The sequence below is a fragment of the Salinicola aestuarinus genome (assembly GCF_003206645.1).
Lineage (GTDB): Bacteria > Pseudomonadota > Gammaproteobacteria > Pseudomonadales > Halomonadaceae > Salinicola > Salinicola aestuarinus.
In genome coordinates this window covers 1-57671 of record NZ_PZJP01000003.1, presented here as the reverse complement: position 1 = coordinate 57671, position 57671 = coordinate 1, and the positions used below count along the sequence as shown (strand labels likewise).

General features: G+C 65.0%; 42 protein-coding genes (1 of these 42 running past the window's edge). 23 read left to right on the top strand and 19 right to left on the bottom strand.

Annotation, left to right across the window (positions count from 1 at the left end; genetic code table 11):
* On the bottom strand, window positions 1-480 hold the beginning of the coding sequence (pncB, locus tag DOM41_RS03090) for a nicotinate phosphoribosyltransferase (RefSeq protein ID WP_110685392.1). Its footprint begins 696 nt before the window's first position; the window shows 480 of its 1176 coding nt (coding positions 1-480); it begins with the start codon at window positions 478-480; its stop codon lies beyond the left edge, outside the window.
* 62 nt (window positions 481-542) lie between these two features.
* The gene (locus DOM41_RS03085; RefSeq protein WP_245391718.1) at window positions 543-836 is read right to left on the bottom strand and encodes a DUF4190 domain-containing protein; all 294 of its coding nucleotides are present in this window, start codon (window positions 834-836) and stop codon (window positions 543-545) included.
* A 131-nt stretch (window positions 837-967) separates the two neighbouring features.
* Between DOM41_RS03085 and DOM41_RS03080 the strand changes: the two genes are divergently transcribed.
* From DOM41_RS03080 to DOM41_RS03070, 3 genes are all read left to right on the top strand, one after another.
* Entirely contained in the window at window positions 968-2155 is a 1188-nt protein-coding gene (locus tag DOM41_RS03080) for a GNAT family N-acetyltransferase (RefSeq protein ID WP_110685391.1), read from the top strand.
* Window positions 2156-2216: 61 nt separating this feature from the next.
* Entirely contained in the window at window positions 2217-4094 is a 1878-nt protein-coding gene (locus DOM41_RS03075; protein WP_110685390.1) for a monovalent cation:proton antiporter-2 (CPA2) family protein, read from the top strand.
* The gene (locus DOM41_RS03070) at window positions 4054-4896 is read left to right on the top strand and encodes a fructosamine kinase family protein (protein WP_110685389.1); all 843 of its coding nucleotides are present in this window, start codon (window positions 4054-4056) and stop codon (window positions 4894-4896) included. The genes DOM41_RS03075 and DOM41_RS03070 overlap by 41 nt, the downstream gene beginning before the upstream one ends.
* 92 nt (window positions 4897-4988) lie before the next feature.
* Here the strand turns inward: DOM41_RS03070 and DOM41_RS03065 are convergent, their stop codons facing one another.
* Window positions 4989-5609, bottom strand: a complete 621-nt coding sequence (locus tag DOM41_RS03065; RefSeq protein WP_110685388.1) for a TetR family transcriptional regulator — start codon at window positions 5607-5609, stop codon at window positions 4989-4991.
* A 167-nt stretch (window positions 5610-5776) separates the two neighbouring features.
* Here DOM41_RS03065 and DOM41_RS03060 point away from each other — a divergent pair, with 167 nt between their 5' ends.
* From DOM41_RS03060 to glgB, 10 genes are all read left to right on the top strand, one after another.
* Window positions 5777-7105 (top strand): efflux RND transporter periplasmic adaptor subunit, encoded by a 1329-nt coding sequence (locus DOM41_RS03060; protein WP_110685387.1) that lies wholly within the window; start codon window positions 5777-5779, stop codon window positions 7103-7105.
* On the top strand, window positions 7102-10299 hold the full coding sequence (locus DOM41_RS03055) for an efflux RND transporter permease subunit (protein WP_110685386.1): 3198 nt from the start codon (window positions 7102-7104) through the stop codon (window positions 10297-10299). The genes DOM41_RS03060 and DOM41_RS03055 overlap by 4 nt, the downstream gene beginning before the upstream one ends.
* A 391-nt stretch (window positions 10300-10690) precedes the next feature.
* The gene (glgA, locus tag DOM41_RS03050; protein WP_110685385.1) at window positions 10691-12280 is read left to right on the top strand and encodes a glycogen synthase GlgA; all 1590 of its coding nucleotides are present in this window, start codon (window positions 10691-10693) and stop codon (window positions 12278-12280) included.
* Complete coding sequence (locus tag DOM41_RS03045) at window positions 12277-13632, top strand: alpha amylase C-terminal domain-containing protein (protein ID WP_110685384.1); 1356 nt, start codon at window positions 12277-12279, stop codon at window positions 13630-13632. Before glgA ends, DOM41_RS03045 begins: the two co-directional genes overlap by 4 nt.
* The gene (treZ, locus tag DOM41_RS03040; protein ID WP_110685383.1) at window positions 13629-15476 is read left to right on the top strand and encodes a malto-oligosyltrehalose trehalohydrolase; all 1848 of its coding nucleotides are present in this window, start codon (window positions 13629-13631) and stop codon (window positions 15474-15476) included. Before DOM41_RS03045 ends, treZ begins: the two co-directional genes overlap by 4 nt.
* Window positions 15473-17623 (top strand): 4-alpha-glucanotransferase, encoded by a 2151-nt coding sequence (malQ, locus tag DOM41_RS03035; protein WP_110685382.1) that lies wholly within the window; start codon window positions 15473-15475, stop codon window positions 17621-17623. The genes treZ and malQ overlap by 4 nt, the downstream gene beginning before the upstream one ends.
* A complete protein-coding gene (treY, locus tag DOM41_RS03030) occupies window positions 17620-20229 on the top strand; it encodes a malto-oligosyltrehalose synthase (protein ID WP_110685381.1) in 2610 nt (869 codons plus the stop codon). Before malQ ends, treY begins: the two co-directional genes overlap by 4 nt.
* Before the next feature lie 165 nt (window positions 20230-20394).
* The gene (locus DOM41_RS03025; protein ID WP_110685380.1) at window positions 20395-20931 is read left to right on the top strand and encodes a DUF2934 domain-containing protein; all 537 of its coding nucleotides are present in this window, start codon (window positions 20395-20397) and stop codon (window positions 20929-20931) included.
* A gap of 160 nt (window positions 20932-21091) precedes the next feature.
* Complete coding sequence (gene glgX, locus DOM41_RS03020) at window positions 21092-23281, top strand: glycogen debranching protein GlgX (protein ID WP_110685379.1); 2190 nt, start codon at window positions 21092-21094, stop codon at window positions 23279-23281.
* A gap of 58 nt (window positions 23282-23339) precedes the next feature.
* The gene (gene glgB, locus DOM41_RS03015) at window positions 23340-25553 is read left to right on the top strand and encodes a 1,4-alpha-glucan branching protein GlgB (RefSeq protein WP_110685541.1); all 2214 of its coding nucleotides are present in this window, start codon (window positions 23340-23342) and stop codon (window positions 25551-25553) included.
* Window positions 25554-25744: 191 nt separating this feature from the next.
* Here glgB and treF read toward each other — a convergent pair whose 3' ends face one another.
* Both treF and DOM41_RS03005 read right to left on the bottom strand, forming a co-directional pair.
* On the bottom strand, window positions 25745-27307 hold the full coding sequence (gene treF / locus DOM41_RS03010; RefSeq protein WP_110685378.1) for an alpha,alpha-trehalase TreF: 1563 nt from the start codon (window positions 27305-27307) through the stop codon (window positions 25745-25747).
* A gap of 114 nt (window positions 27308-27421) precedes the next feature.
* Window positions 27422-28213, bottom strand: coding sequence for an SDR family NAD(P)-dependent oxidoreductase (locus tag DOM41_RS03005; RefSeq protein WP_223160921.1), 792 nt, complete (start codon window positions 28211-28213; stop codon window positions 27422-27424).
* Window positions 28214-28524: 311 nt separating this feature from the next.
* Here DOM41_RS03005 and DOM41_RS03000 point away from each other — a divergent pair, with 311 nt between their 5' ends.
* Complete coding sequence (locus DOM41_RS03000; protein ID WP_157956827.1) at window positions 28525-30756, top strand: mechanosensitive ion channel family protein; 2232 nt, start codon at window positions 28525-28527, stop codon at window positions 30754-30756.
* Window positions 30757-31025: 269 nt separating this feature from the next.
* On the opposite strand, the gene DOM41_RS02995 is transcribed toward DOM41_RS03000, so the two are convergent.
* From DOM41_RS02995 to DOM41_RS02985, 3 genes are all read right to left on the bottom strand, one after another.
* Entirely contained in the window at window positions 31026-31937 is a 912-nt protein-coding gene (locus tag DOM41_RS02995; RefSeq protein WP_110685375.1) for a LysR substrate-binding domain-containing protein, read from the bottom strand.
* Between the two features lie 72 nt (window positions 31938-32009).
* The gene (locus DOM41_RS02990; protein ID WP_110685374.1) at window positions 32010-34058 is read right to left on the bottom strand and encodes a CocE/NonD family hydrolase; all 2049 of its coding nucleotides are present in this window, start codon (window positions 34056-34058) and stop codon (window positions 32010-32012) included.
* Window positions 34055-35614 (bottom strand): BCCT family transporter, encoded by a 1560-nt coding sequence (locus DOM41_RS02985; RefSeq protein WP_110685373.1) that lies wholly within the window; start codon window positions 35612-35614, stop codon window positions 34055-34057. The genes DOM41_RS02990 and DOM41_RS02985 overlap by 4 nt, the downstream gene beginning before the upstream one ends.
* 178 nt (window positions 35615-35792) lie before the next feature.
* Here DOM41_RS02985 and DOM41_RS02980 point away from each other — a divergent pair, with 178 nt between their 5' ends.
* A complete protein-coding gene (locus tag DOM41_RS02980; protein ID WP_110685372.1) occupies window positions 35793-36017 on the top strand; it encodes a DUF3820 family protein in 225 nt (74 codons plus the stop codon).
* 48 nt (window positions 36018-36065) lie between these two features.
* Here DOM41_RS02980 and DOM41_RS02975 read toward each other — a convergent pair whose 3' ends face one another.
* The 10 genes from DOM41_RS02975 to DOM41_RS02930 all read right to left on the bottom strand — a co-directional run bounded on the left by DOM41_RS02975 (window position 36066) and on the right by DOM41_RS02930 (window position 45251).
* On the bottom strand, window positions 36066-36746 hold the full coding sequence (locus DOM41_RS02975; protein ID WP_110685371.1) for a type 1 glutamine amidotransferase domain-containing protein: 681 nt from the start codon (window positions 36744-36746) through the stop codon (window positions 36066-36068).
* A gap of 254 nt (window positions 36747-37000) precedes the next feature.
* Complete coding sequence (locus DOM41_RS02970) at window positions 37001-37402, bottom strand: hypothetical protein (protein WP_110685370.1); 402 nt, start codon at window positions 37400-37402, stop codon at window positions 37001-37003.
* A complete protein-coding gene (locus DOM41_RS02965; RefSeq protein WP_110685369.1) occupies window positions 37395-38432 on the bottom strand; it encodes a J domain-containing protein in 1038 nt (345 codons plus the stop codon). The genes DOM41_RS02970 and DOM41_RS02965 overlap by 8 nt, the downstream gene beginning before the upstream one ends.
* Before the next feature lie 254 nt (window positions 38433-38686).
* Window positions 38687-39178: a GNAT family N-acetyltransferase gene (locus DOM41_RS02960; RefSeq protein ID WP_157956826.1), complete on the bottom strand. Its 492-nt coding sequence runs from the start codon at window positions 39176-39178 to the stop codon at window positions 38687-38689.
* Between the two features lie 10 nt (window positions 39179-39188).
* Window positions 39189-39632: a cytidine deaminase gene (locus DOM41_RS02955; protein ID WP_110685367.1), complete on the bottom strand. Its 444-nt coding sequence runs from the start codon at window positions 39630-39632 to the stop codon at window positions 39189-39191.
* Entirely contained in the window at window positions 39629-40357 is a 729-nt protein-coding gene (gene deoD, locus DOM41_RS02950; RefSeq protein ID WP_110685366.1) for a purine-nucleoside phosphorylase, read from the bottom strand. The genes DOM41_RS02955 and deoD overlap by 4 nt, the downstream gene beginning before the upstream one ends.
* The gene (locus DOM41_RS02945; protein ID WP_110685365.1) at window positions 40357-41607 is read right to left on the bottom strand and encodes a phosphopentomutase; all 1251 of its coding nucleotides are present in this window, start codon (window positions 41605-41607) and stop codon (window positions 40357-40359) included. The genes deoD and DOM41_RS02945 overlap by 1 nt, the downstream gene beginning before the upstream one ends.
* 14 nt (window positions 41608-41621) lie before the next feature.
* A complete protein-coding gene (gene deoA, locus DOM41_RS02940) occupies window positions 41622-42953 on the bottom strand; it encodes a thymidine phosphorylase (RefSeq protein ID WP_110685364.1) in 1332 nt (443 codons plus the stop codon).
* Window positions 42954-43049: 96 nt separating this feature from the next.
* Window positions 43050-43823 (bottom strand): deoxyribose-phosphate aldolase, encoded by a 774-nt coding sequence (gene deoC, locus DOM41_RS02935; RefSeq protein WP_157956825.1) that lies wholly within the window; start codon window positions 43821-43823, stop codon window positions 43050-43052.
* A gap of 156 nt (window positions 43824-43979) precedes the next feature.
* Window positions 43980-45251 carry a NupC/NupG family nucleoside CNT transporter gene (locus DOM41_RS02930; protein WP_110685363.1) on the bottom strand — a complete coding sequence of 424 codons (1272 nt, stop codon included), beginning with the start codon at window positions 45249-45251 and terminating at the stop codon, window positions 43980-43982.
* Between the two features lie 374 nt (window positions 45252-45625).
* Here DOM41_RS02930 and DOM41_RS02925 point away from each other — a divergent pair, with 374 nt between their 5' ends.
* The 7 genes from DOM41_RS02925 (at window position 45626) to DOM41_RS02895 (ending at window position 53478) form a co-directional block, all read left to right on the top strand.
* Window positions 45626-46648, top strand: a complete 1023-nt coding sequence (locus tag DOM41_RS02925) for a nucleoside-specific channel-forming protein Tsx (protein ID WP_245391717.1) — start codon at window positions 45626-45628, stop codon at window positions 46646-46648.
* Window positions 46649-46796: 148 nt separating this feature from the next.
* Complete coding sequence (locus tag DOM41_RS02920; protein ID WP_110685362.1) at window positions 46797-47570, top strand: DeoR/GlpR family DNA-binding transcription regulator; 774 nt, start codon at window positions 46797-46799, stop codon at window positions 47568-47570.
* 112 nt (window positions 47571-47682) lie between these two features.
* Complete coding sequence (locus DOM41_RS02915) at window positions 47683-49170, top strand: NAD-dependent succinate-semialdehyde dehydrogenase (protein ID WP_110685361.1); 1488 nt, start codon at window positions 47683-47685, stop codon at window positions 49168-49170.
* Window position 49171: 1 nt separating this feature from the next.
* Complete coding sequence (locus DOM41_RS02910; protein WP_223160920.1) at window positions 49172-50773, top strand: PucR family transcriptional regulator; 1602 nt, start codon at window positions 49172-49174, stop codon at window positions 50771-50773.
* A gap of 60 nt (window positions 50774-50833) precedes the next feature.
* The gene (locus DOM41_RS02905; RefSeq protein WP_110685360.1) at window positions 50834-51574 is read left to right on the top strand and encodes a haloacid dehalogenase type II; all 741 of its coding nucleotides are present in this window, start codon (window positions 50834-50836) and stop codon (window positions 51572-51574) included.
* A gap of 156 nt (window positions 51575-51730) precedes the next feature.
* The gene (locus DOM41_RS02900; RefSeq protein WP_110685359.1) at window positions 51731-52363 is read left to right on the top strand and encodes a LysE family translocator; all 633 of its coding nucleotides are present in this window, start codon (window positions 51731-51733) and stop codon (window positions 52361-52363) included.
* A 122-nt stretch (window positions 52364-52485) separates the two neighbouring features.
* A complete protein-coding gene (locus DOM41_RS02895) occupies window positions 52486-53478 on the top strand; it encodes an adenosine deaminase (RefSeq protein WP_110685358.1) in 993 nt (330 codons plus the stop codon).
* Between the two features lie 147 nt (window positions 53479-53625).
* Here DOM41_RS02895 and DOM41_RS02890 read toward each other — a convergent pair whose 3' ends face one another.
* Window positions 53626-54825 carry a pyridoxal phosphate-dependent aminotransferase gene (locus DOM41_RS02890; RefSeq protein WP_110685357.1) on the bottom strand — a complete coding sequence of 400 codons (1200 nt, stop codon included), beginning with the start codon at window positions 54823-54825 and terminating at the stop codon, window positions 53626-53628.
* 289 nt (window positions 54826-55114) lie between these two features.
* Here DOM41_RS02890 and DOM41_RS02885 point away from each other — a divergent pair.
* Window positions 55115-57671: retention module-containing protein (locus tag DOM41_RS02885; RefSeq protein WP_188112349.1), on the top strand; the 2557-nt coding region annotated here is incomplete at its 3' end.

The window sequence follows — 57671 nt, the reverse complement described above, 5'->3', positions numbered from 1 at the left end:
GATTTTCAGCCCCAGGCCTCGGTAGTGCTCTATCTTGTCTCGGGTACGCTTTTCGATCAGTTCATCGTCATCGCGAGGCACATTGCGCAGGCGATACCAGAGTTCGCTGATCAGCGCCATCAGGGGGACTTCCCACAGGATGGTGCGATACCAGAGCCCCTCCATGGTGACCGAGAGCTCGCTCCCTTGCTGATCGATGATCACCTCGTCGGGGTCATAGCGAAAACCGGCAAGGAAATCGAGATAGGTCGGGTCGAGATAAGGGCAGGTCTTTTCGAGGTAGAGTTTCTCGGCCCCGCTCAGGCGAAGCTCCGCCATGGCATCGACCTCGCGGCGGAGTGCCTCGCCGAAGCCCTCCGGGAAGGCATGATCGCCGCGGTTGATGAAGGCATAACGGGCCTGCGCATAGGGGAAGCGCTTGATCACGGCATTTTGCATCGTGATCTTGTAAAAATCGTTGTCGAGAAGCGAAGTCAGCATGAAGTCTCATCGTGGCAGGGCGGCACCGGCATCAGGCGCCCGAACGGGGATGCCGGAACGTTCTAGAAAAAGGCCGTGATGGCGAACATTGTCGCGACGAACCCGCCAAACAGCAAAAGGCCGGCCAGCGACAGCAGTATCAGTAGATAGCCAAGGATCAGCCCCGCCAGTGCCCAGCTGTCGCCGGACTCATGGCGCTGGCGTATCTGGCGCCTCGCCAGATGGCCACAGACCACGCCGCCGAGCGCCGCCGGTGGCAACAGCGTGCCGAGGACACTCAGCGCAAAAGCCGCCAGCGCCATCACATTGAGCGGGCCTGGCGTTGCGGGCATCGGGGGAGGCGCAGTCCGGGGCATGTGGCGCTCGCTCTGGCCGGTGACTTTCGGGGAGTATCGCACGCTTGCCGCGCGGGCTCGACGTTTTCACCCTGTAAGCGCGGCGCGCGGGCGACGCACGAGCGAATTCGAACGAGCGAGGGAGACACATCATGACACTGCGGGTCGACAACATCGGCAGCCTCGAGGCCCTCGATGCGGCGAGCTGGAACGCGGCGGCCGGCGAGGGCTACCCCTTCCTGCGCCACGAATTTCTCGCGGCACTGGAACAGACCGGCTGCGCCAGCGTCGAGACCGGCTGGCAGCCCGATCATCTGGTGGTCCGGCGGGGCGATACGGTGATTGCGGTCCTCCCGCGCTATGCCAAGTTTCACTCCCGCGGTGAATACGTCTTCGACTGGGCGTGGGCGGACGCCTGGGAGCGAGCCGGCGGGGACTACTATCCCAAGTCGCTCTGTGCGATTCCCTTTACACCGGCCGCCGGCCCGCGTCTGGGCGTGCGCCCCGGTGAATCGCGACGCGACGTCATGGCCGTACTCGCGCCGTATCTCGTCGGCACCGGCATGGTGAGCTGGCATCTACTGTTCGCCGAGTCCGAGGAAGTGGCGGACTGGCGCGACGCGTTCGACGCCCCGCTGATGGAACGCCACGCGGTGCAGTTTGCCTGGCGCGACGACGGCTATCGCGATTTCGAAAGCTTTCTTGGGCGCATGAGCTCGCGCAAGCGCAAGGAGATCCGGCGTGAACGGCGCAAGCTTGCCGAGGAAGGCTTCACGTTCCTCCGGCTGACCGGTGAGGCGATCGACGACGCCGCCCTGGCGCACTTCTTCCGCTGCTACTGCATGACCTACCTCGAGCGGGGCCAGCGGCCCTATCTGACGCTCGAGTTCTTCACCCGACTTCGCGACACGCTTGCCGGGTCGATGCTGCTGGTGCAGGCGGTCCACGAGGGACGCCCCGTCGCGGCGGCGCTCTGCCTGGAGGGGCGGGACGCCAGCGGCGACGGGCGCCTCTACGGGCGGTACTGGGGCAGCGAAGTCGAGGCGGATTTCCTGCACTTCGAAACCTGTTACTACCAGGGAATCGAACACTGTCTCGAGACAGGTCTTGGCTATTTCGATCCCGGAACCCAGGGCGAGCACAAGCTGACGCGCGGGTTCTCGCCGGCGCTGAGCCGTTCGCTTCATTATCTCGACCATCAGGGCTTTCGCGATGCGGTGGCTGACTTCTGCCGCGAGGAGCGGGCCTACGTGCACACCTATCTGGAACAGTGTCGGCAGCGTCTGCCATTCAAGTCCGCTCCCGAACCGGCCGAAATCCCCGACGAGCGAACGCCGTGATCCCGACTGCCTGTCTCGCCAAACCCACGCCTGCCACTGAACACCAAGGACGACGAACGCGATGAACTTTCTTAATGAAGCGGCGGTACTGCTGGGGGCGGCGATCATCGCCGTGCCGCTGTTTCAGCGTTTGGGGCTCGGCTCGATTCTCGGTTACCTGTGTATCGGTCTGCTCGCCGGGCCGTCGTTGACCGGTTTCATCTCCGAGCCGGAGTCGGTCCTTCATTTTTCCGAATTCGGCGTGGTGATGCTGCTGTTCATCATCGGTCTCGAGCTCGAGCCTCGGCGACTCTGGGGCATGCGAAAGCGCCTGCTGGGGCTCGGCTCGATGCAGATGTTCGGCTGTGCGGCGCTTCTCACACCGATCGGTCTGCTGATGGATCTGCCGCCGAGCATCGCGATCTTTCTCGGACTGACGCTGGCGCTCTCCTCGACGGCGTTCGCGCTCCAGGTGCTCAACGAGCGCCATCAGCTCGCCACCCCCCATGGGCAGAGTGCGTTCGCCATGCTGCTGTTCCAGGATCTGGCGGTGATTCCGCTGCTGGCGCTGCTGCCGTTTCTCGCCGGACGTGCCGATGCCACCCCGGATGACGGCTGGCTCATCGTGCGCAGCCTCGCCACGGTCGCGGCGGCGATTGCCTTCGGGCGGCTGATCTTTCCGCGTGTGCTGGCGCTGGTGGCGCGCAGCGACGTGCGCGAAATATTCACTGCCGCCGCACTCTTTCTGGTGCTCGGTATGGCGCTGGTCATGGAGTGGGCGGGGCTGTCGATGGCGCTGGGGGCTTTTCTCGGCGGCGTAATGCTCGCCGATACCCCGTATCGCCATGAACTCGAGGCGAACATCGAGCCGTTCAAGGGCCTTCTGCTGGGGCTGTTCTTCATTGCCGTGGGCATGTCGGTCAACCTGGCGCTGGTGCTCGACAACCTGCTCTGGGTGCTGGGATTGGCCGTGGCCATGACGCTGGTCAAGACGCTGGTGCTGGCGGTGATCGGGCTCATCGCTCGGCTGCCACGAACGGAGATCCCGCGGCTGGCGACGATCATCGCCCAGGGCGGCGAGTTCGACTTCGTGCTGCTGACGGCGGCGGTCGCCGCGGGCGTCATCGACCAGCGTATCGCCAGTCTCTGCATCGCCGCGGTGACACTGAGCATGGCAGCAACGCCGTTTCTGTATCAGTTCGGCGAAAACCTCGGGAGCCGACTCAAGGAGACGCGACCCTACGACACCGACTTCGGCGAGGAGACGCCACCGGTGCTGATCGCGGGGCTAGGTCGCTTCGGACAGATGGTCGGGCGAATGCTGAAGATGGAGGGGATCAACTTCACCGCACTCGATCCCAACGTCAGTCAGGTCGAGTTCATTCGCCGCTTCGGCTCGCGCATCTTCTATGCCGATGCCGCCCGGCTCGATCTGCTGCGTGCCGCGGGTATCGAGAAGGCCCAGCTGCTGGTGATCGCCGTCGACGACGAGCAGACCGCGCTCACCATCGCCAATCTGGCGCGCACTCACTTTCCGCACCTCAAGGTCTACGCCCGCGCGCGCAATCGTCACCATGCCTGGAAACTGATGGAGATGGGGGTCGACGGCGTGGTGAGAGAGACGTTCGCCTCGAGCATGGAGATGAGCGTCGAAGTGCTCAAGGGCATGGGCTACCCCAGCTCGAACGCGATCAACGCCGTGCGCACCTTTCGCGATTTCGATAATCAGCTACTCAAGGACACCTACACCCATCGCAACGATCGTGAGCAGCTCCGGGCCACCGAAAAGGCGGCAATGCACGAGCTGAAGTCGCTGTTCCAGCAGGAACTCAATCGCCCCAAGCCACGCTCGACGCCGGAGGGAGACGCGCTCAAGGGGGCGACCGCCAATGCCGATGACGATGTCAGGGAGAGTGACGATGACGCCGACGATCAAACGCCGTCTCGCAGCGCTGGGTAAGTCCGCCGATGGGCGAGTGCGCACGCTGTCCGGCGGCGATAGCGGTGCAGCACTCTGGTTCGTCGAGGCCGCCGAGCCGTTCGTGGTCAAGCGCGACAGCGCCGAGCGAGTGCGCGGCGAAGCGGAGGGGCTGCGCGCCCTGGGGAAGGTTAGCGATACGCTACGCGTCCCGCGGGTGCTGGCCGAAGAGGGCGATTTGCTGGTGCTGGAGGCGCTCGATGACCAGGGCCCGCGCGATGGCGCCCGGCTCGGCGAAGGACTCAGGCAGTTACACGTCTCGACCCGCGATACGACGGCCACTCACGGCTGGCCGAGCGACAACGCCTGTGGCGCGACTCCGCAGCCCAACGCGCCTGCCAACGACGGTCGCGTCTTCCAGCGCGAGCGCCGGCTGCTGCCGCTGATCGCACTGTGTGACGACAAGGGGCTGCTGGACGCGAGACTCAAGGCGCGCCTGGAGCGGATTGCCGAAACGCTCGAGACGTGGCTAGAGGACACGCCCCCGAGTCTGGTCCATGGCGATCTGTGGTCCGGCAACGTGATGTTTACGGCGTCCGGGCCGGCAATGATCGACCCGGCTGTCTATCGCCACTATCCGGACGTCGACGTCGCGATGCTGACCCTTTTTGGTCAACCCGGGGAGGCCTTCTTCGAGGCCTACTGGGACGGCGCGCCCCCCGCCGACTGGACGCGGCGCGAGGCACTGTTCCAGCTCTACCCGCTGCTCAACCACCTGGCGCTGTTTGGTGGTGGTTATCGGGCCGGCGTGGCGCGCGCCGCCGGCCGGGTGCTGGAGGATTAGGTGCTTGGCCCGCGGTCCAGCCCACGCGTCACCCCTGTGAGATGACGTGGGGGAAACACGGCGTGTGCCCCGCCGCGGTCAAAAAGATTGCCCTAGGCTGCATCCTGCACAAGGCGATCGAAGTAGGTATTAATCATGCGCGGGCCCACGTCGGCGATATCGTATCGCTCCGGGTCCCGCAGCCAGTCGTGCATCAGGCCGCCGAACATCGCCATCAGCATGCGACAGGCGATCTCGGGCTCGATGCCTGTGACGAGCATGCCCTGACGTTGGGCGATGCTGAAATGCTCCATCATCGTGGCAAAGCACTCCTCGGCGAGCTGGTGCTGCAGCGCGAGCGTGTCGACATCGCTCGAGGCCTCGCAGCAGTGGAGGAGGATGGTGTGGACCCGGCGTGAACGGGGGCGCTGCAGACGCTCGAGCGCGTGCAGCGTCGCCAGACGCAGGCTTTCGAGGGGTGCCTGGGGGCGCTCGGGGTCCTCGACATCGTCGAGGAGCTGGCGCAGCGGCATCTTCACGCGCTCGACCATGGCGTGGAAAAGATCGGCCTTGTTCTTGAAATGCCAGTAGACAGCGCCGCGGGTCATCCCCGCCTGGCGAGCGATCTGCTCAAGCGACGTCTTGGAAACGCCGCGGACGAGAAAGACTGTCTCGGCGGCATCGAGCAGCGTTTCTCGGGTGGCCTCGGCTTCGGCCTTGGTTCTCTTGGGCATGGCAGACTCGTCGGGAGCGTGAAGTGGCGTGCGCGGCGGGGCTTTCTGACGGCCCGCTTCATGGCATTGGCTGTCAGCATATCCAATAATCGGTAAGTTTACATTCATGTATGTATGCCTGTAAGCTCGCTAAATTCCTTTAGGCTCCTCATTTTCAGGATGGACTCATGCGCCCCAACCTTCTCACTCGCACCCTCGGTCTGGGCGGTGCGCTGCTTCTCGGACTGTCATTGGCGGCCTGCGGGGGCAGCGACGACCAGCAGAGCGCCCAGCAGGGTGGTGGCCAACAGGAGCAGCCGCCCAAACCCGCCGAGGTGGTTCAGATCGAGTCACGCGACATCACCCTGAGCAAGGAGTATCCGGCTCAGGTGCGCAGTGACCGCGAAGTCAACGTCATGGGGCGGGTCGAAGGCATCCTCGAAGCGCGCCACTACCGCGAGGGCAGCATGGTCGAGAAGGGCGACGCGCTCTTCACCATCGAGCCGGCGCCTTATGAGGCGACGGTCGAGCAGCGAAAGGCGGACGTCGAAAGCGCCGAGGCCGAGGTCTATCGCGCCCAGCGCGATGCCGAGCGATATCAGCGACTCTACAACCAGAATTCCGTCAGCCAGCAGCAGCGTGATCAGTCCCAGGCTGATCTGCGCACCGCTCGCGCGACGAAAGCGCAGGCCGACGCCGCGTTGGATAGTGCCCAGATCGATCTCGGCTACACCGAGGTCAACGCCCCGGCCAGCGGCATGATCAGTCTGAGTCAGGTCAATGTGGGCAATCTGGTCCAGCCGCCGCAGGCGCTGGCGACCATCACCCCGCTCGATCCCATCGAAGTTCGATTCTCGATGCCCTCCGGGGATGCCTATGCGCTTCGCCAGCAGCGCCAGCAGGGCAACGACGAAGCCAATGCCGTGGTGCTGACCGCGCCGGACACCGCCAGTGCCGCGCGTGATCCGCTCAAGCTTGCCGGTGAGATCGACTTCCTCGGTTCACGTGTCGACGAGTCCACCAGCACGGTTCAGGTCGAGGCAGTCTTCGACAATCCCGATGGGCTTTTTCTCCCTGGCCAGTTCGTGCGCGTGTCACTGCCGAAACTCAAGCGTTTCGACGTCTACGCCGTGCCGGCGATCGCGGTGACGGAAGGGCTCAAGGGGCCGCAGGTGCTCGTGGTGAACGACAACGGCAAGGCCGAGTCGCGTTTCGTCTCGCTCGGCGAAGTCGCCGGCGACTGGCAGATCATCACCGACGGCCTGGCGCCCGGCGATCGCGTCGTGGCCTCCGGGATCGGCAGCATTTCGGCGGGCGACAAGATCGATCCGAAACCGTTCAGCGGGGAAGCCGCACAACCGCAGGACAACGCGGGGTCCAACCCGTCCCAGGCGCCGGACGCCAAGGGCGGCGAAGGCGTTCAGGGCGGACGTGAAGACGCCCAGCAAGATCGCGATGCCCAGGCCGCTAGCGATGAACAGCAACACAGCGACGCACAGGGCGGAGCCAACGGATGAATTTTTCCAGCGTCTTCATCAGGCGACCGATTTTCGCAACGGTCGTCTCGGTCATCATCACGCTGATCGGTCTGATGGCCATGCGCTCGCTGCCGATCGAGCAGTACCCTTCGGTAGTGCCGCCGACGATCAGCGTCTCCGCCACTTACCCGGGCGCCAGCGCGCAGACGGTCTCCGACACCGTGGCGGCGGTGCTCGCGCAGGAGATCAACGGCACCGAAGACATGATCTATCTGACCTCGTCGAGTTCCGACAGCGGTCAGATGTCGATGAGCGTCTACTTCAGCATCGGTACCGACCCCCAGACCGCAACGATCAACGTCAATAACCGGGTTCAGCGGGCGCTGTCGCAGCTGCCCAGCGAGGTGCAGTCGCAGGGCGTGACGGTCGAGCAACGCTCTTCCAGCGTGCTGCTGTTCGTCGCGCTCACCGCCGACGCGGAGTCCGATGCCTACGACTCGCTGTTTCTGACCAACTACGCCAATATCAACGTCACCGACGAGCTCAAGCAGCTACCGGGTGTCGGTCAGGCCGAGGTCCTGGGTAGCCAGGAGTTCGCCATGCGCGTTTGGCTCAATCCGGACAAGCTGGCGCAGTATGATCTCACCCCGGCCGAAGTCTCGGCGGCGATTCGGGCTCAGAACGCCGTGGTCGCGGCAGGCAAGCTGGGTGCGGAGCCTCAGAGCGACCCAACCCCCTATACCTACACCATCACGACGCAGGGACGTTTCGAGAACGTCGATCAGTTCCGCAACATTCAGCTGCGGACCAACGAGGACGGCTCGTCGCTGAAGCTCAGCGACGTCGCCCGTATCGAACTGGGCAAGAACAGCTACGGCATCCAGGGTTACGTCAATAACAACCCCATTGCCCCGATCGCCATCTACCTGCAGCCAGGGGCCAATGCGCTGGATGTGGCGGCCGACGTGAAGTCGTCGATGCAGAGGCTGAAAGAGCGCTTCCCGCCGGGGCTGGACTACGAGATCCCCTACGATACGACGCTGTTCATCGACGCCTCGATCGAGTCGGTGGTGCACACCTTCCTCGAGGCGCTCGCGCTGGTTGCGATCATCATCTTCCTGTTCCTGCAGAGCTGGCGCTCGACGCTGGTGGCGATGTCCGTGGTACCGGTTTCGGTCCTGGGGACCTTCGCCGGCATGTACCTGCTGGATTTCTCGATCAACCTGCTCTCGCTGTTCGGGATGATACTGGCGATCGGGATCGTGGTAGACGATGCGATCGTGGTGATCGAGAACGTCGAGCGAATACTCGAAGAGGATGAAGACGCGACGCCGATAAGCGCGGCGCTCGAGGCCATGAAGGAGGTCTCCGGCGCCGTCATCGCTACCTCGTTGATCATGACGGCGGTATTCGTCCCGGTCGGCTTCATGGGCGGTCTCACCGGGCAGATGTATCAGCAGTTCGCCATCACCATCGCGATCTCGGTGGCGATCTCGGCGGTCGTGGCGCTGTCGTTCACGCCGGCCATGAGTGCGATCTTCCTCAAGCGCCAGGCGAAGCGGGAGAACCAGTCCAAGTTCGTTCAGGTCATTCGCAAGCCGTTCGACTGGTTCAACAGGCTGTTCGACAAGATCACCGATGTCTTCATGGCAATCACCAACTTCCTGATCCACCAGCTTTGGCTGGCGGTTCTGGGACTGGTCGCAGTCGGCGTGGCGTCCTGGTTGATCTACTCGCAGCTACCCTCCGCGCTGCTGCCGTCGGAAGACCAGGGGGTGGCGCTGGCCAGTGTGACGCTGCCGGCCGGCTCGTCGGTGGCACGAACCGATGCCTACATCCAGGAACTCAGCGATCGCTTGCGCGAACAGGTGCCGGGGATCAACTTCGTGGTCGGCATACCGGGCTTCGATATCCTCTCGGGGTCGCCGAACACGGCCAAGGGCACGGTCTTCGTGACGCTCAAGCCCTGGTCGGAACGTGATGTCACGGTCGATCAGCTCACCGGCAAGATCATGCAGCTGGGCGCCCAGATTCAGGGCGGCCAGACCATGGCCTTCAACATTCCGCCCATTCAGGGCTTGTCGCCTACCGGGGGATTCACCGGCTATCTGCAGTCTTTCGACGGTGACTCCTCGCAGGAACTCGCCGGTGCGGCGAATCAGATCATGGCGGCGGCGGCCGAGCGCCCGGAGCTCGCCAACGTCTTCTCGAGTCTCGATGTCAACGTGCCGGTCTACCGTGCCGACATCGATACCGACAAGGTGCGCAGCCTCGGGGTGGATATCAGCGATCTCAACACCACCATGGCGAGCACGTTCGGCAGCGCATTCGTGAACTATTTCACGCGCTCGAGCCGTAACTTCCAGGTCTACCTGCAGTCGGAAGACGACTTCCGCCGTAATCCGCAGGACATCAGTGGTGTCTATGTTCGTGGCGGCGACGGTCAGCGCGTGCCACTGTCGGAGCTGGTAACGCTGACACGCGACAAGGCACCTACCGTGCTGCAGCGGTACAACGTCTATCCCGCCGCGCAGTTCTCTGGCGGCCCCGCCCCGGGCTACAGCTCCGGCGAGGCTGTCCAGGCGATGCAGGAGGTCGTTTCCGACACCCTCGGAACGGACTACGGCATGGGCTGGTCGGGCGAAGCCTACCAGCAGACCAATGTCGGGACGGCGGCGACGCTGGCGCTCTCGTTCGGTATCGTGATGATGTTCTTGATCCTCGCGGCGCAGTACGAGAGCTGGACACTGCCACTGGCGGTTGTGTCGGCGGTGCCTTTCGCCTTCATCGGTGCGATCCTCGCCGTCTTCCTCGCGGGGCTCGGCACCAGTGTCTACCTGCAGGTGGGACTGTTGGTGGTCGTGGGACTGGCAGCGAAGAACGCCATCCTGATCGTCGAGTTCGCCGAACAACAACGAAAGCATGAAGGGATGTCAGTGGTCGAAGCGGCGAAAACCGCGGCTCGACAGCGTTTTCGTCCGATCGTCATGACCTCGCTGGCGTTCATCGGCGGCACGCTACCGCTGGCGCTCGCCTCCGGCGCCAGTGCGGCCAGCCGTAACCAGATCGGGACACCGGTCGTCGGCGGCATGCTCTCGATCACGCTACTGGCCACCATCTTCGTGCCGGCGCTCTATGTGCTGATCATGAAGGTGACGAACTGGGTGGGCTCGAAGTTCAAGCGTCAGGACGACGCCAGCGACGAGGCGCAGCGCTCGCCGACCACCACCTGAGCGTTGGGGGCGGCGCCAACGCCGCCCCGTCGACGCGCTCGGCGCCGCAAGCGGTGGCGACAAACGCGAAATATAATGAAGAAAAAAGGCAACCCTATGAAAGGGTTGCCTTTTTTATTTCTGAGGCGAGCGATTTAACGGCGCGGCGAAAGAGTCTTTGACGCCGCGACGCCCCTGACTTATACCTTTTAGTCAACCCTTCAGCGATATCTCGAGACCCCGTGGCACGTTCGTGCCCTCGCTGATTGTCGTCTCTGTCCCTGCTCGACGAACCTCTCGACGCATCCTCAAGATTAACGCCAGTTATGGTGCCCCTGGACGGCGCCGTGCAGGATGCAGGCGTGCGTCGCTCGACGAGTCAGGATGACATCAATGTTCAGGGAGGCTGAGCATGACCCAGGCCGCAGTTCATGGAAGACGGGCCACCCTCGAACCAGCCGACAAGCCCGGCAGGCGCGACGGCGATCCTAATGATCGGGTGAAAACGACCTCGCTACCGCAGCTCAAGGTTTCCACGACCGTGACGCGCCGACGCGTACTGTTCGTGACGACTGAAATCGCCGACTTCATCAAGGCCGGTGGCCTTGGTGATGTGTCGGCGTCGCTGCCGCGGGCGCTGACCCCTGCCTACGACGTCAGAGTCGTGATGCCCGGGTATCGTCAGATTCTCGAGTCCGGCTATCAGATCGCCGTCGTCGGTCATTTGCCGGCCCGCTACGATCTGCCGGCCTGCGATATCGGCCAGCTCGTCTGCGATGACGGGCTGCTGATCTACGTCATTCTCTGTCCGGAGCTATTCGATCGCGTGGGTAATGCCTACGGCGACGAGCTCGGCGTTGGCTGGAGCGACAACGACATCCGGTTTGCCCGACTCGCGCTGGCAGCGGCGGAGATCGTCAATGCCCCGGCCCTGCTCGACTGGCAGGTCGATCTGCTGCATCTCAACGATTGGGCAACGGGGCTCGCCGCCGGCTACGTCCGCTGGCTGGGACGACGTTACGTACCCTCGGTCTACACGATTCACAATCTGGCCTATCAGGGACTTTTCCCCGCGGATCGCATGGCCGCGCTGGGCATTCCGCCGTCGGCATTTCATATCGACGGCGTCGAGTTCTACGAGCAGATTTCCTTCATGAAGGCGGGGCTTTCGTACGCGTCACACGTCACCACGGTCAGCAACAACTACGCCGACGAGATCACCACGCCGGCGTTCGGTTGCGGTCTCGAGGGATTGTTGAAAAAGCGCGCGCTTGAAGGTCGTCTCAGCGGTCTGCTCAACGGGATCGACGATCGCTGGGATCCCCGTGACGACCCGCATCTTGCCCCCAATTTCGGAATCAATGACTGGCACGGCAAGCGGGCCAACACGCAGCGCGTGCGCCGCATGTTCGGCCTCGATCCGAGCGGCGGACCGCTATTTGCCGTCGTCTCGCGCCTGGTCGCGCAGAAAGGGCTCGATCTAACCGCGGAAGTCGCCGAGTCGATCGTGCGGGCGGGCGGTCAGTTAGTGGTCATCGGCCGAGGCGAATACGTCATCGAGCAGTCGCTGATGGCCATGGCGGCACGCTTTCCGGGGCATGTCGGTGTCAATATCGGCTTTGACGAGGGTGAGGCACGCCAGATCTATGCCGGCAGCGATTTCCTGCTGATGCCGTCTCGCTTCGAGCCTTGCGGCCTGAGCCAGCTCTACGCGCAGCGCTTTGGCTCGCTGCCGGTAGCGCACCGCACCGGGGGGCTGGCGGACACCATTCAGGACGGTATCAACGGCCTGCTGTTCGATGAGATGAGCCTGGAGAGCTATCGCGCGACGGTCCTGCGCGCCTTCGACCTGTTCCATGCCACCGATCTCTTCTACGCCATGCGCCGGGCGGCGATGGCGGGGCGGCTGCACTGGCGTCAGGCCGTCGTTCCCTATCGCAGGCTCTACAGTGAGTTGATGTCCAACGCGAGCGTCGTTTCGAGTGCTGGAGAAGCGCCATGACCCCCTCACTCCCCACGGCAGGTGCCTGGGACCAGTTCGGCGCGTGGTGGCCGCTGGGCGCCGAGCCGCAGGATCGCTTGCTTAGTCTACTGCCGATACTGGCGATGGTGATGTCGGCGCCCAACGCGTCCGCCGCCAGGCCCACGCTTCACTGGGACGACCAGGACTGGATGCGGGCCCGCGCCGTTCGTCACGGCGGCGGTATGCCGCTGTCGTTCTACCGGCTCGATGCTGCGCCCTGGTTCGAATCGCGTTTTCCGCCACCGCTCGACTGGGAACGGCTGGCTCAGGAGCTCGTCCCCTACGTTGCCGACCTCGGTTTTACGCATGTCGCGTTGGATACCGCGCTGATGACAGCCGACGATACCGCGGCGGCGAGCTTCGTCGAAACCTGCCATGTCGCTGGCGTCGGCGTGGTCGTCCGTGACGATGGGACGTCGGCTGGTCACGCCAGTCACGGCGTCGATGCCAGCGGCTGGCGCGAGCGTTGCCGGCGACTCCACCTCGATGGCTTCGAGGAGACCCCGGTGGATGGTCGCCCTGCGCGCTGCTGGCTTTTCGTCGATGCCGAGGCCAGCCAGACACTCAGACTGGACTTTCGTCCTCGCTGGCGGCAGGCGAACACCGCGTATCTGGCGTACACCCCGGATGAGCGCACCGAGCATCATGACGCCTGGGTCGAAGCGCTGACGCCAGTGGAAAACGGCCGCGGTATTCTCGAGCAGTCGCCATCGGGGGAGGCACCGATCGGTCGCTGGCGCCGGCCCACTCATGGTGATGCGTGGCAGCGTTTCGCGACGCTGCGGGCAACGCTTGCCACCATGTGGGCGCTGCCGGGGGAGAAGTGGTTGAGCATGGGCGTCGAATTCGGCCAGGACCTCGCCGAGCCCTTCGACAAGTCGATGCACTGGCCGCTACTGCTCGAGACCCCGCATGCCGGCATGCTCCGCCTGGTTGCGGATCTCAATCGTCTCTACGTCAACGAACTGGCGTTGCAGGTCCGTGACAATGAACGCTACGGCTTTCGCTGGCTCGTCTCCAACGACAGTGATAACAACATCGTGATCTTCGCCCGACGTGCCGAAAGCGGCCACGGCACGCTGCTTTGCATCAGTAATTTCGACGCCCGCGTCCATCACGGCTATCGCTTTGGGGTACCCGCCGCCGGCCGCTGGCGGGAGATATTCAACAGCGACAGCGTCTTCTACGGTGGCAGCAATGTCGGTAATGGCCGGGTTCTCAATACCGACGCGGAGAGCAGCCACGGTTGGTCACAGTCGCTCTCGCTGATCGTGCCGCCCATGGCAACGCTCTTTCTGCGCCACGAAATCTGGTACGAGGAAGGGCTATGAGTTTGCCGAGCGCCGCCTCCGCCGATCCGGGCGTCGAGGCGCCCTTCGTACCGACCTATGGCGCCGCCCTCGGTCGCGAGGGGATGACCCGTTTTCGCGTATGGGCGCCGAGTGCGGCGCGTGTCGAGCTGGAGCGTGAAGGCGCCCCCGCGATGGCCATGACACCCACTGCCGACGGCGACTTCGTCGCCGAAGCGGCGTGCGCGGCCGGCAGCGCCTATCGCTATCGCGTCTTCGTCGAGGGCGATGAAACCGGGCTGGCCGTCCCCGATCCTGCCTCCAAGGCCCTTCGCGACGGTGTCGATGGATACTCGTTGGTCGTCGACCCGATGGCCTACGAATGGCAGCACTCTCAGTGGCGTGGCCGCCCCTGGGAAGAGACCGTCATCTACGAGGTTCATCTGGGCGCGTGCGGCGGGATCGACGGGTTGAAAGCCCGCCTTCCCGCCCTGGTCGAACTGGGCGTCACCGCGATCGAGCTGATGCCGCTCGCCGAGTGCCCGGGGAAGCGCAACTGGGGCTACGACGGGGTTCAGCCCTACGCGGTCGCCGCCTACTACGGGACGCCGGAGGCTTTGAAGGCGCTGGTCGACGCGGTTCACGGCCACGGTCTGATGATCTTTCTGGATGTCGTCTACAACCATTTCGGGCCGGACGGCAATTTTCTGCCGCACTATGCCCAGCGGTTCTTCCGCGAGGACCTTCAGACACCGTGGGGCGCGGCAATCGACTTTCGCGAGCCGCAGGTCCGCCGCTTTTTCATCGACAACGCCTTGATGTGGCTCGCTGACTATCGCTTCGATGGGCTGCGTTTCGACGCCGTTCACGCGATCGGCGAGCGAGACTTCCTGGTCGAACTGCAGCAGACCATTCGGCGCGAGATCGATGCCCGGCGCCACTGCCACTTGATTCTCGAGAATGAGCATAACGAATCCAGCCACCTCGGTGACGGCGGCTTCGACGCGCAGTGGGCCGACGACTGGCACAACGTGATGCACGTGCTGCTGACCGGCGAACGCGAAGGCTACTATGCAGACTTCGTCGACGATGCGACCGAGAAACTCGCGACGGTGATGCAGGATGGCTTCATCTATCAGGGTCAGCCCTCGCGCAAGGGGGCGCCGCGTGGCGAGCCGAGCGGGCATCTGCCGGCAACGGCCTTCGTCAATTTCCTGCAGAATCACGACCAGATCGGCAACCGGGCGCTCGGAGATCGCTTGACCACGCTGGTTTCCCCGCCAGCACTCGAAGCCGCCACCCTGGCGCTACTGCTCACGCCGCCCATCCCCCTGATTTTCATGGGCGAGGAGTGGGGCTCGGAACGACCGTTTCTGTTTTTTACCGACCACCGCGATGCGCTGGCCGATGCCGTCCGTGAAGGACGCCGGCGTGAATTCGCCGACTTCAGCGCCTTCGAAGACGCAGCGCAGCGCGAGCGAATTCCCGATCCCAATGCCGTTGCCACCTTCGAGGCGTCGTCGCTCGAGGCGAGCGAATCCGACGACCCCCGCCACCGCGCGCGACGCGAACAGTTCACACGCTGGTTGGGCCTTCGCCATCGGGTGTTGGTGCCGCGACTCGAAGGCGCCAGCGGGGCGCATGCCCGTGTACTGAGTGACCGAGCGGTCGAGGCGACCTGGCGACTCGGGGATGGCTGCCGGCTGACGCTGCGACTCAATCTCGCCGACGAGGCGGTCGAGGTCTCCGACCCCCTGATGGCCTGGATCGCGTCACGAGACGACATACGCGAGTCGCTCGCCGACGGCGAGCTGCCTCCCCACAGTGCGGCACTCTGGCTCGAGCCGGGTGTCGACCCCAGCGGCAAGGATGCCCAACCCCAATGAACGACGACGAGAGTGGCTCCACCCCGGAGACCGATCACGAGCGACACGATTACCCCGTGCTGCAAGCATTGGCCGAGACGGCCGGCCTGATTCTGGCGTGGTCAGGCAGCGACGATCAGCCGAAGACGCTGCCGCCACAGCGCCAGCGGGTAATGCTCGAACATCTCGGTTTCCCGGCGGCGGACGAGGAGCAGGCCAGTGAAAGCCTCGAACGGTTGAGAGGCCGTCTTTCGCCCCATGATTGCCACACGCTGCCCCCGCTATTGATCGCCGATCAGGATGTTGGCTATGCCGTGCCGCTGGCGAAGGCCGCCGGCATGGCATTCAGGCTGCGGCTCGAAAGTGGCGAGACGCTGGAGGGAACGCTCGACGATTGGGGCTGTCTGCCGGCGATTCGAGCCTGCGGCTACCACCGCCTGACGCTGACCGGTCGCCATGGCGAGGAGTGCGCGGCGCGCACCCTGGCGGTGGCCCCCTCGCGCTGTTTCATGCCGTCGGATGTCCTCTCCACGCAGTCGCCCTCGACCCACCTCTGGGGTGTCGCGGCCCAGCTCTACAGCCTGCGCCGCGAGGGGGATGGCGGCGTTGGCGATCTCGCCGGACTGAACGCGCTCTGTGGTGCGCTGGGCGAGGCGAAGGCGGACGTGCTGGCGATCAGCCCGATTCATGCCCAGCTTGGCGACGACGGCCACAACTACAGCCCCTACTCTCCCTCCAGCCGGCTCTACTATAACGTCTGGCATGCGGCGCCAGAGCTGCTCTTCGATGCGGAAACGCTGGCCGGACTGCGTGAGCCGCTTGACGAGGCCATGGCAGCCCAGGAGCAGGAGACGCTGATCGACTGGCCGCGCAGCGTGCGCTTGAAACTCGCGCTGCTGCAGCGGCTATTCGAGTATGTTCAGCGTGACGACAGTGCACTCGCGTGGCGCTCCCAGTTCGTCTCTTTCCGGCGTGACGGCGGCGAGGCACTCGAACGCCACTGCCGCTTCGAAGCCCTGCAGGCGCATGCCGAGACGCGAGACTGGCGGCAGTGGCCCCTCGAGTGGCAGGACGCCTACAGCGATGCGGTCGAAGCCTTCGTCAACGACCATCGTGAAGCGGTGACCTTCGCCGCCTTTCTGCAGTGGCTGATGGCGGCCGGACTCGAAGCGGTGCAGCAGCGGGCGAAGGAGGCGGGCATGTCGGTGGGGTTGATCGCCGATCTTGCGGTCGGCGTCGATCCCAGCGGCAGCCAGGCCTGGAGTTTTCCCGACGAGATGCTGACCACCTTCAGCGTGGGGGCGCCGCCGGATGCGTTCAACGCGCGGGGCCAGCAGTGGGGCGTGGCGGCATTCTCTCCGCTCGGGCTGGTCGACAGCGGCTATCGCGGCTTTCTGGGGATGCTGCGCGCCGGATTCGCCCACGCCGGCGGGCTACGTATCGATCATATTCTGGGGCTATCGCGGCTCTGGCTGATTCCCGAGGGGGCCGAGGCGGACGCGGGGGCCTATCTCCGCTATCCGCTGGACGACATGCTGCGTCTGGTCGCGCTGGAGTCCTGGCGACATCGGGCGATCGTCATCGGCGAAGACCTCGGTACCGTCGAGGCCGGGCTGCGTGACAAGCTCGACAGCCGTGGCGTGCTGGGTATCAGCGTGCTCTGGTTCGAACGCGACGGGGATGACTTTCTGCCGGCTGCCGCGTGGCGCAGCGGCACCATGGCGACCACCACCACCCATGACCTGCCCACCCTGGCCGGCTGGTGGCAGGGGCGCGATCTCGAGTGGCGTGAGTCGCTCGGTCTGTTCGCGGAGGGAGAGACGCTCGAGTCCAATCGCGCCGAACGGCGGCGGGACCGCCAACGCCTCGCCGAGATGTGCGGCCTCGGCGAGGCGTCCGACGGCGGACTCGATAGCGACGCCATCGACGTGGAAACGGTGATCGATGCGGCCATCGATTTCATCAACGCCACGCCGACGGCGCTGACGCTGCTGCCGCTCGAGGACATTCTCGGCCTTGTCGAACAACCCAATCTGCCCGGCACCATCGACGGACACCCCAACTGGCGACGTCGTCTCGCTGCGCCCGCCGGCGAGCTGCTCGACGCGCCGGCGGCGCAACGGCGGCTGTCACGGACGGCCAGCGCTCGCCAGGGAGACATGTCATGAGACCGATTCGTGCCACCGTGCGGCTGCAGCTGCACAAGGATTTCGACTTCGAACAGGCGCGTCAGCAGGTCGACTATTACGCCGCCCTCGGCGTCAGCCACTATTACCTGTCGCCGATCTTGCGCTCTCGCCGCGGTTCTCCTCACGGCTATGACGGCGTCGATCCCACGCGGGTCGACCCCGAGCTCGGCGGTGAAGCGGGTTTCCGGGCGCTGGTCGACACGCTGCACGCGCATGATATGGGCGTCATCGCCGATATCGTGCCCAATCACCTGGCCGTGAGTGCGGAGAACCCCTGGTGGCAGGATCTACTCGCCAACGGCCGCGAGGGTGAATTCGCCCACTGCTTCGACGTCGACTGGCATCAGCCGGGCGCTGACGGCAAGCTGCTGCTGCCGTTTCTCGGCGATCGCTATCAGGCCATTCTCGACGGCGGTGAGCTGACGCTCGTTCATGATCGTGAGCACCAGCGCTTCGCCATCGCGTATCACGACAACCGCTTCCCCATCGGTGAGCGCCATACGCAGTCGATTCTCGACCACGGGGACGGTCGCGACCCCGATGCCGCGCTGGCGTACTACGATGTCGCCACGGCGGCAGGCCGCGAGCGGTTGCACGCCCTGCTCGAGCAGCAGGCCTATCGACTGGCCCACTGGCGCATGGGGAACGACGCGCTCAACTGGCGGCGTTTTTTCGATATCACCGAGCTGGCCGGCATCCGCGTCGAGGACGAGAGCGTCTTCGATCTTTCCCACGCCTGCATTCTCTCGCTGGTGGAGCAGGATTTGATCGACGGCTTGCGCATCGACCACGTCGATGGCCTGGCCGACCCGAAGGGATACTGCTTGCGCCTGCGTCAGCGTCTCGACGCCATCGCCGAGCGAAGCGGCAGGGAGCAGCGGATCCCGATCTACGTCGAGAAGATTCTTGCCGGACACGAGACGCTGCATACCGACTGGGGCGTGGATGGCACCAGCGGCTATGAATTTCTCGATGTCGTCTCGGGTCTTCAGCATGATCCGGCCGGCGAGGCGCCGCTGAAGCAGCTTTGGCGCGATGTCAGCGGACGCAGCGGCGATTTCGCCGCCGAAGTCCGTGCCGCTCGTCGAGAGATGCTCGAGGGGCCGTTGACGGCGGAGTTCGAACGCTGCGTGCTGTCGCTGCGCGCGCTGGCGGTACGCGACGTCTCCACTCGCGAGCTCAGCGAGCCGACGGTTCGCCGCGTCCTGAAGGCGTTGGCAGTCGCCTATCCGGTCTATCGCAGCTACGCCGACGGTGACGGTCGCCCGCCTCAGGATGTCGCGGATTTTGCCACCGCTCGCGAGCGCGCGGCGTCAACGCTGTCGAAGCCGGACGCCGCGTGGCTGGACCGGTTTGACGCCTGGCTTGGCGGAGAAGCGCCCAGCGCGGGAGCCGGTGACGAAGCCGCCCTGCGGCTCGAGGCGATCGCGCGCTTTCAGCAACTAACGTCTCCACTGGCGGCAAAGGCGGTGGAAGATACCGCGGGTTACCGCTCGGCAACCCTGATCTCCCGCAATGACGTCGGCTGCGAAGGGGAGACGTTCGCCTATCCCCCGCAACGCTTTCACGCGCAGAGCGAGACCCGCAACGCGGCGTTCCCACTCGGCATGATCACCACCGCGACTCACGACCACAAACGGGGTGAAGACGTGCGCGCCCGCCTCGCCGCCATCAGTGAGCTGACGCCCACTCTGGTGCCGTGCCTCGATGCCTGGGCCAGCGACAAGAGACTTTACGACAGCCCCGAACGCCCCAGCGGCGGCGATCGCCTGATGCTGCTGCAGGTGATGCTCGCGGCATGGCCCATCGGGTTGGCCGCCGACGACCGCGACGGCCTTGCGAATTACGCCGACCGGCTCGTGGCGTGGCAGCAGAAGGCGATGCGCGAGGCCAAGCTCGATAGCCACTGGCTGGCGCCGGATGCCGACTATGAGCAGGCCGGGGAGGATGCCGTTCGTCGACTGCTCTGCGGGGATGATGTCACCCGGGATCTGGCCGCCGCCGCGGGCTGGCTCGATCTACCAGGGGCAATCAACGCCCTGTCGCAGGTCACGCTCAGACTCTGCGCGCCAGGCGTGCCGGACCTCTATCAGGGCACCGAGTTCTGGGACCAGACGCTGGTCGATCCCGACAACCGTCGCCCGGTGAACATGGCCGCGCGACGTGACGCCCTCGATGCGTTGTCGGCCAAGGAGGCGTGGCGACACTGGAAGGATGGCGGCGTCAAACAGCGCGTCGTCAAGCGTCTGCTCGCGCTGCGCCAGGCGCTCCCCTCGCTATTCGCCGAAGGCGACTACCGGCCGCTGAGTGCGCAGGGCGAGCAGGCAGACCACCTCATCGCGTTTGCCCGCACCACACCGACGGCGACGCTGATCGTCGCCGTTCCTCGGCTATCGTCGGCGCTGACCGGTAACGCCGACGCCACCCTTGAATGGGGCGATACTCGCTTGTCATTGGAGGGACTCTCCTTGCGTGCAGAGGGGGTCGAGCAGCTGACCGGTGAGCGGGTGTCGTCGGATGATGCCCTGCCGCTGAATCGCTGGATGCGCGAGTTTCCCTGCGCCGTCTGGGTCTGGCGTCCGTGACCGCAGGGGCTATGGTTAAAGAACCCGCCGGGGGCGAGAGCGATACCGTCCCCGGCGTGGGCAGCGCGTGAAGCTTCGAGAACCGATAGAGACGGTTGCGAAGAAGGATGACAAGTTGGCGGGCCAGGGAAGACCCCGTCTTGAGACCGTATAAGGGGAAAGATCATGACGAGTCGCGAGCAGCGAGTGCGAATGCTGGCCTATCGTATCTGGGAGTCGGAGGGACGCCCGGAGGGACAGGAGCAGCGCCATTGGCAGATGGCCGAGCGCATCGTTGAGGCAGAGAACGCCAGGGAAGAAGAGCACGAGTGGCTGGAGGCGAACGACGAGCCATCGCCACTCGAGGGCGAGGATCCACCGGCGGAGCCTGACGAGATCGGTATCGACGAGTCGCGATTGCCGCTTGACGATCCGGAGACCGAGGCACTCAAGGAAGAGGATACGGGCGTCGAAGTTCGTCCCGCCGGAGCGACCCAACAACGGGACGAGCCGAGCGCCGCGTCGGCCGTCAAGCCGGCGGCGAAGCGGAGCCCGAGCAAAAGTGGCGCGGGTAAACGGAGTGCGACGACCCGGAAAACGGCGAGCGGGGGGGCGAACTCGAGTACGAAAAGCCCCTCGAAGACGTCGCCGAACGCCAGCAGCGGCGAGACATCGGCGTCGGCGCCGAGTAAGCGGCGGCCAAGTCGCAGCAAATCAGAGTAGTGATGCAGTGCCACGGCGAATTCAGGAGCGAAGCGCCGTGACATCTCCCCCGGCTCGGGGTGCCGAGTCGGGGGAGTGTGCCCGATCGTTCAGCCCTTCCGACGGCCAAGGCCGGGAACTCAATTAGACGGGGCGAACCCGGTCTTCGATGGAGCGACACATGACCGAACGACACGATAGCGAAGCCGACGAAGGGATGGCCCTGCAGGGCGGCTTCGTGATGGGCTCCAGAATTCAGGAAGGTCTGCCGCACCCGCTGGGGGCGACCTGGGATGGATTGGGCGTCAACTTTGCGCTGTTCTCCGCCCACGCCACCCGCGTCGAGCTCTGTCTGTTCGACGAGGCCGGCAAGGAGGAAGTCGAGCGAATTCCGCTGCCGGAGTACACCGACGAGGTGTGGCACGGCTATCTGCCCGACGCGCGACCGGGCCAGCTCTACGGGTATCGCGTTCACGGGCTCTACGCGCCCGAGGAAGGACATCGCTTCAACCCCCACAAGCTGCTGATCGATCCCTACGCCAAACAGCTGGTGGGCGAGCTCGTCTGGGACGATGCGCTTTACGGTTACACCATCGGACACGAAGACGGTGACCTGAGCTTTGACGAGCGTGACAGCGGCCCGTTCATGCCGCGCTGTCGTGTCATCGACCCCGCCTTCACCTGGGGCCGGTCCAGCGAGATCATGGTGCCGTGGAGCGATACGGTGATCTACGAAGCGCACGCTCGCGGCTACACCATGCGCCACCCGGCGGTGCCCGAGGAACTTCGGGGCACATTCTCGGGGCTCGCGGTGCCGGAGGTGGTCGACTATCTCAAGGGCCTCGGTATCTCCTCGCTCGAGCTGATGCCGATCCACGCGTTCGCCGACGATCGCCATCTCCAGGAGAAGGAACTGCACAACTACTGGGGCTACAACACCCTGGCGTTTTTCGTGCCGCATCCCCGCTATATGGCGACCGGGACCATCAGCGAGTTCAAGCAGATGGTGGCGCGCTACCATGCCGCCGGCATCGAGGTGCTGCTCGACGTGGTTTACAACCACACTGCCGAAGGCAACGAGATGGGGCCGACGCTGTCTCTCAAGGGGATCGACAACGCTTCCTACTACCGCCTGATGCCGGAAGAGAATCGCTACTACATCAACGACACCGGCACCGGCAACACGCTCAATCTCTCGCACCCGCGAGTGCTGCAGATGGTGACCGACTCGCTGCGCTACTGGGCCAGCGAGATGCGGGTCGACGGCTTCCGTTTCGACCTGGCGACGATTCTCGGCCGCGAGAGCGACGGCTTCGATGAGGGGGGCGGCTTTCTCGACTCCTGCCGTCAGGATCCGCTGCTGTCGCAGTGCAAGCTGATCGCCGAGCCCTGGGACTGCGGTCCCGGCGGCTATCAGGTCGGCAAGTTTCCGCCCGGCTGGGCGGAGTGGAACGACCGCTTCCGCGACGACATGCGCGCATTCTGGCGCGGCGACGAAGGCAAGCTGCCGGCGTTCGCCAACCGGCTGACCGCCTCTGCGGACCTGTTCAACCACCGGGGTCGCAAGGCGTTTTCGTCGATCAACTTCGTGACCGCTCATGACGGCTTCACGCTTCGCGATCTGGTCAGCTACAGCGACAAGCACAACGAGGCCAACGGCGAAGACAACCAAGATGGTCATGACGACAACGTCTCCTGGAACCACGGCGTGGAAGGCGAGACGGACGACGCGGAGATTCGCGAGCTGCGCATGCGCCAGATGCGCAATCAGTTGGCAACGCTGATTCTCTCGCAGGGCACACCGATGCTGTTGGGCGGTGACGAGTTCGGGCGCACCCAGGCCGGCAACAACAACGCCTACTGCCAGGATAGCGAGATTGGCTGGGTCAACTGGGACCTCTCCGATGAGGGGCGAGAGCTGCTCGCCTTTACGCGCAAGCTGATCCACCTGCGGCGGCACTACCCGATCCTCGAGCGGGGTCGTTTCATGACCGGCGAGCTTAACGAGCGCCTGGGCATCAAGGATGTCACCTGGCTGAAGCCGAATGCCGAAGAGATGGTCGATGAAGACTGGCATCGAGAGAACGCCAAGGCGATTGCCGTGGTGCTCGACGGCCACGCCCAGCCGACCGGCATCTGCGCACCGGGCAATGATGTCACCGTGCTGCTCACGCTCAACGCGGGACCGGAGGAGACCGTCTTCGTGCTGCCCGAATCTCCCGGTGGTAGCCAGTGGGTGCGACGTATCGATACCTTCGACCCCGCCGCCGATGACGTTCGCTGCGACATGAAGGCGGAATATGCCGTCCAGGGTCGCAGCCTTTCGCTGTTCGAGCTGGTCGAAGAGGGCCGTGGCGCGCCCCATGCGTGATGTCGAATGCACCAACGTCGCTCACGAAAGTTCACGCGCCGATGACCAGGGAGGGTTCATGACACAAACCGATATTTCCGCGACTGCCGCCTCCGCGATCGATGCGGCCGACAGGGACGCACTCGCCCACGGCACCCATGCCAATCCGTTTTCGGTGCTGGGCCCGCACGCCCGACCGAACGGCACCGTCGAGGTTCGCGCCTATCTGCCCGGTGCCGAAGCGGTCACGCTGGTCGCCGCCGAGGGCGGCCAGGTTCTGGCCGAGTGCGAGGTCGACGGCATCGAGGGGCTCTTCGTTGGCGAGCTCTCTGACTGGCATCGCTACCGATTGCGTATCCGCTGGCCCGGGTCGGAGCAGGTTGTGGCCGACTCCTATGCCTTTCCGCTACTGCTCGGTGAGACCGACCTCTATCTGATTGGCGAGGGCAACCATCGCCGGCTGGGCCACTGCCTCGGCGCGCAGGTAGTGACCGTCGACGATGTCGAAGGGGTTCGCTTTGCCGTCTGGGCGCCCAACGCGCAGCGAGTCGCCGTGGTGGGGGATTTCAATGGCTGGGACACTCGCCGTCATGGCATGCGTTGCCGCTATCCTTCGGGAGTGTGGGAGATCTTCCTGCCCGAGTTGGGCGCCGGCGAGCGCTACAAGTTCGCGCTCATCGACGTCAACGGCGAGCGCTTGCTCAAGGCCGATCCCATGGCGCTCTCCACCGAAGCGCCACCGCTGACGGCCTCGGTGGTGGCGAGTGCGTCACCCTTCGCGTGGCATGACGACGAATGGATGGCCCAGCGCAGCGGACGGCACGCGCCAGGCGCGCCGATCTCGATCTACGAGATCCATGCCAACTCCTGGCGCAAGCACGGCGGCGACGACGGCGAGATCTATCAGTGGCCAGATCTGGTCGACTCGCTGATTCCCTATGTGGTCGAGATGGGATTCACCCATATCGAATTGATGCCGATCATGGAGTATCCGTTCGGCGGCTCCTGGGGCTACCAGCCGCTGTCGCTGTTCGCGCCCAGTGGACGTTTCGGCACGCCGGCAGACTTCGCTGCCTTCATCGATGCCTGCCATCGCGCCGGCGTTGGCGTGATTCTCGATTGGGTCCCCGGCCACTTTCCTTCCGATCCGCACGGTCTGGCGAGTTTCGACGGGACCGCGCTCTACGAGTACGCCCACCCGTTCGAGGGCTATCATCAGGACTGGAACACCTACATCTACAATCTGGGGCGACGCGAGGTGCACGGTTTCATGCTCGCCTCGGCACTTCATTGGCTGCGCGACTTCCATATCGACGGCCTGCGCGTCGATGCCGTGGCATCGATGATCTACCGTAACTACTCCCGGCGTGAGGGGGAGTGGATTCCCAACCGGCATGGCGGTTCGGAGAATCTCGAGGCGGTGGAGTTTCTGCAGCATCTCAATCAGGTCGCTGCCAGCGAGGCGCCTGGCAGCATGGTCATCGCCGAGGAGTCGACGGCCTGGCCCGGCGTGACGGCGCCGGTCGACCAGCAGGGCATGGGCTTCGACTACAAGTGGAACATGGGCTGGATGCACGACAGCCTGGGCTACATGAGTCTCGATCCGCTCTATCGCGGGTTTCATCACGATCGGCTCACGTTCGGCCTGGTTTACGCCTTCGATGAACGTTTCATGCTGCCGATCTCCCACGATGAGGTGGTGCACGGCAAAGGGTCGCTGATCGACAAGATGCCCGGCGACGAGTGGCAGCGGTTCGCCAATCTGCGCGCCTACTTGAGCTTCATGTGGTTCCATCCGGGCAAGAAGCTGCTGTTCATGGGCTGCGAGTTCGCGCAGCAGCGAGAGTGGAGCCACGACCGCGAGCTCGACTGGTTCCTGCTGGCCAATACGGCCAATGCCGGCATTCAGCGTCTGGTTCGGGATCTCAATACGGTCTACCGCGAGCGCCCCGAGCTGCACGCCCGTGACTGCGACAGCGAGGGTTTCCACTGGGTGGTGGGAGATGACAGCCACAACAGCGTCTTCGCCTGGTGGCGAGTCGATGCCCAGGGCAATCGCGTGCTGGCCGTCGCCAACCTGACGCCGCGGTCGCTGGAGGGATATCGTATCGGCGTGCCGGTCGCGGGTCAGTGGCGAGAGCGCTTCAACTCCGACGCCGAGTGCTACGGGGGCACCAACCGCGGCAACGGCGGTGGTCTGACCACGGAAGCGACGCCCGCTCACGGCGAATCGCAATCCCTGGTGATGACGCTCCCGCCGCTCGGGGTCGTGCTGCTGGCGCCGATGGCATGAAGCCGGGCGACTGAAACGCGTCGGTCAGGCCGCCTCGATGCAGGCCGGCGACCCCGCGACGATACCCGGCGCCTCGGCGTCGGGTGTCAGTAACTGGCGACTGCCGGCGTGCCCTTATCGGGATGCGGATGGACCCGTGACGTTCATGCGCCCTGACGTTCATTCGCCGTGACGTTCATTCGCCGTGAGCCTCAACCCACCTTGATCCCCTGACGGCGGGCCAGGAGTGCTCGGGTCACACCGTTGGTCCAGCCAAACCCATCCTGCAGCGGATACTCCCCGCCGCCGGCGAGTTCGGCCCCCGGGTAGAGCACGTACTTCTCGACCAGCTTGTGCTCACGCTGATAGAGGTCGTCGACCAGTTGCAGCCACCGGCCGGCGATATCCTCGGCCAGATCGTCGAAGCCATAGTGACGAAACCCCTCGATCGCCATCCACTGCAGCGGCGGCCAGCCGTTGGGGTGATCCCACTGCTGAGTGCTGTCGTTGATCTCGGTGGTGACCACGCCGCCGGGCGCGAGCAGCCGTAGCGACACGACATTAGCCACCCGCTCTGCCTGTCCGGGGGAGGCCAGCTGCAGAAAGAGCGGCGCAACGCAGGCAGCGGTGAGGTGGATACTGCGCTCCCCGCACTGCCAGTCATAGTCGTAGTAGGCGCCGCGGTCCTCGCACCACAGATACCGGTCCACCGCCTCTCGTCGACGTTCAGCGCGGTCGGAGAAGCCTTGGGCGTCTTCCGCCTCGCCGTTGGCCTCGCAGAGCTTGGCCAGGAGGAACTCCAGGTGGTAGAGCATCGCGTTGAGTTCGACGGGGATAAACGCCGTCGTGCGGATCGTCTTGAGATCCCGTGTATCGCCCAGCCATCGGCCGCTGAAATCCCAGCCGCTCTCGGCGCCAGCGCGGAGGTCGCGGTAGAGCTCGTGTGAGGGCCGGTCGGTCTGCTGCGCCAGCTCGTAGTCCTCGCGGTAGGACTCCTCTCGCGGCGTGTTGCGATCGTCCCAGTGTCGATTGAGCAGGCTATTCTCGTCGAGCCGCACGCAGCGGCGGTGACTCTGTCCCACGCCGAGATCGGCCTCACCGTCCATCCAGAAGGCATACTCCCGCTTCAACTGCGGCAGATAGTCGATCGCCTGGCGCTGGCCGCTCTGTTCGAGCAGGGCCACCATCATCGAGAACATCGGCAGCTGAGAGCGACTCAGATAGTAGCTGCGGTTGCCGTTGGGCATGTGCCCGTAGCGGGAGATCAGATCGGCGCAGTTGTCGGTGACCGAGCAGAGCAGCTCATCCTCGCCACTGGCCGCCAGTCCCAGCATGGTGAAGTAGGAGTCCCAGTAGTAGAACTCGCGAAACCGCCCGCCGGGCACGACGTAGTCATGGGATAGCGACAGCAGTGACGACCACAGCGGGTGCTGACGGGAATTGCGCGTCAGCGCCGGCCAGAGCTGGTCGATGTGCCTGGCGATATCGTCCTTGGGGCCGGCCTCGTAGCCGGTGCACTGGAGCGGGTCGTCGTCGAAATACTCTGACACGAAGGCGCGCAGGTCGAAATCCGGTGCCTGCCGCGCGGCCTCGAACGCCGCCATGATGTGGGTTGGCGAGCGTTTGGGCACGCTGTCGGCGAACGTTTTCGAATCCTCGAAAAGGTGCGCCAGCGCGACCGCCTCGAACAGCTCGCCGAAGCGGTCATGAGGTGTCACGGCGGCATCGAGAATGCGCTCGTCGGCTTCGTGATCGGCCTGAAGGCTGTTGGGCATCATCGATTCCATGGCGTGAACGGGACCTTTAAGGGCGGATGGGGGAGAGGTCGCGGCGGGCGGCTCGAGCCTGGGTCGGACCTCGGCGCGAACCGGCGCGCAAGCGCCGGGCGTCTATTCTTGGTAGTGCTGAAGGAGCCCGCCGTCAACGGGGAGCGTCGCACCGGTCATGTAATCGGCATCGTCAGAGGCAAGAAACGCCACGACGCCGGCGACATCTTCGGAGCGGCCGAGCCGGTTGAGCGGAATGTTGCCGAGCAGATGCCTGAGCTTTTCCGGGTCGTCGTCGAGCGCCGCGTTGATCGGGGTCTTGATCGCGCCCGGCGCGACACCGTTGACGGTAATACCAAGCGGTGCCAATTCTACCGCGAGATTGCGGGTCAGCATGCGAATACCGCCCTTCGCGACGCAATAGCTGCTGAAACCCGGGAAGGGGAGATCCTCGTGAACCGAGCTCATGTTGATTACGCGGCCGCCATGCTCGGCGTCTCGCAGATGTTTCACGAACGCCTGGGTGGTGAAGAACACGCCTTTCAGGTTGGTGTTCACCACGCTGTCGTAGTCCGCTTCCGTCACCTCCAAGAAGGGCGCTTCGATCTCGAGCCCGGCGTTGTTGACCAGAATGTCGAGCCGGCCCATTGCCGCGACGCTCTCCTCGATCAGTCGTCGATTGGTCTCGGTGTCGCCAACGTCTCCGGTGACGATCGCCGCGCGTCGGCCGTGGGCGCGCACGCGTTCGGCGCTCTCGTCGGCGCGATCGGAGGGCTTGCTGCCGCTGATGACCACGTCGGCCCCCTCCCGGGCCAGGCGTTCAGCGATGGCGCGACCGATTCCCGAGGAACTGCCGGTCACGAGTGCGACCTTGCCCTCGAGGCGGCCACGTCGCGGCGTCTGTTCATCCATCATGCACTCTTCCCTGTGAGAAACGGCGAGTCTGGCGACGTGTGTGTGACGCCTTATGGCGCCGATCGGCCCTGCGTCGAACGTCGGCCTGTCGATGCACGGCGCGATGACTCGGCTGACAGCGGCGTGTCGTGCCACACTCACCTGTTGAACCTTCGTAGAAGATAGAGCAGGCAGCGCTCACCGACCAATCCTCGCTCGCTCAGGGAGAGTTCAAACGGTTTGATCGAGCGCGACGTTTGTGGCCGGCGCCCGGCGATAGCATGATGGCCGGCGACCATGTCGGTCGGCGAATCGCAACAATGGGGAACGACGTGAGGGAATGGATACGCTGGGGCTGGCTGATCATGATCGCCCTGATGATGACCGTGAGCACGACGGCGGCGGCACAGTCGCTGTCGTCGATGGTCGGTAGCGGCGCACAGTCGCAGAGTGATGGCAGCGAAGCGCCCTCGGCGCAGGAGCTCAACGCGTCGCTCGAGCAGATCATTGCCACACTCCAGGATAGCGACCAGCGCCAGGCGCTGCTGACGAGCCTCGAACAGCTGCGTGACGCCACCGCCGCCGAGGCGGACAACCGCCCGGTGGGAGACGGTCTCCTCGGCGCGCTGGCGGATTCGTTCAGTACCTTCGAGAAGGACGGACTCGACAACCCGGTCAACTATTGGGGCGAGAGAGTCGACCAGGCCGGCGACGACGTATCGGGACTGGTGGGTAGCGGCGCGGACCTGCCCCCACTGCTGCTCGACCTGCTGTGGGTCACCGCGCTGTGGGTCGGGGTGACGCTGGCGCTGGCGGCCCTGTGGCGCTGGGTCATCCAGCGGCTGGGCTATTCGTTGCAGATGCCCACCGAGCCTTCGACCTGGATGCTGGTGCGCCATCTCGTGCGTCGTGTCGTGCCGCTGGCGGTAGGTTTCATCGTGGCGCTGATCACGGTGCATCAGTTCACGACGTCGACCCTCGGCGTGACGCTGGCAATGATCGCCGCCTATGTCACGCTCTGCGGCTCTCTTTTTGCGGCCGTCTGCGAGATCGTCTTTTCGCTGTTCGCCAGCGGCCACCGCCAGGTGGCTCTGCGGATCCTGCGTCGGCGCGGGGCGCGCTGGCTCTTTGCGCTCGGCTGCCTGGTCGCGCTCGGCGATGCCTCCAATGCGACGGGGGTGATCGAACCCCTGGGCGAGGGATTGACCTCGCTGATCTCTCTGCTCGCCAATGTCTGCGCGGCGGTGGTGCTGGCCGCCTTCGTCATGGCGTTTCGCCGGCCCATTCGCCATCTGATCCGTAACCGGCCCTACCACCATCGTCAGGAGCGGCGCGCCACGACGGAACTCGTACGCGTGTTCAGCCGGGTCTGGCACATTCCCATCCTGCTGATGGTGGTGGTGTCGCTCGGCGCGATGCTGATGTCGGCGGAAGACTCGCGTAGCGCCTTCTTTCGCGCCGTGGTCACGGCAGGTCTGATGATCGCGACGCTGGTGGCCTCCGGGCTCATTCAACGGCGTAGCGAGCGGGCGCGGGAAAAACAGAGTTCCGAATACTGGACGCGGGTACTGCGTCTGGTCTTTACCCTGGCGCACCTGCTCGCCTGGCTGGTCTTCGCCGAGGTGGCGATGCAGGTGTGGGGCTCGTCGCTATGGGCGGTTGGTGGCGACGGGGGGCTGAGTCAGCAGATCGCCAAGTCCCTCATCGGGCTCGGCTTCACCTTCCTCGTCGCATGGCTCGTCTGGATCCTCGCCGATACCGCCATTCAACACGCGCTGCTGCGCAGCAGTCGGCGTCACGGTCGCCGCGTCAACGCAAGCGCCCGGGCGCAGACGATCACGCCGATGCTGCGCAATACGGTCTTTCTCACCATCGCGGTGATCGCCGTCATCATCGCGCTGGCCAACCTGGGGGTGAACGTCACGCCGCTGCTGGCGGGGGCAGGCGTCATCGGTCTGGCCGTGGGCTTCGGCGCCCAGACGCTGGTTCAGGACCTGATCACCGGGCTCTTCATTCTCATCGAGGACTCGCTGGCGATCGACGACTTCGTCAATCTGGGCGCACACATGGGGACTGTCGAGGCGCTGAGCATCCGCACCGTCAAATTGCGTGACCTCGACGGCATCGTTCATATCATTCCCTTCAGTCAGATACAGGGTATTCAGAACTACTCGCGAGAGTTCGGCGTGGCGCTGATGCGCATCCGCATTGCCCACCATCTGAAAATCGATGAAGCGATCGAGACCGTGCGCCAGATCGCCGACGATCTGCGCAACGACCCGATGATGCGCCACCATATCTGGTCGCCGCTGGAAGTTCAGGGGGTAGAGAGCTTCGATGCCGGTGCCGCGATCCTGCGAATTCGCATGCGCACCGCTCCCGTCATGCAGTGGGACGTGGCGCGGGCCTTCAATCTGCGCTTGAAACAGCGCTTCGACGAGCAGGGGATCGATCTGGCGATGCCGCGCATGAGCGTGGTGATGGAGCAGAACTCGGTCTCGCCCGGCGAAACTGGCGGCCGGCGCGAGCCGGTGACGGCGCCCCGGGCGCCGGATGCCGAGTAGTCGCAGCCAACAAGCTGGGCCGGCTCGCAGCGTCGCGACTGGAGAAGCGTCAGACGTTCCACGCTTCGGCAGGCGGGCAGCTAAACGCCATTCGACACTCTCGCAAGACGCCAGCGCCTGCGGCGAAGCCGTGCTGCCTAGGCGGGGGACCGCTTCCAGTGGCGGCTGATCGCCCCGCCTTCCGGTGGGGCGATGCAGTGATGACAGGCGTTGCGCGCGTCGTGCCGAGGTTTCGCCCTTCAAACGATGTTCCCCCGCATCGCTTGCCATCAGCGCGCGGCGAGCACCCAGTCGCGAAAGGCGCGCATGGGCGCGGAGAGATGCCGATGTTCCGGTGTAAACAGTGACAGACGCCCGCGACTGGTGAGCGTCTGCGGCAGCGCCTGAATTAACGTCCCCTGCGAGAGCTCGGCGTCGAGCAGGCGCATCCAGCCAAGCGTGATCCCCTGTCCGGCCAGCGTGGCGTTCATCAGCAGTTGGAAGCTGTTGGCACGCAGCGTGTGGGCGGGCGGCTGCCAGGCGAGGCCGAGTTCGCGATACCACTGCTCCCAGGTGAGCCAGTCATGGTAGTGATCCTCCACCACCATCAGCGTGTGCCCGGTCAGCAGCGCCGTCGGCTCGTCGATCGTGCCGTGTTGCTGTTGATAGAGAGGGCTGCAGACCGCGCCGACGGTTTCGTGCTCGAAAATGGCGTCGGCCTGGAGACCGGGCGGATCGACCTCGTCGGGAATGTGATAGTAGATCCCCAGATCGAATTCGCCGAGATCCAGCCGGTAGGGGTCCTCGACGGTGAGAATACGAATCTCGATGTCGGGGTGGGCGCGCTGAAAGTCGGGGAGCTGACGGGCGAGCCAGATCGAGGCGATGGTCGGGCTTGATGCGAGCGTTAGCTGGCGCTCGCCGCCGCGACGACGTAGTCGGGCGGTTTCGTCGCCCAGGTCGCGCAGCGCCCGCTGCACGGCATGGTAGTAGTGCTCGCCGGCCGGGGTGAGCCTGAGCCCCTCCGGGTGCCGCTCGAACAGCGGCCGTCCCAGATCCGCCTCCAGCCGCTGGATCTGCCGGCTGACGGCACTTTGGGAGAGGTGCAGCTCGCCCCCCGCCTGGGTGAAGCTTGCATGTCGGGCGGCTGCCTCGAAGGCACGCAGGCAGGTCAGCGGAGGCAGGGCATCGCGAGAGGACATGAGGGTTCCGGGGCCGAACGGTTTCGGCCCCGGAGAATAGCACGCACACCGCGCTGACTCGTATTCACTGCGCTAGATCGCGGTGCGCGGTATCTCTCGCTGCCAGCGCTTCTCGCTGACGCAGGCATCCCCCTCGTAGGCGAGCTGCTCGGCGGTGAGATAGAACGTCGTCTCATCGCAGTGCAGATGATGCCGGCTGATGACCGTCACCTGGAAGGCGCCTTCGCCTTCGTCGCGTCCGGCGCGATAGGTCCACTCGATGTCGGCGCGCGTGCGCGAGGCATCCGTCGGGTGGCTGGTATAGACCTCTTTCGCGCGCTGTTCGACCCGTAGCCCGTGGTCGGTGAAGCGGACGTCGCCCATGTCGTCCTCCACCGTTACCGTGACTTCGCCGCTTCCTACATCTTCGCTGAGCGTGCGCTTGGGCGTGCCCGCGCGCAGTGTCTCCAGACGGCACGGTGTGGCGCTTTCCGGTGCCTCGAACGGCATCGGGATCGACTCGGTCTGGCAGGTGGGCAGCGTCAGCGACGGGGCGCCGGCCAGCAGCGTCAGGTCGGCGCGCCGTTGAGGCGACCAGACCAGCGGGAAGCTCGCGCTGGAGAGGGCCAATCGCAGCCGGTGCCCCGGCGGCAGCCGATAACCGATCATGTCCAGCGACAGCGTGATCGCCATCGGCGCCCCCGGCGTGGGCGGATCGATCGTCCCCGGATCGTTGCGCAGGTTGAGATTGAGCGTGGCGTAGGTGATCAGCGCACTTTCACCGTTCGGCGCCACGTCGCAGAGGCGAACGTGAAGCTGGCCGCAGGCCTCATCGCTGCTGATCTGCGCGTTGAGTGTCGGCTGACCCAGAAGCGACAGCCCGTCGGCGTAGGGGGCGCTGTCGAACGTCAGCGACAGGGCGTCGTCGCGGCGCTGGTCGGTCGGAAAATCCGCGCCGAACCAGAGCGGAATGTACTCGCCCTGAAACGATCCCGCGGTGAGCGGTGATGCAATACGTTGCGCCCGAGTGAGCTCGCCGGTGTCACTCAGCCCCGCGTCGCCGAGAACGAGTGTGCAGGGCTCGATTTCGTCAGCCGGCGCCGGCCAGCTCGAGGTGCGTACCCACTCACCGGGGCGCTCGAGGTATTTCGGCGCCGGGGGCAGGCCATCCTGCAGATAGAAGGTGCAGGGGGACTCATCCATCACCCCGGTGTCGATGCCCTTGAGCCAGTAGTCCCACCAGCGTAGCGCCTCCTGGAGAAACCCGATCGCCGGGTCGGGAATCGCGAAGTGCGGATACTTGTGCATCCACGGTCCGATCAGCGCTTTCCTCGGACAGGAGAGCTTCTCCATCATGCGCGGAATGGTGTCGATATAGGAGTCGGCCCAGCCGCTGACCATGTAGACCGCCGCCTCGATATCGGCGTAATTCTCGCCGATCGAGCCATGTTTCCAGTAGTCGTCGCGTGACTGATGCTGGAGCCAGGTGTCGGCGAGCAGCGGCATGTTGTCGAGCCGGTGATGCCACATGTCGCGCCAGCGCTCACCCACCAGCGCCGGGTCAGGAACGGCGCCGGAGAAGCTGAGCATGGTCGCCGACCACGCCAGATTCTCCAGCAGCATGTTGCCGCCCTTGTAGTGGATGTCGTCGGCGTATCGATCGTCGGTGGAGCAGAGTGTGATGATCGCCTTCAGCGGTTCGGGTCGCAGCGCTGCCAGCTGGAGGCTGTTGAAGCCCCCCCATGAGATGCCCATCATGCCGAGATTGCCGTCGCACCAGGGCTGATCGGCGATCCAGTCGATCACCTCCAGCGCATCCTGTTGTTCCTGCGGGGCGTATTCATCCGCCATCAGGCCGTCGGATTCGCCATTGCCGCGCATGTCGACCCGAATACAGGCGTAGCCGTGGCCGGCCAGATAGGGGTGAGTCAGCTCGTCGCGAATCGCCGTGCCGTCGCGTTTGCGATAGGGCAGATACTCGAGGATCGCCGGCACCGGCTGGGCGTCGGTGTCCGCGCCGGGGGTGCCGGCGGCGCCTTCCGGTAGCCAGATGCGTGCCGCCAGCCGAGTACCGTCGGCGAGCGTGATCCACGCATTCTCGATCTCGCGTACACGGTGGGGAAAGTCCTGCTTGATCTTCATGAAACACTCTCATCGCGAGGGGATGTGGCGGCGACGTCGAGCCGCTGCGGATTGTTGAGCCAGACCCAGAGCGAGCCGGAGGCGAGAAGCACGATCAGCATCGAGGGCAGGCCGCCAAGGTTGGAGAGCATCTTGACGCCGTCGATGCCCACGAAGCTGACCATGACCCAGGAGACGATCCCCACGATCACGCCCCAGATCACCTTCATCGGAACGCCGGCATTGAGGTCGGAGTCGGCGGTCAGGCCGCGGGTGCAGAGGTTGCCGATGGCGTCGGTCTGCGAGTCGGCCGCCGTGACGTAGGAGATATAGGCGACGAACAGCAATAGCGGAATCCAGAGACCCGAGAGCGGTAGCTGGCGGAACAGTTCGTAGAGCACGTTCTCTACGCCGCGGTCGTCGAGAATGGCGTAGAGATCCGCGCCGCTGGGGCTACCGGCGTGCGATTGGAAATAGAGCGCCGCGCCGGAAAAAATCACGATCCAGACGCTGGCGAATAGCGCCGGGTAAAGCAGATTGATGCGCAGGAATTCGCGCACCGTGTAGCCCCGGGAGATCTTGCCGAGGAAGAGCGCGGCGACCGGGGCCCAGGCAAACCAGACCGCCCAGTAGAAGATCGACCACCACTGCGGCCACTGGTCGTCGCCGGCGGCGCCGGTAAACAGGCTCTTGGTGAAGAAGTTGTCCAGATAGATCCCGAACGACTCGACGCCGAGAGAGAGTGCATAGATCGTCGGCCCGACGATAAAGACGAAGATGCCGAGGACCAGCAGCAGCACGGCGTTGAGTGACGAGAGGCGCGCGATACCCTTCTGCAGGCCGCTGGCTGCCGAGATGACGAAGGTGGTGACGATGATCGCGATGATCACACCGAGTCGCAGCGGCGTCGTCTCACCGCCGAGATACTGCCCCGCGCCGCCGGCGAGCGTCAGCGCACCGGTGCCCAGCGACGACGCCATCCCCGCGACCAGCGCGTAGAGCGAGACGGCGTCGATCAGTCCGGCGAACCGCTTCACGCGAGGGCCGAAGATCGGCTCGAGCATGCTCGAGATCGAAAAGCGCAGGCGCAGATTGTAGAAGGCAAGCGCGAAGATCAGCGCCGGTACGGCGTAAATGGCGTAGGGCGTGAAGGTCCAGTGCAGAAACATCGTCGACATCGCGAATAGCGCGGCCTCGCCGGAGCCGGGCTCCAGGTTCAGCGACGTCGGCGGTGACATCAGGTGATAGAGCGGCTCGGCAGTGGTCCAGAACAGGACCCCGACGGCGAGCGTCGTGCAGAGTGTGATGGAGAACCAGCGGAGCTTGGAGAGCAGCGGTGTCGCCTCGGCACCGCCGATGCGAACCCGGCCGAGTGGCGAGACGTAGACCACCACCGCCATGATCAGCAGGTAGAGACTGCCGAGGCTGAAAAGCCAGGAAAAGTTGTCGAGAATGGCACTGTTGAGGGTGCTCGCCACCGCGAGAAAGCCGTCGAGGTCGACGTAGCTTGCCACCACGGCGGCCAGTAGCACTAGAAAGGTTGGCCAGAATACGAGCGGCCTCAGTGAGGTTTGCATATCCATCTCCCGTTGTCGTTATTCGTCGGTGTGATGCACCGTCTTCATGGTGCTATACCCTAACCGCGGATCGGTAGCGGCCGACAAACGCCGAAAGAGAATGGGCTCATGCGCTCAACGCATGGGCATACGAGAACCGCACAGCCAGGCGGGTTGGCGTGCCTTGACGAGAGAGATGATGGAACCCGAGGACCTCGAGAAACTGGTAACGCGGCGAATGCCATTCGGTAAATACGAAGGTTGGCTGATCGCCGATCTACCGGGGAACTATCTCAACTGGTTTGCCCGGGAGGGGTTCCCGAACGGTGAGGTCGGTCGCCTTCTGGCGCTGATGCAGGAGATCGATCACAACGGACTGGCGGGGCTGTTGGCGCCGTTGCGAAACAGCAGACAAGGGCAATAAGAGGGAAGGGGGAGAGCCCCGACCGCTCATGCGGCCGGGGCGTTCGCCTTAACGGAGGCGGTCGACCAGTGCGCTGGCCGTCACTTCGCTCGAAGCCGGGTTCTGACCGGTGATGAGCAGGCCATCCTCGACGTGGAACGGGGCGAAGTCGTCGTCGGCACGACGATAGTTCGCACCGAGGCGGACGAGTTCATTCTGCAGCAGGTGTGGGACGACGTCGGTCAGGCCGACGGCTTCCTCTTCGCTATTGGTGAAGCCGGTCACCGTACGCCCGGCGACCAGCGGCTCACCGCTGGCAGTCTTGACCTGGAGCAGTACGGTGGGGGCGTGGCAGACCGATGCCACCGGTTTGTCGGCGGCGAGGAACGTCTCGATCAGACGGATCGAATCGGCGTTGCCGGTAAGGTCCCACAATGGGCCGTGGCCGCCGGGGTAAAAGATGGCGTCGAAGTCATCTGCCGAGACATCGGCGAGCTTTTGGGTCTCGGCCAGCTGCGCCTTCGCCTTGTCGTCGGCCTCGAAACGACGGGTCGACTCTGTCTGGGCGTCGGCCTGGGCCGAGGTGGGGTCAACCGGCGGCTGTCCGCCTGCCGGGGAGGCCAGCGTGATCTCCGCCCCCGCATCCTGGAAGACGTAGAACGGGGACGCGAACTCCTCAAGCCAGAAGCCCGTCTTGTGACCGGTATCGCCCATGGCATCGTGCGAGGTCAGTACCATCAAAACTTTCATTGCGTCTCTCCTCGGTCGATTCGCGACACGTTCGGCGGGCGTTCATCCTGCCGGTGCTCGACACGTGGCGTGCCGGGCCGTTGTCGCGGTAGTGGCCGAGAGATGAGGGCGTCGAGGAATGACTTCAAGCCTGACCCGAGCGCATGACGAGCCCGCATCATGCTCGGCGAGGCTCGATCCTGGCCGACGTGCCGGCGGTGGGAGAGCGAGGCGCAAACCGTGGGTCACCGCAGCCGTGCGGCGGGTGCGACCGCTTATGCCGTCAGCCGCCCGAGGACGAAGGCGGCGACGACCAGCAGCAGGACCGCGAAAAAGCCCAGCCCCAGGCGCCAGCGACGCTGGCGCTGGGTGAGCACGGCTTCCAGCTTCTGGATTAACGCCTGTTGGCGCGACAGGGTCGGTGGCGGTTGCGTGAAGTCGCTGGCAACGTCGCCCTGCCAATGGGGCGCGTGGGTCAGCCCGAGACCGACGCGCAGACTTCCCAGATCGTTGAGCAGCGCGTGGAGATCGTCGTACTGGCGACGACGAGCCGTGACACCGAGCACGGCGGCCGCGTCGACTTTCAGAGACTGGTGGTCGCAGCGCCTGAGCGCATTTTCGAGGGTCGGGGGCGCGGCATCCTTGGGGATGCCAAGCCGGCGATAGAGATCACGCATGTCGCATCAGGAGATCGTAGGCGTTCTTGATGCGCTGGAACCGCTGAGAGGCGAGTTTCAAACGCCACTCGCTCTGCCCGTAGAAACGGTCGGGATGGTTGCGCTGCGCCAGGCGCCGGTAGGCGCGTTTGATCTCGCTGCGCGAGGCGCTGGCATCCAGTTCCAGTTCGAGCAGTGCCAGGCGTACCCGAAAGTCCGGTGGAGAGGCGTGGGCGCTGCTCTGCTCGCGGTGCCGCTGGCGAGCTTCTTCATAGCGTCGTTGATCCTCTTGTCGCTGCTCCTGGCGGCGTCTGGCCTCTTCGCGTGCCTGTTCGCGCGCCTGGCGCTCCCGCTCCCGCGCCAGGCGTTCCTGCTCGCGCTGGTGGGCGGCCTGGGCGGCGGCTTCTCGCTGTCGCTGTCGGGCTTCGGCTTGCTGGCGCTCCTGATCGCGCCGCTGCTGGCGAGCCTCACGCTGGCGCTCCACGCGCTGACGCGCTCGCTCGCGCCAGCCGGGGCGTAGTGAGCTTTCCGCCTCCTCGGCGCGGGGGGGCTCATCGTCCGGGCTATCTTGCCCGCTGTCACTGGCTGTCTCGGCCCAGTAATCATGTCGACTGGGGTCGCCCGGTGCCTCGAGGCGAAGGCCGGTCACGTCCTGGTAGAGGTGGGACAGCGCGTCGGGGGTGACACCGATCAGGTCGGCTAGAAAGCGCAGGATATGGTGGTTGCGCGGACTCAGCGCGGCATCGCTGGTCGCCAGCACGATCGCCTGGCGCAGGAAGGCCGGACGAGTCCCCGTGCCATCGCGCAGCAGCACTTCGGCGGCAAGCTGGATGTCACCCAGGTCGGTTCGTCGAGCGGCCTCGAGCAGGGTCGTGAGATCTTGAACCTGATGCACGCGCTGGGTGAGCGTCTCGAGGTAGTGACGATCTTCATCGAGGGCTTCGTGCTTGTTGACGAAAACCCAGGCTAGGAGCAGAAGCTCAGCGCTTTGACGCTGATCCTGACTCTTTAGCAGTAACGCTTCGAAAGCAGAGAAACGGGCGGTGGCCATCGGTGATCCCGAACGATGTGGCACGGGCACATCGAGTAGCTTTTATTTGTCACCGAGTATAACCAAACCACCGCTTGGATGGGCCCCTGACTAGCGCGAGGTTTGCCATCGTGTTCGGCCTTTAGCCGCGGCGTCGCACAGGGCGTGATTCGCCCCCGCGAAATCACTCAGGTCCCGGGTTGATATTCTCCGGGCCGAAGGCCTCCGGCAGCCGCTCGAGGCGCAGGCCTGACGTCGCTCACGCCAGCAGTGCGTCACGACGATGAAGTCGGCGTCAGCGTCTTGCGCATGACGCCGCGCTCCAGGGTGACGCCGCTGCGATGCTTGATGGTGTCGGTAGTGATCAGCACGTAATCGTGGGCGCGGTAGAAGTCGATGGCGTTGAGGGCGGCGGAAAGCGTCAGGCTCTCGATGCCGAGTGTCGCGGCGAGGTGCTCCGCGCGCTGCAGCAGCCGCGCCCCGTAGCCCTGTCGAAAGGCGCTTGGCGCCACGAAGAGCGCTTCGAGCTCCCGTCCGGGGGCATCGATGACCGTGTAGCCGACGAGGTTCCCCGTCCGCTCGCCGACGATGGCATGCCCTCGCGACACGTATTGGCGAAACGCCGCGCTTGGCGGTGCGGCGAGCCAGGTCTCCAGCGCCTCGGCCGGGTAGTATCCCGCGCACTGCACGCGAGCGGCCTCGGTGCGCAGTGCCCAGAGTCGCTCGATGTCGTCCGCAGCGGCGGTGCGGAACGTCAGCGGCGGCATCGTCACGGCGTCAGCCCATCGGTGAGCGTTTGTCGAGATTCTCCGGGCCGAAGGAGTCGGGCAGCAGCTCGTCCATGCGGTACTGCTTGAGCGGGGCGCCGTCGCCGTCGAGCACCACGATGCGCGTATCGACCGTGGCGAACTCGCGAATGCGCTGGCGGCAGTCGCCGCAGGGCGTGCACAGATGCGCCCCGGGCCCGATGACGTAGATCTCCTTGATCACTCGCTCGCCGTTGGAGACCAGCGCAGCGATGGCGCTCCCTTCGGCACAGAGCCCCTTGTAGTTGGCGCTCTCGACGTTGCAGCCGGCGTAGGTGCGCCCGCTGTCGCTGATCAGTACCGCCCCCACCGGGTGATCGGAGTAGGGCACGTAGGCGTTGGCGCGCACGTCGAGCGCGGCGCGTCGAATGTCATCACTGACCGCGATGGCAGTCTCTTGGGTTGACTGACTCATTGGGCTTGCTCCTCGTCGTCGCGCAGCAGGCCATCCAGGGTAATCGTCATCATCTCGGCGAAGCCGGTCTGGCGCGTCTGGGCGTCGAGCGCCTCGTCTTTCAGGATGTGATCGGAGACGGTACACACCGTCAGCGCCCGGGCGCCGAACTCGGCGGCCACCCCGTAGAGCCCGGCGGCCTCCATCTCGACGCCGAGAATGCCGAGACGTTTCATCGTCTGGAAGAAATCGACGTCCGGGGTATAGAACAGATCCGCCGAGAACAGGTTGCCGACCTGGGTCGGGGTGCCGCGCTCAGCGGCGGCGTCAACGGTGTGGCGGGTGAGGCCGAAATCGGCAATGGCGGCGAAGTCGTGGCCGTTGAAGCGGGTGCGGTTGACGCGGGAGTCGGTGCAGGCGCCCATGCCGATGACGATGTCGTTGACCGCCACGTCGTCGCGCACCGCGCCACACGAGCCGACGCGGACCAGTCGTTTGACGCCGTACTCGGTGATCAGCTCCTTGGCGTAGATCGAGAGTGACGGAATCCCCATGCCGCTGCCCATCACCGAGATTCGACGACCGCGATAGGTGCCGGTGAAAGCGAGCATGTTGCGCACCCGATTGACGCAGACGACGTCGTCGAGAAACGTCTCGGCGATGAACTCGGCGCGCAGCGGGTCGCCGGGCATCAGCACGGTGTCGGCGAAATCGCCGTCACGCGCTTCGATATGCGGTGTAGCCATCAGTTCTCTCCTCGCGGCCGCTCGCCCAGCAGCGAGCGGCCGTCGTCCATGGCGGGCAGGTCGAAATAGTCAGCCAGCGTCTGGCCGATATCGGCATAGGTTTCGCGTATGCCGTAGCCACCGGCGGCAAGCCCGGCACCCTGCATCAGCACCGGCACCTGCTCGCGGGTGTGATCGTTGCCGCGCCAGGTGGGGTCGTTGCCGTGGTCAGCGGTGAGGATCAAGAGATCCTCGGGGCCGAGCCTGGCCTGAACCTCTGGCAGGCGGCGGTCGAAGGCTTCCAGTGCCGCCGCGTAGCCCTCGGGATCGCGGCGGTGGCCGTAGAGCGTGTCGAAGTCGACGAAGTTGGTCATCACCAGGGTGCGCGGCACGGCGTCGTCGATCGCGCCGAGGGTAGCCTCGAACAGGGCATCATGGCCGTGGGCCTTGCGCACTTCGCTGACGCCGCAGTGGGCGTAGATATCGCCGATCTTGCCGACGCCGATCACCCGGCCGCCGGCGTCATCGAGTCTCGAGAGCACCGTGGGAGTGGGCGGTTCGATGGCGTAGTCGCGGCGATTGCCGGTGCGCTCGAAGGTCTCCACTGTCTCGCCGACGAAAGGCCGGGCGATCACGCGGCCGATGTTGTAGGGCATCAGCAGTTCGCGAGCGATTTCGCAGAGCGTGTAGAGCCGCTCGAGACCGAAGTGGGTCTCGTGGGCGGCGATCTGGAACACCGAGTCCGCCGAGGTATAGACGATCGGCTTGCCGCTCTCGATATGCTCCGTGCCCAATGACTCGATCACCGGGACGCCGGAGGCGTGGCAGTTACCAAGCACGCCGGGCAGCTCGGCACGCTGAACCAGCGCCTCGAGCAGCTCGGCGGGGAAGCTCGCTTCGCGCTCGGTGAAGTAGCCCCATTCGAAGCGCGCCGGGACGCCGGCGATCTCCCAGTGGCCTGACGGCGTGTCCTTGCCCGACGAGATCTCCTGCGCTGACGCCCAGCTACCGTTGATAGCCTGGGGCGGATCGATGCCGGCCGCCCACTCGCCGGTCGCCAGCCGGTGAGCCTGGTAGAGCCCGAGCGCGGCGAGGTTGGGCAGTTCGAGCGGTCGGCCGGCGTCAGCGCGAACGCGGGCGATGTGACCCAGCGTATCGGCGCCGGCATCACCGTAGGCTTTTGCATCCGGTGCGTTGCCGATACCGAAGGAGTCGAGCACCAGCAGCACCGCGCGCTGGCCGGGTCGAGCAATCGTTGTGCCTGAGATCATAGCGGAGTCCTGGGTCATGCCGTTGCCTCCGGGCGCAGGGTCGCGTGGACGAGCGGTGGGGTGTCGGTGGGCGTCTCGCTCACGCTGAAGGCGCGGCGGAGTCGGCTGGTGACCGCCTCGGCGTCGGCGCGGTCGCGGGCATGCAGTCGCAGCAGCGGCTGACCGGGCTCGACCCGCTCCCCCAGCGCCGCGATGCGCGAGAGGCCGACCGCCGGATCGATGGCGTCCCCCGGGTTGCGCCGACCGCCGCCGAGTTCGACCACGCCCATGCCGAGTTCGCGGGTGTCGATTGCACTGATCACGCCGGTGCAGTCTGCCTCGATGTCCAGGCTCACCGGCGCCTCGGCGAGATGATGGCAGGCGCGGTCGGCCAGATCGGCGGGTCCGCCGAGGCCGTGCACCATGCGCGAGAAGCGCTCCAGCGCCTCACCGCTGTTCAGCGCGCGATCCAGAAGGCGCCGGGCGTCCGCGTCGTCGCCAGCGAGACCGGCCTGCACCAGCATTTCGGCGGCAAGCGACTGCGTCACGGCGTAGAGCCTCGACGACGTGTCTTCGCCGCGCAGCACTCGCAACGCCGCGTGAACCTCCAGGGCGTTACCCGCGCAATCGGCCAACGGCTGGTTCATGTCGGTGAGCAGCACGCTGGTGCGGGTGCCGGCATCGCCGCCGATGGCGACGATGGCCTCAGCCAGCTCCCGGGAGGCTGCCGGCGTCGGCATGAAGGCGCCGCTGCCCACCTTGACGTCCATCACCAGCGTGTCGAGACCGCAGGCGAGCTTCTTGCCCAGGATCGAGGCGACGATCAGTGGAATCGACTCCACCGTTGCGGTGACGTCGCGTACGCCGTAGAGACGTTTGTCGGCAGGGGCGAGAGAGCCGGTCTGACCGATGATCGCCACGCCCACTTCCTTCACCAGCCGGCGGAAGGTGGCGTCGCAGGGGGCGATGTCGTAGCCGGGGATCGACTCGAGTTTGTCCAGCGTGCCGCCGGTATGGCCGAGCCCACGACCCGAGACCATGGGAACGTGACCGCCGCAGGCGGCGACCCAGGGACCGAGCACCAGCGAGACCAGGTCGCCGACGCCCCCGGTCGAGTGCTTGTCGAGTACCGGACCCGGCAACTCGAGATCGTGCCAGTGCATCACCTGGCCCGAGTCACGGATCGATTCGGTCAGCGCCACCGATTCGTCGCGATCCATGCCGTTGAGATACACCGCCATGGCGAAGGCGCCGATCTGGGCGTCGCCGATGCTGCCGTCCGTGATGCCCTGCGTGATCAGATCGAGCATCTTGCGGCTGAGTGTCTGGCCGTCGCGCTTGCGACGGATGATTTCCTGAATGAGCATGCTGTTTCCCGCCTTACCGACTCACAGTGTCGACGTGGGCCACGCGTCGAAACCTGCCCGCGCTGTTGGCGATGTTGATGACCGCCGGGATGTCGCTCAATAGCCGCCGACGGTTGGCTGGTCGGGTCGGCCGTCGAGCGTCGCCAGTAGCGAATCGAGCAGTCCCGAGGCGCCGAAGCGGAAGTGTGCCGGTGTCAGCCAGGCCTCGCCCATCAATCGTTCGGCGAGTTCCAGATAGCTTTTGGCGTCATCGGTGGTTCGGATACCGCCGGCGGCCTTGAAGCCGACGTTACGGCCACTATCACGGATCGCGATGAGCAGGATCTCGGCGGCTTCGAGCGTGGCGTTGACCGCGACCTTGCCAGTGGAGGTCTTGAGGAAATCTGCCCCGGCAGCCAGCGCAATGTCGGCCGCCTGGCGAATCAGCGTCGGGTCTTCGAGCTCGCCGGTTTCCAGGATCACCTTGAGCAGGCGGTCGCCGCACGCCTCACGGCACGCCTCGACCAGCGCTCGCCCGGACTCGGCGTCGCCGTTCTTGAGCGCCTCGTAGGGAAAGACGACATCGACCTCCTCCGCCCCGGCGGCGACTGCGGCTCTGGTCTCGCGAGTGGCGCGGTCGACGTCGACGCTGCCGTCGGGAAAGTTGGTCACGGTGGCGATCCTCACGCTGTCGCGCAGGCCCATTTCGCCAAGCTCGCGCTCGGCGGCCTCGACGAAGGCGGGATAGACGCAGACCGCCGCCGGCGCGCCGTGGGGCGTTCGCGTGCGCTGGCAGAGCGCGGCGATCTCGGCGTCGCTGTCGTCATCGTTGAGCGAGGTGAGATCCATCATGGCAAGCGCCAGCTCGGCGGCGCGCGCGGTGGTCATCATCGAAAGCACTCCCGGGTCGATCGAAGGGTCGCGAGACGACCCGGGGGTCGTCTCGGCGGAAATCTGTCATCGGGCCGGCCAACGGCTGCCCGGTCATGACGGGATATCGGCGAGAGCCGAAGCGGCGCGGGCGGTTTGCCGCCTGCGCCGCTGAACTCATGCCGCGCCGGCAAGCGCCAGGAAAATACCCGCGAGCGTGGCCGACATCAGGTTGGAGAGAGTGCCGGCGAGCACTGCCTTGAGGCCGTAGCGGGCGATTTCCGGGCGGCGGGCGGGGGCCAGCGTGCCGAGGCCGCCGAGCAGGATCGCGATCGACGACAGGTTGGCAAAGCCACACAGCGCAAATGACAGAATCGCCGCGGTATGGGCCGACATCGCCTCGCCGGTCGCTTCGACCACCGTTTCACCGCTGATGTAAGGCGCCAGGTTGATATAGGCGACGAACTCGTTGACCACCAGTTTCTGGCCGATGAACGACCCCGCCAGCGTCGCCTCGTTCCAGGGGATGCCGAGTAGGAAGGCCAGTGGCGAGAAGAGCCAGCCGAGGATCAGCGACAGGCTGAGATTGTCCATGCCGAACCAGCCGCCGACGCCGCCGAGAATGCCGTCGACCAGTGCGATCAGACCGATGAACGCCAGCAGCATGGCGCCCACGTTGGCGGCCAGCATCAGCCCCGAGGTGGCGCCGGTGGCGGCGGCGTCGAGCACGTTGGCGGGTTTGTCTTCGGCCTCCATCGCCGCGTTGGCGCGCTCGGTATCGTCGTCCGGGGTCTCGGTCTCCGGCACCAGAATCTTGGCGAAGAGGAGACCGCCCGGCGCCGCCATGAAGGAAGCGGCAATGAGATATTCGATCGGAATGCCTAGTTCGGCGTAGCCGGCGAGCACTGACCCCGCGACGGAGGCGAGTCCGCCACACATCACGGCGAAAAGCTCCGAGCGGGTCATGCTGTTGAGGAAGGGCCGGACGACCAGCGGCGCCTCGGTCTGTCCGACGAAAATGTTGGCGGTCGCCGAGAGCGATTCGGTGCGCGAAGTGCGCAGCACTTTCTGCAGCGCGCCGCCGAGCATACGCACTACCAACTGCATGATGCCCAGGTAGTAGAGCACCGCAGTCAGCGAAGAGAAAAAGATGATGATCGGCAGCACCTTGAACGCGAAGATGAAGCCGACGTTGCTGGGGTCGGCGAGCCCGCCAAAAAGAAACGCGATGCCGTCGTTGGCATAGCTGATGACCTGGCTGACGTCGCTAGATATTGACTCGAGCACGCCCTTACCGAATGGCAGGTAGAGCACGAAAGCACCGATGGCGGCCTGAATGAGGAAGGCACCCGCCACGGTGCGTATGCGGATCGCCTTGCGATCGCTGGAGAACGCCAGCGCGATCAGCAGTAGTGCCACGACGCCGACCAGGCCCATTAGAAGTGTCATGTTGTTGTCCTTCTAAGAGAGATTCTAAGGGTGAGGATACGCTCGGTTATGTGCGATTTTTAACATTTTAGCGTTTGTCGAGTCACTTATTGTTTTTGCAATCACAAGACAATAGAGTGATTTCGTCCAGACAGCGCCGCGCGCCGCATCGCCCGCCGTGCGGGGGCTGCGACTCTCGACGGTCTTGCGAATCGACTGGCGGGGTCACCGCCCGTCCTCTTGGCAGGACGTCGGCAGGTCGGACAGTCACAGTGCTCGACGACAGCTTTACGAACGGGCGTCCTGCGAGCTCGCCATCAGGATCGGCAGCGCGAGATCGGTCCGGGCAACAACGACAATTTTGATCGGGCGACAACAACAATCCAGGGGATCACATGGTAACGGACCGAACCTCAGAGCCGGGCGGCGCGCCGTCGCCCCTGCGTCAGCCGGTAATGACGCGTAGCTCGCTGCTGGCCGCACTCGGTGTGGTGGCAGCGGCACTCGTACCGCTGCAGGCGGCCCATGCCCAGCAGAGTGCGGACGAGGAGAGCGCCGCGCCGGTCATCGAGCAGGAGACGCCGGCGGAGGGGCCGACATCGCCGGAGCAGACCGCCGACAGCCCCTATCTCTCCGACTGGTATCATCAGAACCTGACCGCGATCGGAAGCAAGAACATCCGCTTCGGGCCGCAGCAGGTCGATGATATCTACCTCGAGTACGAATTCTTCGGTCGCAAGGGGCCGCTCGACCTCTACGGCTATATCGACTTTCCAAAATTCTTCGGCGTGGGCAACGGTGCCGACAGTGGCATCTTCGACAACGGCTCCCCGGTCTTCATGGAGCTCGAGCCAAAGCTCTCGATCGACGACATGGTCGGTCGCGATCTCAGCGTCGGTCCGGTCAAGGAGTGGTTCGTCGCTTTCGACTACATCTTCGATTGGGGCCATAACACCGAGAACCGTCAAAACACGCTCTACGCCGGTCTCGGCGCGGACTTCGATACCGGTTCGCCGCTAGGGCTGTCACTCAATCTGTACAAGCGGCGGCAGTGGGAAAACTACGGGGCGGCCAATGAGCACTCCTGGGATGGTTACCGCGCCCAGCTCAACTACTCCTACCCGCTCGGGTCGTTCGATAACGGCGCTTCTCTGGTCTACGTCGGCTTTACCAATCACGACTTCGGTTCGGATCTCGGCGACAAGGATCCCTCGCGTACCAACGAGTCGACGGTGGCGACCAACGTGCTGCTGTACCAGTTCACGCACCTGCGCTTCATGGCCGTGGCGCGCTATTTCCACAATGGCGGTCAATGGAACGACGGTGTGACAGCGCCGTTCCCGGATACCCATGGCGACAGCTTCGAGCTGCGCTCGACCGGCTGGGGCTACTACTTCGGCGTCGGCTGGCAGTTCTGACCCGGGTGTGCCGAGCGTGTCGTCCTGATCCAGTGTCAGGGCGGTTCGTCTTCGCGAGTTTGTGCCGAGAGGCGTCCGCGGGCGCCTCTCGGCACGTTGGTCCCCGGCCCTTTTCATTTCTCCCGCGGCTTAACGGTAAGGGACATCGATGAGCGCACGCAGCGCGGTCAGACTGGAGTGGCTTCACGATGTATTAAGGCGGGGTGGCACGCTGCCGCTGGCCGAGGCGGCGAGGCTTTGCGAGGTCTCGGAGATGACCGTACGACGGGATATCGCCGCCAGTCGCGGCGCAATCCTCTCGATCGGTGGGCATCTCATTCTCGCCGATCACCCTCAGCTCGGCGCGGCCTACGATCTTGCCAGTCAGCAGGACCGCTACGCCCAGGCGAAGACTCGGCTGTGCGAGCGGGCGGCGACGCTGATCGACGAGGGCGATACCCTCTTCGTGGACTGCGGCACCACCCTGCTCACGCTCTGTAGTCTGATCCCCCGGATAGCCCAGGTGACGATCGTCACCTACGCGCTCAACGTCGCCAACGCGGTGACCCAACGGGCGCCCGAGGCACGGCTCGTCGTGCTCGGCGGGCTCTATTTCTCCGCCTCGCAGTCTTTTGGCGGTCAGGAGGTCACCGCGGCGATTCGGCGGCTGGGAATTAACAAGGCGTTTATCTCGGCGGCGGGGGTCCACGCCGAGAAGGGCGTCAGCTGCTTCCACTTTCACGAGGTCGCACCGAAGCAGGCGGCCATCGAACATGCCGAGCGATCCATTCTGGTCGCCGACGAGAGCAAGCTCGACGTGCGCCGCGCCGCTCTCTTTGCCGAGCTCGGCGAGTTCGACACGATTCTCACCACCGGTAATCCGGGCCATGCCTGGCGGGACCGCGTGGCCAGCGTTGAGGCGGAGCGTATTCAGGTGGTTTGAAGATTCCGGCTTTTCGTAGCATTAATCCTTGGTTTTATCGTCTCATTCATAGGAAGACTTGGCGGGCCGCTCGGTTTAGGCTGGCGGTAGATCCGACCATTTGAGAGATATCATGACCGCTAGTAACGCCTCCTCCCAGACGCTCGCCAATGACACCCTCGAGGCGCCGGCGGGCGACACCGTCTACACCGCCGTCATCCCGGGTCTCGACGACACCGACCTCAAGCGCTATTCGCTGCGCTCGCCGGCCAGCGGTGACGTCATCGCCGAGATCAGCGACTGTGGCGTGGCGCAGGCGCGGCTTGCCGCGGACAATGCGCAGCGCGGTTTCGAAGCGTGGCGCAAGGTCAGCCCGTTCGAACGCGCCGCTCTGCTCAAGGCATGGCACCGCGCGGTGATCGACGCCAAGGAGCTGCTGGCGCTGACCATGACCCGTGAGATGGGCAAGCCAATCAAGGAGGCCCGGGGCGAGGTCGACTACGCGGCGGGCTTTCTCGAGTGGTACGCCGAGCAGGCCAAGCGTATCGATGGCGATATCCTGCCCAGCCAGCACCCGGACAAGCGACTCAGCGTGCTGCGCCAACCGGTGGGACCGGTGCTGGCCATCACACCGTGGAACTTCCCGGCGGCGATGATCACCCGCAAGGTGGCGCCGGGGCTCGCCGCTGGCTGTTCGGTCATCGTCAAACCGGCGGAGCAGACACCGATTACCGCGATTCTGCTGGCTCGCCTGTGGCAGCAGGTCGGCGGCCCCGCCGAGGCGTTCCAGGTGATCACCGCCGAGCGCCCGGCAGAGGTCAGCGACCTGCTGATGGATGACGCGCGCATTCGCAAAGTGACGTTCACCGGCAGCACGCCGGTCGGCAAGCACCTCTATGCCAAGTCGGCCGCGACTATGAAGCGAATGTCGCTCGAGCTTGGCGGCCATGCACCGTTTCTGGTCTTCGACGATGCCGACATCGATTCGGCCGTCGCCGAGGTCATGGCGAGCAAGTTCCGTAACGGCGGTCAGACCTGTGTCTGCGCCAACCGCATCTATGTCCAGCGCGCTATCTTTGACACCTTCGCCGAGCGTCTGGCAGCGGCAGTGGACGACCTGGTCGTGGGCGAGCCGGAGAGCGAATCGACTCAGGTCGGGCCGCTGGTCAGTCAGGCCGGCCGCGACAAGGCGCAGTCGCATATCGATGATGCGCTCGCCAGCGGCGCAAAACGGCTGACGCGAGAGCACGACGTCGAAGGCTTTTTCGTCGCGCCTACGGTGCTCAGCGGCGTGACCGCCGGCATGCGCGTGATGCAGGAGGAGACGTTCGGCCCGGTGGCACCGCTGATCGTCTTCGACGATGAGGACGAGGCAGTCCGTCAGGCCAACGACACGCCGTTCGGGCTCGCCGCCTATCTCTGGACGCGCAACCTCGGTCGCGCGACACGGGTCTCCGAGGCGCTCGACTACGGGATCGTCGGCGTCAACGATGGCGGCCCCTCCACCCCGCAGGCGCCCTTCGGCGGCGTGAAGGATAGCGGTCTGGGTCGCGAGGGCGGTCGCTACGGCATCGACGAATATCTTGACACCAAGTTCGTCTCCACCCGCCTGGATCGCTGATGTGACGGCGAGTGACGGGCACGCCGCCGGCCGCCTGGCATCGGAGCTTCCGGCGGCACTGGATCTCGCCACCGCCATGGTGGAAACCCCGCTGCGTCACGCGCGGGTCGTGGCCGGGGCGGGCTCGCTCTCGCGGCCGCTGCGCTGGGTGCACATGGTCGATCATCCGGACATCGTCGCCTGGGTGCAGCCGGGTCAGCTGCTACTGACCACCGGTTATCACTGGCCCGATGACCCGAGTGCCGAGCGTTCGCTCATCGAAGCGTTGGTCGAGCGCGGGCTTGCCGGCGTCGCGCTGGCGGTGCCGCGGTTTCTCGATGCCTTTCCCGAGACCAGTCGGCGCGTCGCCCAGACGCTCGACTTTCCGCTGCTCGAAATTCCGTGGGAAGTGCCATTCAGCCAGATCACCGAGGAGGTGCACGCCTGGCTGATCGCCCGCCAGGGTCAGCTTATCGCCAAGGCGGAGCGTATCCACCGTGACCTGACCCGCTCGGCGCTGACGGCGCGCAACCTGGGCGACATTGCGGTTGCCCTGAGTGACCTGCTCTCCCGAGCGGTGTTCTTCACCGGGCTAGAAGGTGAGTGGCTTGGCGGGAGTCTCGCAGCCGGTGAGCGCTATCCGCCGGTATCGTCGATGCTGCTCGAGGCGCAGCGGTTGGCGAGCGATGGGACCGCGCGCTCGCTGCATGACGAGAACGCTGGCGCGGCGCTGCTGGCGTGCCCGGTGCGGGTGCGGGAGACGCCGGCGGCAACACTGTGGATCGATGAGTCGGCGTCTCGGGTCAGCGAGCTCGAGCGTCGGGCGGCAGAGCAGGCTGCGTTGATTTCGGCGCTGCATCTGTCGCATCAGCAGGCGCTGCAGGCCCAAGAAATTCGGCTCGGCTACGCCTTCGTCGACTCGCTGCTGGAGGGCCGCTTCGAGGCAACGCCCGCGGCGCTCGAACGCGCCGCCCTTCAGGGCTGGGAGCCCGAGGCGCACTATCGCGTCTGCGCGATCCTGCTCGACGAACCGGTGCCGCTCAGTCGGGAAGGGCTCGCCCATCGGGAACGCTGGGAGCAGCGCCTGGGGCGCTGGCTCAAGGCCCGAGGCCAGCCGCGGCTGATCTCGGTATCGCTCAATCAGCTTCTATTCCTGCTGCGCGTCGAGGTCTCCACCGACACGCTCTGGCAGCAGCTGGGCGATGGCGAGGTGGCGATGGCGGTCAGCCGCGAGGTGGCGGGAGCCGAGGCGATCGCTCGCGGTGCCGGGGATGTTGCTCGGCTGCTGGTATCACTCGAGCCCGGCGAACGGCGAGATTTTGAAACGCTGTTGTTCGACCGGGTACTGGCTGGCGATGCCGAAGCGCGCCAGCTCTTTCTGGCCCGGGTCTCCGAGGCGCTGGGCCAGGGCGAGCGGCGTGAGACGGCGCTTGCGACACTCCAGGCGCTCGGTGCCAGCGGGTTCCAGCTTGCGCAGACGGCGCGAACACTCGACATTCACATCAGCACGCTGCGCTATCGTCTCGAGCGGCTGGAGCGCGCGCTGAAACGGGATCTCACCGATCCGGAGACGCGGCTACAGCTACAGATCGCCGTGCGACTGCTCGACGAAAGGGCCGGCTGACCGGCACGCGCTCTTGCTTGATTGCGACTCGCCCCCTCCATTCCTCGATCCGAGAGAGTCATGCAGCTCAACGACTTCACGACCCTTACCTTTGACGTTTACGGCACGCTCATCGACTGGGAGAGCGGCATGGTTGCCGGTCTCCAACCGCTGCTGCGGCGCACGGCGCGGCGTCTCACCCGCGACGAGATGCTCGAGGCGCACGCGCGCCACGAGTCGACGCAGCAGCGCTACACGCCACATCTGCAATATCGACTGCTGCTGGCGGTGGTCTACAAGCGGTTGGCGGAAGAGTGGGGCGTGAGCGTGACGCATGAGGAGTGCCAGGCCTATGGCGACTTCGTCAAACAGTGGCCCGCGTTTGCCGATACCGCCGAGTCGCTCGCCTATCTCAAGCAGCACTACCGGCTGGTGGTGCTCTCCAACGTCGATAACGAGAGCTTCGCGTACAGCCAGCAGAAGCTCGGTGTCGCCTTCGATGCGGTCTACACCGCCGAAGACATCGGGTCCTACAAGCCGGCGCCGCGCAACTTCGACTACCTGCTGGAGAAGCTCGGCGAGCGCGGCATTGATCGCGCGCAGATCCTGCACACCGCTGAGAGCCTGTTCCACGATCACCAGCCAGCCAATCGCCACAGTCTCGCCAACTGCTGGATCTATCGCCGTCATGACAAGGCAGGCTTCGGCGCCACCATGGATCCCGGCGAGAGGCCAAGCATCGATTTCCGTTTCAACAGCATGGCGGAACTGGCCGAGGCGCATCGACGCACGCTCGCATCCGGCGAGGATGGGTTGCGCTAGCACGGAAGGTGGCTCGGGGTTGAGCGCAGGCCGCGCCGTTAGCCGGCGAGCATTCGTTCGGTGGTTTCAGTAGGCCTGGCGGCGGAAATGTTCGATCATGAGATTGGCTTCTAGGTTCGACGCTTGGGGCCATCATTCAGCGCCGCAGGAATACTCATGGAATTGCTACATGGTCTGATTCTCGTCACCTTCGTGCATCTGTTGGCGGCGGCATCACCGGGGCCGGACTTCGTTCTCGTCACCCAGCAGACGCTTAACCACGGCAAACGGGTGGGGCTGCTCTGCAGTCTAGGGATCGCGCTCGGGCTCTCGATTCATATTGTCTACTCTGCTTTCGGGCTGGCAGCCGTGATCGCCAACTCCGAGAGCGCGCTGTGGGCGATCAAGCTGCTGGGCGGCGGCTATCTTCTCTATTTGGGGGTTTCGGGGCTGCGAGCGCGTCCCGGTGGCGCAGGTGTCGTGCCTGTTGACGGTGAAACGCCAGCGGGTCGCTCGGCCTGGCGCACGGTGGGCGCGGGCTTTCTCTGCAATGCGCTGAATCCGAAGGCGCCAATCTACTTCGTCTCGCTGTTCACCGTCGTCCTGACTCCCGCGATGCCGCTCTATCAGATCGCGATCTACGGCATTTGGATCATGCTGGTTCAGCTCGGCTGGTTCTCGGCCGTGGCGCTGCTGCTGTCGACGCCGCCGGTGCATCGCGCCTTTCGGCGATTCGGCCACTGGATCGACCGCGTGCTTGGCGTGGCAATGATCGCCCTCGGTGTGCGCCTGCTCACTGCGCGACTGTAGCGTCGGTCGCGAGTTAGCGTCGGGCGCGAGTGTGACCGGTCGACGCTTCAAAATCGGCGCTTTGCCTCAGGCGTTGCTTTTCGGCATCCTGCGCGCATTCATTCAACTGGCGAGGAACGCTCGTGAAGACTTGGCTGCGTGATCTACCCAAGGTCGAACTGCATCTCCATATCGAGGGCTCCCTGGAGCCGGAGCTGATGTTCACTCTCGCCGAACGCAACGGCGTTTCGCTGCCCTACGCCACCGTCGACGAGGCCCGCGCTGCCTACGATTTCAAGGACCTGCAGTCGTTCCTCGATCTCTACTATCAGGGCATGGGCGTGCTGCACACCGAGCAGGACTTCTTCGATCTGGCGATGGATTATTTTTCCCGCGCCGCCGCCGAGGGTGTCGTCCACGTGGAGCTCTCCTTCGACCCGCAGGCGCACATGAGCCGCGGGGTGGCGTTGTCGGTCCCCTTCGCGGGGCTCGAGCGGGCAATGCGTGAGGCGGAAAACCGCTGGGACATGACCTCGGCGCTGATCATGAGCTTTCTGCGCGATCGCAGTGCCGACGAGGCGATGGCGGTGCTCGAGCAGGCCGCGCCCTATCATGCGCAAATCGCCGCGGTAGGGCTCGACAGCGCAGAGCTTGGCAACCCGCCGAGCAAGTTCGCGGCGGTATTCGAGCGTGCGAAAGCGCTGGGACTTCCTCGGGTCGCTCACGCAGGCGAGGAGGGTCCGGCGACCTACATCCTCGAGGCGCTGGACGTGCTCGACGTCTGTCGGATCGATCACGGTGTCGCCTGCCTGCAGGATGAGGCGCTGGTCGCGCGGCTACGTGACGTACAGATGCCACTGACCGTCTGCCCGCTCTCCAACGTGCGGCTCAAGGTGGTGGAGACAATGACGGCGCATCCGCTGCCGGCGATGCTCGACAAGGGCCTGAAAGTCACCATCAACTCCGACGACCCGGCTTACTTTGGCGGCGGCGTGCTGGACAACTTCATCGCCTGCGCGGACGCCTTTGACTGGGATCGGGAGACGTTCAAGGCGCTGGCGGCGAACGCCATCGATGTCGCTTTCATGCCCGAGCCCCGTCGCGCCGAGCTGCAGCAGCGTCTCGCCAGCGGCTAACCCCTACGGTAGGGGCCCGCTGGCTCGGCCAGCGAGGATGGACCCCGTGTCGCTCGACAATGAAACGCCCGCCGATCACAGCGATCGGCGGGCGTTTGGCGTTGTTGGCGGCATCATCGGCGAGGGCGCGAACAGGGCTTGTCCGCCTCAGGCGGCGAGGGTTTTCAGAAAGGGCACCAGTCGCGTCAGTGCTTCCTCGGCGAGTGTCGGGGCGACCGCGAAGCAGATTCTGAGATAGTCGTCGCCTTCCGGACCAAAGGCGCTACCCGGGGCCACGCCAACCTTCGCCTCGCGCAGAATCCGCTTGGCGACTTCCAGGCTGGAGCCGCTCAGGCCGTGAACCTTGAAGAACAGATAGAAAGTGCCCTGGGGCGAGAAGACGGTGACGTTGTCGAGCGGTGACAGGCCGTCGACCAGAATCTGACGCGACTGCCGGCAGCGCGCCACCTGATGAGCGATGAAGTCGTCGCCGGTCTCCAGCGCCGTGACGCAGGCCTGTTGAATGAAAGAAGCGACGCCCGTGGTGTTGTACTGGCAGAGCCGGGCGAAGAGCTGATCCATGCCGTCGGGGAAGACCACCCAGCCGGCGCGCCAGCCTGTCATGCACCAGTTCTTGGAGAAAGTGTTGGTGACCAGTAGCCGATCTGACGGCTCGCAGATCTGCAGAAAGGAGGCCGCCGGCGCTTCGCCGTCGTAAACGAAGTGGTTGTAGACCTCATCGGCGACGATCCAGAGGCCTTTCTCGCGACAGAAGTCGCGCAGCCGCTGCATGTCCGCCAGCGGCATGCGCCAGCCCGTCGGGTTGGAGGGCGAATTGATGAAGATGGCACGGGTACGCTCGGTAACCGCGGCGAAGAGCTTGTCGAGATCCAGCACGATCTCCCCGTCGTCCTGAAAGTCGAACGCCACGGGCACGTTGACCCCACCGGTAATGGCGATCACCTGCTTGGCATTGGGCCACGCGGGCGATGGCATGATGACCTCGTCGCCCTCGTCGAGAATCGCCTGCATCGCCATGACTACCGCGTTCATGCCGCCGACCGACACGCAGAAGCGGCTCGGATCGACCGAGACTTGCCAGTGGCGATGATGGTAGTCCGACAGCGCTTGGCGCAGTGCGGGCGTTCCCTGCGAGTAGGTGTAGCGCGTGTCGTCGTGACCGATCGCTTCCATCGCCGCCTGCTTGATCGGCTCCGGCGTGGGCAGATCCCCCTCCCCGATCCAGAGTCGCACCACGCTGGCATCATGACGCGCCAGATCCGCGACGGCGACGATCTGGTTGTCGGGCATCTCCTGCACGCGGGAAGAACAGAAGGGGCGAAGCGAGGCGGGAATCATGTCGGTCATATCGGTCTCTGAACGGAGGGAAGGAAGTTGCAAGCCCTCGATCATAGCCCGACAGGCGTTTTGGGGTGAATCGGCCTGTCGCGGGATAGCGTTCGAGGTCACGTTAATTGACGAGTGCAGCGACGAAATCGCATACACTATGGTTACGATTAATTAAAATTCGGCGATCCATTAAGAAAAATGTATGAGAGGTCGTCAATCGAACCGTTATTTTGTGCTTAACGGGTGTTACGAATCGCTTACGATTCGCCTCCCACGACATCGCAAGGGGATGTGACCGATGGCCGCCATGCTCACGATTGCTCGAATCGACGGGACCGTTTTCATTCTGGAGCCCAGGAAACTTCTGGTCTCGGGCATGGCAATCCCGGAAGGTGCGACGCTACTCGCGCCGGAGGGTGGGCGGGTCATTCTTGCGGATGGCACTGTCCTGCCGATCGCATCGGGTGTGGCCTCAGAGGTCGAGATCGTCGACGGCATCGCCACGCTCGGCGGCGATGCAGCGATCACCGATCCCGACATCGCGGCACTGCAGCAGGCCATTGCCGAGGGCGTCGACCCCACGACGATTCAGGAAGCGCCGGCTGCCGGTCAAGGCGACGGTGGCGGCGGTAGTCTGTCTGGCAATGGTGGCTTTTCTTCGCCTTTCGATATCTCCCGTGTGGGGCGGCAGGAGGCCAGCGCCTATCGCTATCAGGCGGCAGACGGTAGCCCTGCCGACGTTTCCGTGACGCCGGCGACATTCTCTCCTCAGAGCGACGCCATAGAAGCGACGCCTCCCGGCCCTGTGTCACCAACTGACGGTGGCGATGGCGGCACGACCACTCCATCCACCGGCGGCGGTGACGGCGATACGACCACGCCTCCCACCGGTGGCGATGACGGCGATACGACGACACCTCCCGCCGGCGGCGGTGACGGCGATACGACCACACCTCCCACCGGCGGCGATGACGGCGATACGACCACACCTCCCACCGGCGGCGATGACGTCGATACGACCACGCCTCCCACCGGCGGCGGTGACGGCGATACGACGACACCTCCCACCGGCGGCGATGACGGTGGCACGGCCACATCTCCAGCTGGCGGCGGTGAGGGCGGCACGCCCAGCCCTGTTGTAACGGTTGGGCTCGACGCCATTGCCGTCGATGACATCGTCAATCGTTCAGAATCTCAGGGGCCCCTGGTGTTGGCGGGCAAAGGCGGTGGCGACGCCGCGCCGGGAGACGCCGTTACAATCACGATTGGCGAGACGGCCTATTCTGCCGTACTCGACGATAACCTGACGTTTTCCATCACCGTCCCCGGTTCTTTGCTGGTCGGTAACCCGTCGATAACCGTAACGCTGACGCACACGCAGGGTGACGTCACCGTCACCGCGACCTCCTCACGCCCATACGGCGTCGACATTGATCCGCCATCGCCAACGGTGCAGCTCGACTTCATCGCCGGTGATGACATCGTCAACGCTGCCGAATCCAACCAGCCGATCGCGCTATCGGGTGTGGCCGGAGGGGACGCGTCTGCCGGTGATCAGGTCACGCTTCTCGTGGGGGAATCGCAGTTCACGACCACGGTGGATGAAAACCTTCGGTTTAGCGTCGAGGTCCCGGGGAACGTGCTGTTGCAGGCACAGGGTGGCGCCGTGATTGCTGTCATTAGTCATGCTGACGCGGCGGGTAACGTCGGCTCGGCGACCGCCAGTCGCGACTACGGCGTCGATGTCACCTCGCCCACGCTTGGCATCGAACTCGACACGATCGCCGGCGACAATATCGTCAACGCCGAAGAGTCGGCTCGCGATATCCCGGTGACGGGCACGGTCACCGGCGATTTCGCCTCAGGTGACAGCGTCACGCTGACGGTGGGTGACCAGCGCTACACCGGTTCGCTCGCCGACGATGGCTCATTCTCTATCGAAGTGCCTGGCAGTCAGCTGGCGCAGACCGGCACTATCCAGGCGGCGGTCAGCCACACCGACGCCGCAGGCAATGTCGGCTCGGCGAGCACGGCGACGACCTATGCCGTGGACGTCCTGCCGCCTGCCGCTCTGGAAGACGATGGCGCGACCCGACAACAGCAGGTGCTCGAGACCGGTGCTGATCTGGGCGTTCTTGCCAATGACAGCGATCCCGATAGCCTGTCCAGCGAGCTGCGCGTCGTCGCTATCAATGGCAGCGCTGAAGCCGTCGGGCAGACGATCAACGGCTCTAACGGTGGCGCTTTCGTCATTCGGCCGGACGGAAGCTATCGGTTCGATCCGGGTACGGATTTCAACACGCTAGGTGAGGGAGCAACGGCAACCTCGCAGGTCAGCTACGGCGTGAGCGACAGTCAGGGCAACACGTCGACGGCGACTTTGACGGTGACCGTCACCGGCACCAACGATGGGCCGACGGTGGCGGCTGAACTTACCGCCAACGTCACCGAAGATGGCGCCGCCGTCTCGCTGGACCTGCTGACCGGCGCCGCTGATATCGACAGCGGCGATACGCTCAGCGCGGTCGTCACGGACGAGCTGCCGGCGGGCGTGAGCTTCGACGCCGCTACCAACCAGCTGACGCTCGATCCGTCTGATCAGGCTTACCAGAACCTCGCCGCGGGCCAGACCCGCGACGTGGTCGTCGACTATGTCGTGCGCGATAGCCAGGGCGCGGAGGTGGCACAGACTGCCAGCTTCACCGTGACCGGCACTAACGACGCCCCGGTAGCCCAAGCTGCCACGGACACGACGGAAGAGAACACTGTCCTCACTGGCCAGGTGCCGGCGGCCTCCGACGTCGATGGCACGATTGCGGGTTACGACCTGGCGACGGATGTCGGCACCGGTAACGGTAGCCTTA

Excerpts from the sequence above, each read along its gene's own strand:
- DOM41_RS02955 (WP_110685367.1), bottom strand. The coding sequence starts at position 39,632 with ATGAGTCAGTCAACCCAAGAGACTGCCATCGCGGTCAGTGATGACATT.
- DOM41_RS02890 (WP_110685357.1), bottom strand. The coding sequence starts at position 54,825 with ATGACCGACATGATTCCCGCCTCGCTTCGCCCCTTCTGTTCTTCCCGC.
- DOM41_RS02970 (WP_110685370.1), bottom strand. The coding sequence starts at position 37,402 with ATGCGTGATCTCTATCGCCGGCTTGGCATCCCCAAGGATGCCGCGCCC.
- glgX (WP_110685379.1), top strand. The coding sequence starts at position 21,092 with ATGACCGAACGACACGATAGCGAAGCCGACGAAGGGATGGCCCTGCAG.
- treZ (WP_110685383.1), top strand. The coding sequence starts at position 13,629 with ATGAGTTTGCCGAGCGCCGCCTCCGCCGATCCGGGCGTCGAGGCGCCC.
- DOM41_RS02990 (WP_110685374.1), bottom strand. The coding sequence starts at position 34,058 with ATGAAGATCAAGCAGGACTTTCCCCACCGTGTACGCGAGATCGAGAAT.
- DOM41_RS02920 (WP_110685362.1), top strand. The coding sequence starts at position 46,797 with ATGAGCGCACGCAGCGCGGTCAGACTGGAGTGGCTTCACGATGTATTA.
- treF (WP_110685378.1), bottom strand. The coding sequence starts at position 27,307 with ATGCCCAACAGCCTTCAGGCCGATCACGAAGCCGACGAGCGCATTCTC.
- deoA (WP_110685364.1), bottom strand. The coding sequence starts at position 42,953 with ATGCTCATTCAGGAAATCATCCGTCGCAAGCGCGACGGCCAGACACTC.
- malQ (WP_110685382.1), top strand. The coding sequence starts at position 15,473 with ATGAACGACGACGAGAGTGGCTCCACCCCGGAGACCGATCACGAGCGA.
- DOM41_RS03025 (WP_110685380.1), top strand. The coding sequence starts at position 20,395 with ATGACGAGTCGCGAGCAGCGAGTGCGAATGCTGGCCTATCGTATCTGG.
- DOM41_RS03060 (WP_110685387.1), top strand. The coding sequence starts at position 5,777 with ATGCGCCCCAACCTTCTCACTCGCACCCTCGGTCTGGGCGGTGCGCTG.
- glgB (WP_110685541.1), top strand. The coding sequence starts at position 23,340 with ATGACACAAACCGATATTTCCGCGACTGCCGCCTCCGCGATCGATGCG.
- DOM41_RS02960 (WP_157956826.1), bottom strand. The coding sequence starts at position 39,178 with ATGCCGCCGCTGACGTTCCGCACCGCCGCTGCGGACGACATCGAGCGA.
- DOM41_RS02975 (WP_110685371.1), bottom strand. The coding sequence starts at position 36,746 with ATGAAAGTTTTGATGGTACTGACCTCGCACGATGCCATGGGCGATACC.
- DOM41_RS03005 (WP_223160921.1), bottom strand. The coding sequence starts at position 28,213 with ATGATGGATGAACAGACGCCGCGACGTGGCCGCCTCGAGGGCAAGGTC.
- DOM41_RS03045 (WP_110685384.1), top strand. The coding sequence starts at position 12,277 with ATGACCCCCTCACTCCCCACGGCAGGTGCCTGGGACCAGTTCGGCGCG.
- DOM41_RS02905 (WP_110685360.1), top strand. The coding sequence starts at position 50,834 with ATGCAGCTCAACGACTTCACGACCCTTACCTTTGACGTTTACGGCACG.
- DOM41_RS03080 (WP_110685391.1), top strand. The coding sequence starts at position 968 with ATGACACTGCGGGTCGACAACATCGGCAGCCTCGAGGCCCTCGATGCG.
- treY (WP_110685381.1), top strand. The coding sequence starts at position 17,620 with ATGAGACCGATTCGTGCCACCGTGCGGCTGCAGCTGCACAAGGATTTC.
- DOM41_RS03070 (WP_110685389.1), top strand. The coding sequence starts at position 4,054 with ATGACGCCGACGATCAAACGCCGTCTCGCAGCGCTGGGTAAGTCCGCC.
- DOM41_RS02985 (WP_110685373.1), bottom strand. The coding sequence starts at position 35,614 with ATGCAAACCTCACTGAGGCCGCTCGTATTCTGGCCAACCTTTCTAGTG.
- DOM41_RS02995 (WP_110685375.1), bottom strand. The coding sequence starts at position 31,937 with ATGTCCTCTCGCGATGCCCTGCCTCCGCTGACCTGCCTGCGTGCCTTC.
- DOM41_RS03065 (WP_110685388.1), bottom strand. The coding sequence starts at position 5,609 with ATGCCCAAGAGAACCAAGGCCGAAGCCGAGGCCACCCGAGAAACGCTG.
- DOM41_RS02945 (WP_110685365.1), bottom strand. The coding sequence starts at position 41,607 with ATGATCTCAGGCACAACGATTGCTCGACCCGGCCAGCGCGCGGTGCTG.
- deoD (WP_110685366.1), bottom strand. The coding sequence starts at position 40,357 with ATGGCTACACCGCATATCGAAGCGCGTGACGGCGATTTCGCCGACACC.
- DOM41_RS03055 (WP_110685386.1), top strand. The coding sequence starts at position 7,102 with ATGAATTTTTCCAGCGTCTTCATCAGGCGACCGATTTTCGCAACGGTC.
- DOM41_RS02925 (WP_245391717.1), top strand. The coding sequence starts at position 45,626 with ATGGTAACGGACCGAACCTCAGAGCCGGGCGGCGCGCCGTCGCCCCTG.
- deoC (WP_157956825.1), bottom strand. The coding sequence starts at position 43,823 with ATGATGACCACCGCGCGCGCCGCCGAGCTGGCGCTTGCCATGATGGAT.
- DOM41_RS02930 (WP_110685363.1), bottom strand. The coding sequence starts at position 45,251 with ATGACACTTCTAATGGGCCTGGTCGGCGTCGTGGCACTACTGCTGATC.
- DOM41_RS02980 (WP_110685372.1), top strand. The coding sequence starts at position 35,793 with ATGGAACCCGAGGACCTCGAGAAACTGGTAACGCGGCGAATGCCATTC.
- DOM41_RS03085 (WP_245391718.1), bottom strand. The coding sequence starts at position 836 with ATGCCCCGGACTGCGCCTCCCCCGATGCCCGCAACGCCAGGCCCGCTC.
- DOM41_RS02915 (WP_110685361.1), top strand. The coding sequence starts at position 47,683 with ATGACCGCTAGTAACGCCTCCTCCCAGACGCTCGCCAATGACACCCTC.
- glgA (WP_110685385.1), top strand. The coding sequence starts at position 10,691 with ATGACCCAGGCCGCAGTTCATGGAAGACGGGCCACCCTCGAACCAGCC.
- DOM41_RS02900 (WP_110685359.1), top strand. The coding sequence starts at position 51,731 with ATGGAATTGCTACATGGTCTGATTCTCGTCACCTTCGTGCATCTGTTG.
- DOM41_RS03075 (WP_110685390.1), top strand. The coding sequence starts at position 2,217 with ATGAACTTTCTTAATGAAGCGGCGGTACTGCTGGGGGCGGCGATCATC.
- DOM41_RS02965 (WP_110685369.1), bottom strand. The coding sequence starts at position 38,432 with ATGGCCACCGCCCGTTTCTCTGCTTTCGAAGCGTTACTGCTAAAGAGT.